The organism is Erythrobacter sp. SDW2, from assembly GCF_021431965.1.
Lineage (GTDB): Bacteria > Pseudomonadota > Alphaproteobacteria > Sphingomonadales > Sphingomonadaceae > Parerythrobacter.
The window spans coordinates 399,872-457,542 of the sequence record NZ_CP090370.1; the positions used below are offsets into that span (position 1 = coordinate 399,872).

The 57,671-nt window shown below is 65.2% G+C and carries 49 protein-coding genes and 1 tRNA gene (2 of these 50 running past the window's edge); 21 read left to right on the forward strand and 29 right to left on the reverse strand.

What is annotated here, in order from left to right; all coding sequences use genetic code 11:
- Positions 1-810, reverse strand: partial view of an Eco57I restriction-modification methylase domain-containing protein gene (locus LY632_RS01950; RefSeq protein WP_234092137.1) — the beginning only. Its footprint begins 840 nt before the window's first position; 810 of the gene's 1,650 nt are visible here — the first part of the coding sequence; its start codon is at positions 808-810; its stop codon lies off the left edge, out of view.
- A gap of 262 nt (positions 811-1,072) precedes the next feature.
- Between LY632_RS01950 and LY632_RS01955 the strand changes: the two genes are divergently transcribed.
- The gene (locus LY632_RS01955; protein WP_234092138.1) at positions 1,073-1,357 is read left to right on the forward strand and encodes a hypothetical protein; all 285 of its coding nucleotides are present in this window, start codon (positions 1,073-1,075) and stop codon (positions 1,355-1,357) included.
- A 217-nt stretch (positions 1,358-1,574) separates the two neighbouring features.
- Here LY632_RS01955 and LY632_RS01960 read toward each other — a convergent pair whose 3' ends face one another.
- The 7 genes from LY632_RS01960 to glnE all read right to left on the reverse strand — a co-directional run bounded on the left by LY632_RS01960 (position 1,575) and on the right by glnE (position 10,085).
- Positions 1,575-2,309 carry an SDR family NAD(P)-dependent oxidoreductase gene (locus LY632_RS01960; protein WP_234092139.1) on the reverse strand — a complete coding sequence of 245 codons (735 nt, stop codon included), beginning with the start codon at positions 2,307-2,309 and terminating at the stop codon, positions 1,575-1,577.
- Positions 2,306-3,616 (reverse strand): cytochrome P450, encoded by a 1,311-nt coding sequence (locus LY632_RS01965; protein ID WP_234092140.1) that lies wholly within the window; start codon positions 3,614-3,616, stop codon positions 2,306-2,308. The genes LY632_RS01960 and LY632_RS01965 overlap by 4 nt, the downstream gene beginning before the upstream one ends.
- Positions 3,616-5,157 carry an acyl-CoA synthetase gene (locus tag LY632_RS01970; RefSeq protein WP_234092141.1) on the reverse strand — a complete coding sequence of 514 codons (1,542 nt, stop codon included), beginning with the start codon at positions 5,155-5,157 and terminating at the stop codon, positions 3,616-3,618. Before LY632_RS01970 ends, LY632_RS01965 begins: the two co-directional genes overlap by 1 nt.
- A 163-nt stretch (positions 5,158-5,320) precedes the next feature.
- Positions 5,321-6,022, reverse strand: coding sequence for a M23 family metallopeptidase (locus LY632_RS01975; protein WP_370636549.1), 702 nt, complete (start codon positions 6,020-6,022; stop codon positions 5,321-5,323).
- Between the two features lie 102 nt (positions 6,023-6,124).
- Positions 6,125-6,916: a ferritin-like domain-containing protein gene (locus tag LY632_RS01980; protein ID WP_234093290.1), complete on the reverse strand. Its 792-nt coding sequence runs from the start codon at positions 6,914-6,916 to the stop codon at positions 6,125-6,127.
- Between the two features lie 8 nt (positions 6,917-6,924).
- Positions 6,925-7,398, reverse strand: a complete 474-nt coding sequence (locus LY632_RS01985) for a peroxiredoxin (protein ID WP_234093291.1) — start codon at positions 7,396-7,398, stop codon at positions 6,925-6,927.
- Entirely contained in the window at positions 7,398-10,085 is a 2,688-nt protein-coding gene (gene glnE / locus LY632_RS01990) for a bifunctional [glutamate--ammonia ligase]-adenylyl-L-tyrosine phosphorylase/[glutamate--ammonia-ligase] adenylyltransferase (protein WP_234092142.1), read from the reverse strand. Before glnE ends, LY632_RS01985 begins: the two co-directional genes overlap by 1 nt.
- A 108-nt stretch (positions 10,086-10,193) precedes the next feature.
- Between glnE and LY632_RS01995 the strand changes: the two genes are divergently transcribed.
- The 3 genes from LY632_RS01995 to LY632_RS02005 all read left to right on the forward strand — a co-directional run bounded on the left by LY632_RS01995 (position 10,194) and on the right by LY632_RS02005 (position 13,889).
- On the forward strand, positions 10,194-11,882 hold the full coding sequence (locus LY632_RS01995; protein WP_234092143.1) for a M28 family metallopeptidase: 1,689 nt from the start codon (positions 10,194-10,196) through the stop codon (positions 11,880-11,882).
- A gap of 23 nt (positions 11,883-11,905) precedes the next feature.
- Positions 11,906-12,883, forward strand: a complete 978-nt coding sequence (locus LY632_RS02000; protein WP_234092144.1) for an agmatine deiminase family protein — start codon at positions 11,906-11,908, stop codon at positions 12,881-12,883.
- A gap of 229 nt (positions 12,884-13,112) precedes the next feature.
- Complete coding sequence (locus tag LY632_RS02005; protein ID WP_234092145.1) at positions 13,113-13,889, forward strand: thioredoxin family protein; 777 nt, start codon at positions 13,113-13,115, stop codon at positions 13,887-13,889.
- Here the strand turns inward: LY632_RS02005 and LY632_RS02010 are convergent.
- From LY632_RS02010 to LY632_RS02025, 4 genes are all read right to left on the reverse strand, one after another.
- On the reverse strand, positions 13,886-14,626 hold the full coding sequence (locus LY632_RS02010; RefSeq protein ID WP_234092146.1) for a sulfite exporter TauE/SafE family protein: 741 nt from the start codon (positions 14,624-14,626) through the stop codon (positions 13,886-13,888). The genes LY632_RS02005 and LY632_RS02010 overlap by 4 nt on opposite strands.
- A gap of 15 nt (positions 14,627-14,641) precedes the next feature.
- Positions 14,642-16,639, reverse strand: a complete 1,998-nt coding sequence (thrS, locus tag LY632_RS02015) for a threonine--tRNA ligase (protein WP_234092147.1) — start codon at positions 16,637-16,639, stop codon at positions 14,642-14,644.
- A 305-nt stretch (positions 16,640-16,944) separates the two neighbouring features.
- Positions 16,945-17,202, reverse strand: a complete 258-nt coding sequence (locus tag LY632_RS02020) for a hypothetical protein (RefSeq protein WP_234092148.1) — start codon at positions 17,200-17,202, stop codon at positions 16,945-16,947.
- Between the two features lie 51 nt (positions 17,203-17,253).
- The gene (locus LY632_RS02025) at positions 17,254-18,906 is read right to left on the reverse strand and encodes an alkaline phosphatase (RefSeq protein WP_234092149.1); all 1,653 of its coding nucleotides are present in this window, start codon (positions 18,904-18,906) and stop codon (positions 17,254-17,256) included.
- A gap of 99 nt (positions 18,907-19,005) precedes the next feature.
- On the opposite strand from LY632_RS02025, the gene LY632_RS02030 reads away from it, so the two are divergent.
- The 5 genes from LY632_RS02030 to LY632_RS02050 all read left to right on the forward strand — a co-directional run bounded on the left by LY632_RS02030 (position 19,006) and on the right by LY632_RS02050 (position 28,019).
- Positions 19,006-19,737, forward strand: a complete 732-nt coding sequence (locus LY632_RS02030) for an alpha/beta hydrolase (protein ID WP_234092150.1) — start codon at positions 19,006-19,008, stop codon at positions 19,735-19,737.
- Entirely contained in the window at positions 19,734-20,732 is a 999-nt protein-coding gene (locus LY632_RS02035; RefSeq protein WP_234092151.1) for an LLM class flavin-dependent oxidoreductase, read from the forward strand. Before LY632_RS02030 ends, LY632_RS02035 begins: the two co-directional genes overlap by 4 nt.
- A gap of 126 nt (positions 20,733-20,858) precedes the next feature.
- Complete coding sequence (locus LY632_RS02040; RefSeq protein ID WP_234092152.1) at positions 20,859-25,571, forward strand: NAD-glutamate dehydrogenase domain-containing protein; 4,713 nt, start codon at positions 20,859-20,861, stop codon at positions 25,569-25,571.
- Positions 25,572-25,627: 56 nt separating this feature from the next.
- Positions 25,628-26,854, forward strand: a complete 1,227-nt coding sequence (locus tag LY632_RS02045) for an NAD(P)/FAD-dependent oxidoreductase (RefSeq protein ID WP_234092153.1) — start codon at positions 25,628-25,630, stop codon at positions 26,852-26,854.
- A gap of 4 nt (positions 26,855-26,858) precedes the next feature.
- Complete coding sequence (locus LY632_RS02050; protein ID WP_234092154.1) at positions 26,859-28,019, forward strand: CaiB/BaiF CoA-transferase family protein; 1,161 nt, start codon at positions 26,859-26,861, stop codon at positions 28,017-28,019.
- On the opposite strand, the gene queG is transcribed toward LY632_RS02050, so the two are convergent.
- A complete protein-coding gene (gene queG, locus LY632_RS02055; protein ID WP_234092155.1) occupies positions 28,006-29,010 on the reverse strand; it encodes a tRNA epoxyqueuosine(34) reductase QueG in 1,005 nt (334 codons plus the stop codon). The genes LY632_RS02050 and queG overlap by 14 nt on opposite strands.
- A gap of 143 nt (positions 29,011-29,153) precedes the next feature.
- Between queG and LY632_RS02060 the strand changes: the two genes are divergently transcribed.
- The 4 genes from LY632_RS02060 to msrB all read left to right on the forward strand — a co-directional run bounded on the left by LY632_RS02060 (position 29,154) and on the right by msrB (position 33,362).
- On the forward strand, positions 29,154-30,113 hold the full coding sequence (locus LY632_RS02060) for an ABC transporter ATP-binding protein (protein WP_234093292.1): 960 nt from the start codon (positions 29,154-29,156) through the stop codon (positions 30,111-30,113).
- Positions 30,110-31,336 (forward strand): ABC transporter permease, encoded by a 1,227-nt coding sequence (locus LY632_RS02065; protein WP_234092156.1) that lies wholly within the window; start codon positions 30,110-30,112, stop codon positions 31,334-31,336. The genes LY632_RS02060 and LY632_RS02065 overlap by 4 nt, the downstream gene beginning before the upstream one ends.
- A gap of 110 nt (positions 31,337-31,446) precedes the next feature.
- Positions 31,447-32,784 carry a cytochrome P450 gene (locus LY632_RS02070; protein WP_234092157.1) on the forward strand — a complete coding sequence of 446 codons (1,338 nt, stop codon included), beginning with the start codon at positions 31,447-31,449 and terminating at the stop codon, positions 32,782-32,784.
- Between the two features lie 83 nt (positions 32,785-32,867).
- A complete protein-coding gene (gene msrB / locus LY632_RS02075; RefSeq protein ID WP_234092158.1) occupies positions 32,868-33,362 on the forward strand; it encodes a peptide-methionine (R)-S-oxide reductase MsrB in 495 nt (164 codons plus the stop codon).
- Between the two features lie 3 nt (positions 33,363-33,365).
- Here msrB and LY632_RS02080 read toward each other — a convergent pair whose 3' ends face one another.
- The 8 genes from LY632_RS02080 to LY632_RS02115 form a co-directional block, all read right to left on the reverse strand.
- Entirely contained in the window at positions 33,366-35,135 is a 1,770-nt protein-coding gene (locus tag LY632_RS02080) for a hypothetical protein (protein ID WP_234092159.1), read from the reverse strand.
- Between the two features lie 4 nt (positions 35,136-35,139).
- Entirely contained in the window at positions 35,140-35,565 is a 426-nt protein-coding gene (locus tag LY632_RS02085) for a GtrA family protein (RefSeq protein ID WP_234092160.1), read from the reverse strand.
- Positions 35,555-36,961: a sulfatase-like hydrolase/transferase gene (locus LY632_RS02090; RefSeq protein WP_234092161.1), complete on the reverse strand. Its 1,407-nt coding sequence runs from the start codon at positions 36,959-36,961 to the stop codon at positions 35,555-35,557. The genes LY632_RS02085 and LY632_RS02090 overlap by 11 nt, the downstream gene beginning before the upstream one ends.
- On the reverse strand, positions 36,961-38,559 hold the full coding sequence (locus LY632_RS02095; protein WP_234092162.1) for an NAD(P)/FAD-dependent oxidoreductase: 1,599 nt from the start codon (positions 38,557-38,559) through the stop codon (positions 36,961-36,963). The genes LY632_RS02090 and LY632_RS02095 overlap by 1 nt, the downstream gene beginning before the upstream one ends.
- Before the next feature lie 121 nt (positions 38,560-38,680).
- Positions 38,681-39,334 carry a PilZ domain-containing protein gene (locus tag LY632_RS02100; RefSeq protein ID WP_234092163.1) on the reverse strand — a complete coding sequence of 218 codons (654 nt, stop codon included), beginning with the start codon at positions 39,332-39,334 and terminating at the stop codon, positions 38,681-38,683.
- A 217-nt stretch (positions 39,335-39,551) separates the two neighbouring features.
- Positions 39,552-39,636, reverse strand: a tRNA-Leu gene (locus LY632_RS02105).
- Between the two features lie 63 nt (positions 39,637-39,699).
- Positions 39,700-39,978, reverse strand: coding sequence for an integration host factor subunit beta (locus tag LY632_RS02110; protein ID WP_234092164.1), 279 nt, complete (start codon positions 39,976-39,978; stop codon positions 39,700-39,702).
- Positions 39,979-40,144: 166 nt separating this feature from the next.
- Positions 40,145-40,501 carry a GntR family transcriptional regulator gene (locus LY632_RS02115; protein WP_234092165.1) on the reverse strand — a complete coding sequence of 119 codons (357 nt, stop codon included), beginning with the start codon at positions 40,499-40,501 and terminating at the stop codon, positions 40,145-40,147.
- A 193-nt stretch (positions 40,502-40,694) separates the two neighbouring features.
- On the opposite strand from LY632_RS02115, the gene LY632_RS02120 reads away from it, so the two are divergent.
- From LY632_RS02120 to LY632_RS02140, 5 genes are read left to right on the forward strand one after another with little or no spacing between them, the layout of a single operon-like run.
- Complete coding sequence (locus tag LY632_RS02120; protein WP_234092166.1) at positions 40,695-42,338, forward strand: peptide MFS transporter; 1,644 nt, start codon at positions 40,695-40,697, stop codon at positions 42,336-42,338.
- Positions 42,339-42,374: 36 nt separating this feature from the next.
- Positions 42,375-43,739 carry an amidohydrolase gene (locus LY632_RS02125; protein WP_234092167.1) on the forward strand — a complete coding sequence of 455 codons (1,365 nt, stop codon included), beginning with the start codon at positions 42,375-42,377 and terminating at the stop codon, positions 43,737-43,739.
- On the forward strand, positions 43,736-45,052 hold the full coding sequence (locus LY632_RS02130) for an amidohydrolase family protein (RefSeq protein ID WP_234092168.1): 1,317 nt from the start codon (positions 43,736-43,738) through the stop codon (positions 45,050-45,052). The genes LY632_RS02125 and LY632_RS02130 overlap by 4 nt, the downstream gene beginning before the upstream one ends.
- On the forward strand, positions 45,049-45,510 hold the full coding sequence (locus LY632_RS02135) for an FKBP-type peptidyl-prolyl cis-trans isomerase (RefSeq protein WP_370636550.1): 462 nt from the start codon (positions 45,049-45,051) through the stop codon (positions 45,508-45,510). The genes LY632_RS02130 and LY632_RS02135 overlap by 4 nt, the downstream gene beginning before the upstream one ends.
- Positions 45,511-45,540: 30 nt before the next feature.
- The gene (locus LY632_RS02140; protein ID WP_234092169.1) at positions 45,541-46,218 is read left to right on the forward strand and encodes an NnrU family protein; all 678 of its coding nucleotides are present in this window, start codon (positions 45,541-45,543) and stop codon (positions 46,216-46,218) included.
- 4 nt (positions 46,219-46,222) lie between these two features.
- Here the strand turns inward: LY632_RS02140 and LY632_RS02145 are convergent, their stop codons facing one another.
- The 8 genes from LY632_RS02145 to rpe form a co-directional block, all read right to left on the reverse strand.
- A complete protein-coding gene (locus LY632_RS02145) occupies positions 46,223-46,978 on the reverse strand; it encodes a hypothetical protein (RefSeq protein WP_234092170.1) in 756 nt (251 codons plus the stop codon).
- A 49-nt stretch (positions 46,979-47,027) separates the two neighbouring features.
- Positions 47,028-48,965 carry a 1-deoxy-D-xylulose-5-phosphate synthase gene (gene dxs, locus LY632_RS02150; RefSeq protein ID WP_234092171.1) on the reverse strand — a complete coding sequence of 646 codons (1,938 nt, stop codon included), beginning with the start codon at positions 48,963-48,965 and terminating at the stop codon, positions 47,028-47,030.
- A 78-nt stretch (positions 48,966-49,043) separates the two neighbouring features.
- The gene (locus tag LY632_RS02155; protein ID WP_234092172.1) at positions 49,044-49,520 is read right to left on the reverse strand and encodes a Fur family transcriptional regulator; all 477 of its coding nucleotides are present in this window, start codon (positions 49,518-49,520) and stop codon (positions 49,044-49,046) included.
- A gap of 37 nt (positions 49,521-49,557) precedes the next feature.
- Positions 49,558-50,217: a peptide-methionine (S)-S-oxide reductase MsrA gene (gene msrA / locus LY632_RS02160; RefSeq protein ID WP_370636582.1), complete on the reverse strand. Its 660-nt coding sequence runs from the start codon at positions 50,215-50,217 to the stop codon at positions 49,558-49,560.
- 14 nt (positions 50,218-50,231) lie between these two features.
- Positions 50,232-50,366, reverse strand: coding sequence for a hypothetical protein (locus LY632_RS14300; RefSeq protein WP_255695727.1), 135 nt, complete (start codon positions 50,364-50,366; stop codon positions 50,232-50,234).
- Between the two features lie 146 nt (positions 50,367-50,512).
- Positions 50,513-52,099: a bifunctional phosphoribosylaminoimidazolecarboxamide formyltransferase/IMP cyclohydrolase gene (gene purH, locus LY632_RS02165; protein WP_234092173.1), complete on the reverse strand. Its 1,587-nt coding sequence runs from the start codon at positions 52,097-52,099 to the stop codon at positions 50,513-50,515.
- 4 nt (positions 52,100-52,103) lie between these two features.
- On the reverse strand, positions 52,104-53,966 hold the full coding sequence (locus LY632_RS02170) for a heparinase II/III family protein (protein WP_234092174.1): 1,863 nt from the start codon (positions 53,964-53,966) through the stop codon (positions 52,104-52,106).
- Complete coding sequence (gene rpe, locus LY632_RS02175) at positions 53,963-54,628, reverse strand: ribulose-phosphate 3-epimerase (RefSeq protein WP_234092175.1); 666 nt, start codon at positions 54,626-54,628, stop codon at positions 53,963-53,965. Before rpe ends, LY632_RS02170 begins: the two co-directional genes overlap by 4 nt.
- A gap of 197 nt (positions 54,629-54,825) precedes the next feature.
- On the opposite strand from rpe, the gene LY632_RS02180 reads away from it, so the two are divergent.
- The 3 genes from LY632_RS02180 to LY632_RS02190 all read left to right on the forward strand — a co-directional run.
- On the forward strand, positions 54,826-55,095 hold the full coding sequence (locus LY632_RS02180; protein WP_234092176.1) for a PqqD family protein: 270 nt from the start codon (positions 54,826-54,828) through the stop codon (positions 55,093-55,095).
- Between the two features lie 474 nt (positions 55,096-55,569).
- Entirely contained in the window at positions 55,570-57,339 is a 1,770-nt protein-coding gene (locus tag LY632_RS02185; protein ID WP_234092177.1) for an asparagine synthase-related protein, read from the forward strand.
- A 42-nt stretch (positions 57,340-57,381) separates the two neighbouring features.
- On the forward strand, positions 57,382-57,671 hold the 5' end (the start) of the coding sequence (locus LY632_RS02190; protein ID WP_234092178.1) for an ABC transporter ATP-binding protein. Its footprint extends 1,417 nt past the window's final position; 290 of the gene's 1,707 nt are visible here — the first part of the coding sequence; its start codon is at positions 57,382-57,384; the stop codon falls past the right edge of the window.

The window sequence follows — 57,671 nt, forward strand, 5'->3', positions numbered from 1 at the left end:
CGCCGCACGCCGCAGGAGGAAACGGCGAAAGGGCTGATAGTAGGGTCCATTGCAGAAACTACGCGGGATGATCGCGACAAGCTCGCCACCTTCTTCGAGCAATTCGAGCGCCAGCCCTACAAAGCCGGAATATAGATTGACCGTCTCTAACCCGGCAGCGCTGAGCAAGGCGCGGTGGCGGGAATCGTTGCTAATCTTCTTGTAGGGCGGATTGAGGATGGCGTGGCTGTAGCGCGTGCCTTTGCCAAGGCAGATGCGGTTTGTCGCGTCCTCGATGAAATCGCCTTCGATCAGCTCACAATCGACATTGACGCGCTGGCGAAGCGTAGCGAGTTGCTCGCGCAAGTCTGGCAGGATTTGATCGTCGAACTCGAAGGCTGATGCGGCGATCTTGGCCGCTGCCCCGGCGCGTTCAACGAATGCGGCGGTTAGCGCGCCTCGACCGGCTCCGGCATCAAGCAGACGAATTTTTGGCGCTGCTGGAAACTCGAACAGTGAAGCCATGAACTCGGCGACGTTCGGCGGTGTCATGAACTGCCCGAGCTGCGATTTGCGCTGGCGAAGCATTGCAGGGTTAAGACGTGTCGGAGTTTCGGGCCGCTCAAGCAGGGCAACGGCGAGCTCAGTCTGCGTTGTCGGCTTGCTCGAAAAATCTGCCATGATGGAAAGGGAGCGCAACACCCGGTCAGGCGGAGAAACTTCGCCGCATTCCCATTTGAATACAGTCTCTAGTGGCTCCCCAAACTCACTGGCCACCTCCTGCACTTCCAAGCCACATCGATGTCGCAGCTGTGAAAAGTCGGTGGTCACTTTGAACAGGGCCTTTCAGAATAGCAGCACTTGCTTAGCCATAGATCAAATGAAGAACAAGGCACCTCCCGATGAACCGCAGGATAATGCGTTGCCACTTTGCCCGCCTGACACCGCCAGCTTGGACTTGGCCAGCGCGCCGAAAATGCGCCCACAAGTTTCTGCACAGATGCGGCTTGAGTCATGCGCCCCCTCTCGAATAGTCCTGTGCTAGTCGAACAGTCACGCAACGCAAGTTGCAAGGCCGCGATAAGGGACCGGAATGGCCGCAGATTCAACAGGACAGCTCGGCTTCGGTTTTGCCGAAGAACGGCCAGTTCAGGAAAGCTGGCTGCCCGATCCCGACGATATTCGCGAAGATGCGCAGGCGATTCTGGCCTCGGCCCGTGCCGTGACGGCGGAGAACATGTGGGACCAGCGGACCTATCGCTACAACAAGGTCGTGTTCCCCAACATGACCCGCTGGCTTCCGGACGAGGAGCGAGAGCAGCTCTGCTTTGAATTCTTCAAGGAACTGGAGCGGATCGAGCTGTTGATGGCGGCCTGAAGGCACCGCATTTTCCTACACGCCACAAAGCTGCTAGCCTCGCTCCGGCTCTTTCATACCGTCGATCATCTTCGCCGCCCGCGCCGGCTGACGCGAACTTTCCTTTGTCATGCGCGCATGGGCTAATTTCGAGAATTTCTCCGCGCCGCCGCGCTGTCGGATTTTGGTGTCGCCCTAGTGTCACCTTGCGCGCCCGAGGACGCGGAAAAGCGAGCAATTACAGCGTCAGCCCGCCATCCACCACGATGGTCTGCCCCAGGACATAGGCGCTCAACGGCGAGGCGAGGAACAGCGCCGCCCCGGCCATATCCGCCGGGGTGCCCATGCGGCGCAAGGGGATGCGGGCCAGCGCGCCTTGCATCCGTTCGGGGTTGTCGGTCGTCACCCTGGTCATCTTGGTGGCAACGAAGCCGGGGGCAATGCCGTTGACGCGGATACCCTCGCTGGCGAAGGCGGCGGCGAGGTTGCGCACCAGCGCCACCGCGCCCGCCTTGGACGCGCCATAGGCCGGGTTGCCGATGGTCGAGTGATAGGCGGCGGTCGAACTGACCGCGATCAGCGTGCCCTTTGCCTCGGCCAGCGCGGCGCGATACTTGCGGGCGCAGTCCATGATCGAACTGAGGTTGACGGCCAGCACCCGGTCCCACCCCTCGCGCTCGAACTCGGCGCGCTTGTATTCGACCGCGCCCTGGCAGCAGATCAGCACCTCGAGGCTGTCGAAGCCCGGCGCGCCGTCGATCTGGGCCGGATCGCTGACGTCGACCCGGGCATAGTGCAGCCCGGTGAGGTCGGAGCCGTCCTCGTCAGCATAGTCTGCCGCAGAGGTACGCGTTCCCCACACATGGACCTCGGCACCGCGCTCAAGAAAGGCCCGCGCCATGCCGTTGCCGATGCCGCTGGAGCCGCCGACGATCAGCACTCGCTGGCCGGAAAAATCGAGCGGGTCGCTCATGCTGCGGTGAACCTCACGGGAAGCGTCTTGAGCCCGCCGACGAAGGTCGAGGTCGACCGTTCGGGCTTGCCTGCCAGCTCGATGGTGTCGATCCGGTCGAGCAGCGTCTCGAACAGGATCTTCATCTCCAGCCGGGCGAGATGCAGGCCGAGGCACTGGTGCGCCCCCGCCCCGAAGGCGAGGTGCCGGTTGGGGCTACGCGCGGCGTCGAACTTGCGCGGATTGTCGAATTGGGCCGGATCGTGGTTAGCGGCGACGTAGTTCATCATCAGCCAATCGCCCTTGCGGATGGTCTGCCCGCCAAGCTCGGTGTCCTCCGCCGCGGTGCGCATGAAATGCTGCACCGGCGTGGTCCAGCGGATCGCTTCCTCGACAATGCCGCCGAGCAGCGAACGGTCGGCCCTGACCTTGGCCCATTGTTCCGGGTCCTGCGCCAGCGCCTGCATCGCGCCGGCGGTGCTGGCCGAAGTGGTATCGTGCCCGGCGGTGGCGACGATGATGTAATATCCCGCCATGTCGCGATCAGGCAGCGGTTCGCCATCGACGGTGGCATTGGCGATGACGCTGGCGACATCGTCGGTCGGATTGGCGCGGCGATCCCGGGCGATGCCGGCGAAGTAATCCTCGAAGCTCTTCACCGCACCCGCAACCAGCGTCAGCACCTGTTCCGGCGTCATGTTGTCGAGCCCCGTGCCCGAAAGGTCCTTGTCCTGCCCGCCGAACATCTGCTGCGTCAGCATCAGCATGCGCGGTTCGTCCACCTCGGGCACGCCGAGGATCTGCATCACCACATGCAGCGGATAGGGCGCGGAGACGAGCTTGGCGAAGTCGACCACCTCGCCGTTCGCGCCTGCTGCGATCAGCTTGTCGACCGCGCGCTGCGCAATCGTCCTGATCTCGCCCTCGATCTTCGCCAGGTTGCGCGGCATGAACCAGTCCTGCGTCAGCCGCCGGTACTTGGGGTGGATCGGGGCATCGAAGACGACCAGCGAATCGACCAGCATGTCGCTGCCCGTCGCGGCGCGCGAGAATTCGATTGCAGAGTTGAGGCTGAACACCACCGGGCGCGGATTGTTGAGGAAGGTGGCGTTGTCCTTGCTCATCCGCATCACGTCATCATAGCGGCTGACGAACCAGAACGGCTCGAACAGCCTTTCCTCCTCGGGCACGATCTTGGCGACCGGCATCTCGCGGCGGACCATGTCGAAGGTGTCGAGCAACGGGTCCCACGCGGCATAGGCGTGCGGGTCGATCAGCTCGCGGGCGATCTCGGTCGGGATGACGGGATAGTCGGCGGTGCTGGCCATCAGGCAATCTCCGCTGCGGCCCTGGCGGCGTATTCGTCGCGCAGCTCGCGCTTGTAGAGCTTGCCATTCGCTTCGCGGGGAAGTTCGGGCCGGAAGTCGAACAGGCGCGGCATCTTGATGCGCGACAGCTGCGGCGCGAGGAAGTCGCGCAGCTCCTGTTCGAACGCCTCGCCTGCCTCCGCCATGTCGATGGGCTGGACCACCGCGACCACCTGTTCACCCAGGTCCGGCTCCGGCGCGCCGATGACCGCTGCGTCCATCACCTTGGGATGGGTGACCAGCAGGTTCTCGATCTCCTGCGGATAGATATTGACCCCGCCGCTGATGATCATGTGGCTCTTGCGGTCGGTGAGGTAGAGATAGCCATCCTTGTCGACATGGCCGATATCGCCCAGCGTCATCCAGCCCTTGGGGTGCATCGCATCGGCGGTCTTTTCCGGGTCGTTGTGATAGGTGGGCAGGATGTCGTTCTCGAAATAGATCAGCCCGTCGGTGCCGGCCGGGACTTCCTCGCCATCGGGACCGCAGATGTGCAGCTTGCCATGGATCGCAACCCCGACCGAGCCGGGGTGGGTGAGCCATTCGGGCGAGCGGATCATGGTCATCCCGATGCTTTCCGATCCGGCGTAGTATTCGTTCACGATCGGGCCCCACCACTCGATCATCGCTTGCTTGACGGGAACCGGACAGGGCGCGGCAGCATGGAGCGCGCGCTTGTGGCTGGAGAGGTCGTACTTGCTCCGCACGGCTTCATCGAGCTTGAGCATGCGGACGAAATGCGTCGGCACCCACTGGCTGTCGGTGACCTGGTACTTCTCGATCGTCTGGAGCGCGAATTCAGGGTCGAACCGCTCCATCACCACCACCGTGCCGCCGAGCCGGTGGACGGTCGAGCACCAGCCGATCGGTGCCGCATGATAGAGCGGTGCGGGGGAGAGATAGACCATGCTGCCATCGCTGGGCATTCCCGCACCCATTACCGCGAGGCCGACCAGCGGGTTGACCGCTTCGATATCCGGATCTTCGGGCGGCGCTGGCCGCACGCCCTTGGGCCGCCCGGTGGTGCCGGAGCTGTAAAGCATGACCATCCCCGGAGCCTGGTCGGCAATCGGTTCAGCGGGCTGAGCGGCCAAGGCAGCCTCGAGATTCTCTTCGCCCTCTTCCCCGGCGATCAACACCGGCAGGTCGGGGCACTCGGCGCGGATGCCTTCCAGCACCGCGGCATATTTGGGCGAGGTGATCAGCAGCTTTGTGCCCGAATCCTTGAGGATGTAGGAAATCTCAGGCGCGGTCAGTCGGGTCGAGATCGGCACCAGCATGGTCCCGGCACGCTGCGAGCCCCACACGAGCTGGAGATAGTGGGCGTTATTCTCCATCAGCACCGCGAAGGCGTCGTTAGGTCCGAACCCGCGTGCGCGAAGCAGTTGAGCGAAACGGTTGGCATAGGCGTCCATTTCGCCATAGGTCACGGTCTCGCCCGTGCTCGCCATGATGATGGCGGCATGATCGGGACGTGTCTTGGCGTGCTGAATCGGGTGCATCGATGTCTCTCCTCAGTGGAAAGTTTTATCGAGCAACCTGTTTCGGGCAAGGGGAATCGGCAGCAAGGCCGCGACTGCAATGAAAAGGGCGACAGGTTGTCCCTGCCGCCCCTTCAAGACACCCTCTCCAAAGTGCCTGTGTCCCTTGCGGGATGCTCCGTGCTTAATCGCCGCCCATGGCAGCGCCTTCGTCGCCATCGCCCGACTGCTCGAAGGCCACCTGCGTAGCGCTTTCGACCATATAGGGGATCGGGTTGACGGCAACGCCGGCGATGCGGATTTCATAGTGGAGGTGCGGTCCGGTCGAACGGCCGGTCGAACCGACATAACCGATCAGGTCGCCCTTCTTCACCCAGCTGCCCTGCACCGCGACGATGCGCGAAAGGTGGGCGTAGCGGGTTTCCATGTCGTTGCCATGGCCGAGCTGGATGTAGTTGCCGTAGCTCGAATACCACTGTGCCATTTCGACGAGGCCATCGGCAGTGGCGTAGACCGGCGTGCCGGTCGGTGCGGCAAGATCGATACCCTTGTGCGCACGGCGGCCGCCAAGCACCGGATGGGTGCGCATGCCGAAGCTGCTGGTCAGCTTGGCATCGTCGAGCGGCATGCGCGACGGGATCGAGATGGTCACCGGCTGCGGCTTCGAACCGGTGTCGCGGTCGAGCTTTTCCCACTTGGCGAAAAGTTCCTGGAACTGCTCGTCACCCTTGCCGAGCGGCGAGTCGGCTTCTTCGACAGCTTTCTTGACTTCGACAGCGGCGCTGGTGGTAGTCGTGGTATTGGCATGGGCCGGAACGGCTGCGAGGGTGGAAACAGCGGCGATGAACGCCAGCGCACCCCGAAAAGCGGTTTTGGTAAAGATCACAACCCGTCCTTAATCTGGCGACGACCCGTGCCGCCTTGACCCGTTTTTGTGCGTGGGAACCAATCCCCGCTTTGTGTGTATGCGGGTTAACGGGACAAAAGTTTAGGAAGCAAGACCGTCGTAGAAGTCTCGCGATAGTCCGGCTTGAAGACGCGCTGAGTCGTTGAACGGCGGCTTAACCGACCCCCTGAAGTGCGATTCGACGAGGCTTCGCCAGCGATTCTGCGGCGATTCCCCAAGGGCTTGCGCAACCCTTACAAAGTGCTTGGTGCCAAAGCCGACGTGGCGAATTTCGTCGTCAAGGATTCTCTGAAGAATTCGCGCGCCCTGCAGATCGCCCTGCGCGGCGATCCGATCGCGCGCGGCGGGGGTTACGTCCAGCCCGCGCGCTTCGAGCACCATCGGCACTATGGCAAGCCGCGCCATCACATCATGCCTTGTCTCTTCGGCAGCTTGCCACAGACCGGCATGGGCCGGCAGCGCACCATAATGGCTGCCATGCGAACGTAGCTTTCGATCGAGCAACGCGAAATGCATCGCTTCATCTGCCGCCACAGACAGGAAGTCGTCGGTAAAGTCGCGCCGCATCTCAGCGCCAAATCGACCGACGATGTCGAGCGCCAGATCGATCGCGACGAATTCGATATGTGCCAGCGCATGCCATTGCGCGACGCGGCCGCGCTCCGATCCGCCTTTCCCGCGCTTGGGCATGCGGCTCGGAGGCAAGAGCTCGGGTTGGGCTGGCCAGGAGGGGCGGTCGGGTACGGCGACATCGAAACGCCAATCGAGCCGCCCCAGCCGCCACTGCCGCGCCACATCGCGCGCCGCAAAGACCTTGGCCCTCGGCTCGGCGGTCAGCAGGGCAGCGCGGATCGCGCTGGCAAGCGAAGGCAGTGTGCCGCTCAATGTGCCCGCGCAGCGGCCAGGACTTCCTCGACGTGGCCCTTGACCTTCACCTTGTCCCATACCTTGGCGATTCTGCCGTCGGGACCGACGAGATAGGTGGTACGAACCATGCCCATGTAGGTTTTCCCGTACATGCTCTTCTCGGTCCAGATGCCGAGCGCGTCCGAAAGCCCGCCTTCCTCGGCGTCGGTTGCGAGAGCCACGGTCAGGCCATGCTTGGCGATGAACTTCTCGTGCTTCTTCGGCGGATCCTTGCTTACCCCCAGCAGCGCACATCCGGCCTTGTCGAACTCGGCCTTTGCCGCAGAGAATCCGGTGGCTTCAGTGGTGCAGCCCGGTGTGTCGTCCTTGGGGTAGAAGAAAACCACCAGTTTCTGCCCGGCGTAGTCCGACGGCTTGACCGTCCCGCCTGCGGGCGTTTCCATGGCGATATCGGGCATGGGGTCGCCTATGTGCGGGAAACTGCTCATCATTCGATCTCCAGTGGTTGGTCAAAGACGGTCTGCCAGGCGGTAGCGACGCACTGCCGCGCCTGGCCCAGCGAACGCAAGAGCGACTTTGGGCTAGCGCATCGGCACGCCCCGGCAAGGACTTCTGCGGCGGCGCCATCAGGCATCTCGAGGTCCGGCGCTAGCAGGCGCACGCCGACGATCATGCGAGTGAGAAAGTCATGTGCCCCGACCGTTTCGTCCGACAGCAGTCCCGCCCGCACCAGTTCGCCGCATGCCTCGCCCAGCCGCGGAGTCATAGCCACATGGTCGCGCAATTGCAGATAGTGGATCAGGAACTCCAGATCGACCAGCCCGCCGCGCAGCAGCTTGGCATCAAGCGGCCCCTGGGCTGGCTTGTGCGCTGCCATCTCGCCGCGCATCGTCAGAACGTCTTGACGCAGCTTCGCGGTATCGCGCGGCATGGTCAGGACGTCGCGCAAAACACCCTCAAGCGCCCGAGACCCACCGGGCGGTCCAGCCACGACACGGGCGCGGGTCAGGGCCATATGCTCCCAGGTCCAGGCCGCTTCGTGCTGGTACTTGGCAAAGGCTTCGACGCTGACAGCCAGCGGCCCTTGCGCCCCCTGCGGCCTCAATCGCGTATCGATCTCGTACAGCGCACCTTCGGCCGTCGGCACGCTGAGCGCCGCGCTGACCCGCTGGGCCAGGCGATTGAAATAGAGCGTCGGACCGATCGGGCGCTGGCCGTCGGATTCGCCCTCGGGCGCGCCGGAAAAGAGGAATATCAGGTCGAGATCGGAGGCGTGGGTCAGCGCGCTGCCGCCGAACCGGCCGAGCCCCAGAACCTGCAGATCGCTACCGGCGATCCGGCCGTGAACCTGTTCGAACTCCGCGGCGGTTTCCTTGACAGCCACCTGCAACGCCGCCTCGGCGAGCCGCGACAGGCCTTCGGCAATATCGAGCGGATCGTGCTGGGCCTCGATCAATTGCACGCCCAGGGCAAAACGCTGCTCGCCGGTGACGATACGGATCCGGTCGAGCAGTTTCTCGTAGGGCATCGCCGGGTCGGTCCGCCCCATGGCCGCAACAAGCGTCGCGACATCGCCGGGCAGGTCGAGCGCGCTCTTGTCTATCAGGGTGTCGAGCAGGGCAGCATGACGCGTCAGTGCTTCCGCCAGCGGCGGAGCAAAGGCGAGCACGCGCAACAACTGGTCGAGCAGGCCGGGACGTGCGTCGAGCAAACGGAACAGGTTGATCGCGCTGGGCAGGTTTTCCAGCAACCGCTCGAACCGCACCAAGGCCCGATCGGGTTCGGGCGCCTTGCCGATGGCCGCGACCATGGACGGCAGGATCGCGCGGAAGGCATCGCGGGCGCTGGCAGAGCGCAACGTGCGGTAACGCCCGTCGAGCCAGCCTTCGATCCGCGTCGCCAGGCGGGCAGCGTCTTCCTCGCCAATCGCGGCCAGTTCTGCGGTCACCTCCGCGACAGGCCGAGCCCGGTCGGGACTGGTGGTGGTTTCCAGCAGGCGGTCGAACCTTTGGCCTACCGCCTCGGTCAACATCTCAAGTTCCGCCACCAGGGCCGGGCCATCAGCCAATCCTTCCAGCCGCGCGACATTGTCGAGCGCCTCGCCCGAGGGCAAAGCATGGGTCTGGCGATCATTCACCATCTGCAGCCGATGTTCGAGGACCCGTAGCCGGTCATAGGATTCGCCGAGCAGCACCGCGTCGTCACCCGCAATGATCCCGGCGTTGGCAAGTGCATCGAGTGCCGCGCGGGTGCCGCGATGCCGCAAGGCCGGGTTGCGCCCGCCATGGATCAATTGGTGCGTTTGGGCGAAGAACTCGATCTCGCGGATGCCGCCCCGCCCTTTCTTGAGGTCGAAGCCGGGTCCGGGCCGTTGCGGCCCCTTGTAAGCGTCGCGGATGCGGCTGGTCAGGCGGCCGATTTCCTCGATCGCATTGAAATCGAGGCTGCGGCGCCAGACGAACGGCTTGATGTCATCGAGGAAGGCCTCGCCCGCAGCGATATCGCCCGAACAGGCCCGCGCGCGGATAAAGGCGGCCCGCTCCCACGCCAGTGCAGAGCTTTCATAATGGCTCAGCGCGGCATTGCGCGAGATCGCCAGCGGGCTGACCTCCGAAGCCGGACGCAATCGCAAGTCGACACGGAAAACATAGCCCAGCTCGGTGACTTCGGAGAGCAGCGCCACGATCTCGCGGGCATAGCGCTGCGCCGCCTCGCCCGGTTCGTCGCGCTCGCGCCGTGCCAACCGTTCCGGATCATAGATCAGGATCGGATCGATATCCGAACTGTAGTTGAGCTCGCCCGCGCCATGCTTGCCGAGCGCGAGCGCGATGTAGCCGACGCTGGACGCATCCTCGACCTGGCGAGCAATGGCCGCCGAAATCGCCCGGTCGAGCGAACGGTCGGCCAGCCCCGAAAGCTCGCGCATGACCCGACCAACCGGGAACGCACCTGCCAGGTCGCCAACTGCCAGCGCCACTGCATAGGCGAGCCGTTGGCGCCTTAACGCGGGACCCGTGTCTTCGCCTTCTCCTTGCGTCGCGGCCCAGGCGAGGGCTTCATCCCCCATTCCTGCCGCCAGCAATTCGGCCAGATCGGGCTGGCGTTCCAAACCGCGCGCAAGAAAGGGGGCATGTGCCCGCGCCCGCTCCAGTGCCGATTGCCAGTCACCTGCCATGGCCTTGCCCTGCCTCGGCTGTGGCATGAGCGCAAGCGCCCTTGCGCCGGCGTGATGGCTTTGCGAGAAGCCAAGCAGCACAAGAACACAACACAGGGATGCCCATTGATGAAACGCTTGATCCTGGCTGCCACGGCAGCGCTCTCGCTTGCGGCCTGCGATGCCGTGCCCGGTACGGGCGGCGACGACACGCTCGATATTCCGGAAGTTGCCGACGGCGACCTCTCCGAAGCGACGATGAAGGAAGTCACCCAGACGCTCTCGAGCGACGAATTCGAGGGCCGCATGCCGGGTACGCCAGGCGAAGAGAAGACCGTCGCCTATCTCATAGAAAAGTTCGAAGCCGCCGGCCTCAAGCCCGGCAATGGCGACAGCTGGGTGCAGGACGTCCCGCTGGTCGAGATCACCGGCAAGGACTTTGCTCCGCTGACCGTGACGGGTGAAGGCGTCGACTTGAGCTTCGCTCCTTCCAAGGACTGGGTTGGCGTTTCCTACAAGGAACAGGTGCAGACCTCGGTCAAAGACGCTGAGCTGGTGTTCGTCGGTTACGGCATCAACGCGCCTGAGAAAGGCTGGAACGACTACGCCGGCGTGGACATGAAGGGCAAGATCGCGGTCATTCTCGTCAACGATCCCGACTTCGGCACCGAAGGGCTAGAAGGTCCGTTTGGCGGCAAGGCCATGACCTATTACGGCCGCTGGACTTACAAATACGAGGAAGCGGCGCGGCAGGGTGCCGCCGGGGCGTTGATCATCCATGACACCGATCCCGCCTCTTATGGCTGGAACGTGGTCGAATCGTCCTGGACCGGTCCGCAAGCCTATGCCCAGCGTGGCGATAACCCGCCGCCGCTGACCGACATGAATGGTTGGGTGCAGAAAACCGTCGGCGAGCAAATTCTCGAGGCTGCCGGACAGGACTTTGCCAAGCTCTCGGCTGCTGCGAAGGAGAAGGGCTTCAAGGCAGTGCCCCTCGGGCTGACCGCTTCGACGAGTTTCCGCAACGATATCCGTACCTATAATTCGCAGAACGTGATCGGCATCCTCCCGGGCACCGAGCGGCCAGACGAATATGTCATCCACACGGCCCACTGGGACCACCTCGGCCGCTGCACTCCAGCACCCGATGGCGATGACATCTGCAACGGCGCGGTCGACAACGCGACCGGCACTGCAGCGCTCGTCGCGCTGGCTGAAGCGCACGTCAAGGCCGGCGCGGCAAATCGCAGTCTGGTCTTCCTGGCGGTCACCGCCGAGGAGCAGGGGCTCCTCGGCGCAGACTATTATGCCGCCAACCCGGTCTTCCCCCTCAGCCAGACGGTCGGCGGAATCAACATGGACGCCTTCCTGATCGCGGGTCCGTCGAACGATGTGACCGTGGTCGGCCAGGGGAAGTCGCGACTGGAAGAGTTCCTCGAAACCGCACTCGCCGCCGACGGGCGCACCATCACTCCGGATCCCTCGCCCGAGGCAGGCTATTACTACCGTTCGGACCACTTCGCCTTTGCCAAGCGCGGCGTGCCGATGCTCTATGTCGATGGTGGCGAGGACCTCAAGGAAGGTGGCCGCGCCGCTGGTGAAGCGCTGGCCGAGGAATATCGCGCCAACCGCTATCACGGACCCAAGGACGAATATTCCGAGGACTGGGACTGGTCGGGCGTGATGGCCGATTTGCAGCTGTTCTACCGCATCGGTCGCATGCTGGCCGACAGCAGCAGCTGGCCGAACTGGGTCGAAGGCGACGAGTTCAAGGCGACGCGCGACGAAAGCTGCGCTGCCGACGAAGCCGGTTGCTGACCAAAGTCAGGGGAAGCCGAGACATGTCGATCCTCATGCCGCCCGAGTGGGCGAAACAGGACTGGCTGTGGATCGGCTTCCCGCACTTGGCCGACGAATGGCCGGGCTTTCTCGAAGCCGCGCAGGAGCAGATCGCGGCCTTCGCCAGCGCGGTTGCGGAGAGCGGGCAGGAGGTCCGCCTTCTGGTCCGCGACGAGGCCAATGAAGCCCGCGCGAGGTCGCTTGTTTCGAGCAAGGTTACGCTGGAGCGCCGGGTTTATGGCGACATCTGGTTGCGCGACACGGGGCCACTGGTGCGCGCTGACGGAACCGCACTGCGCTGCCGCTTCAACGGCTGGGGCGAGAAGTACGAAATGCCCGGCGACCAGACTATCGGGGCGGAAATCGCCCGCGATGCCGGTGTGAAGGTGGTCGAAAGCGACTGGATCCTCGAAGGCGGCGCGGTCGATGGCGACGGGACCGGGCTGGTCGTGACAACCGAGCAGTGCCTGCTCAACCCCAATCGCAATCCGCAGCTGTCGTGTGAAGATATCGAAATGCGGCTCGCGCGTGATCTTGGCTACGGGCGCGTCTTGTGGCTCGGCGACGGACTGATCAACGATCACACCGATGGGCATGTCGACAATCTGGCGCGATTTGTCGCGCCCAATCGCCTGGTCGTGCCTCGCGCAACCGGCCAGAACGACCCGAATGCCGCGATCTATGCCGAAGCCAAGGCCCGGGCCGAGGCCTTCGGAGTCGCGGTGGAGGAAATCCCTTCGCCTGGCCTGATCGAACGGGACGGGCGGGTCGAACCCGCCAGCTATGTCAACTTTGCGATCACTTCGAACCTCGTCGTCGTGCCGACCTTCGGCTCGCCGCATGACGGCGAGGGCGTCGCTGCAATCGCCGCCCTCTTCCCCGGCCGCGATACGATCGGCCTGCCGGGCGAAGCGGTCCTTGCCGGTGGCGGCGGCTTCCATTGCGCCAGCCAGCAGATGCCGACGCTCCCCGCGCGTTAAGGGTATCTTAGGGGGCGGGGCGCATTCTCGCCCGATGACCAAAGCCCGCGCCATTGCCATCGCCAACACTGCCGCCGAAGAATTGCGCGGTGTGATTGTGAGCGGCTGCGCGCTGGTGCTGATGCTCGCCGCCACCTGGCAGCCCTTTTGATCGCACTCACCGCGCGCCCGTAACCAGGGAGAGCGCCAAGGCGAACACCCTGTCGACAGGATCGACAGGATCGCACCGATGCAAAAGCTGATTTGGATAGCCCTTGCCACTGGGGCCGCCCTGTTCACCGCGGCGACCGTGGCCATGAACGACACTGCGGACATGGCGCTGCAGCGTGCGAAACCGGCTGCTGCCGCCCCGCTCGACGGGAAGCGCCCGGTAGTGGTCGAGTTCTTCACCAGTCAGGGCTGCTCCTCGTGCCCGCCGTCGGACCGCCTGGCCGCCAAGCTGGCACGCGAGCCCGGCGTGTTGGTGATCCAGCGACCCGTGACCTATGGGGACCGGCTCGGCTGGGCCGATACGCTGGCTTCCCCCACCAATACCGCGCTGCAGCAGGCCTATGCCCGCAGCGGTCTTGCCGGGCGCAACGGGGTCTATACGCCACAAGCCGTGATCGCCGGCCGCGGCGGGCTGGTCGGCTCGCAAGAGCGCGCCTTGCGCCAGCAGATCGCCGAGGCGGGCAAGCTGGCAGCCCCGGCTGTTCGTCTCCGGACCAAGCCGGATGGCGTCACGGAGATAATGATCGATGGAACCGGCATCGGGCGTGCGCAGGTCTTGCTTGTAGGTCTCGATAGCGACGAGACCGTGTCGGTGAGCCGGGGCGAGAACGGCGGCCGCAGCCTCAGCTACACCAATATCTGGAAAGGCGAGCGGGCGCTCGGCACCCTATCTGGCGGCGAGGCCAGCTTCATGGTCGATGCGGCGGAGAAAATCATCGCCGGGGCCAATCGCTATGCCGTGATCGTGCGGCAGGGCAAGGCGGGGCCGATCCTTGCCGGCCAAATTCTTCCCTAGAACAGCTTGATGATGGCCACGAGGGCAGTGGCACCCAGCACCAGCCCGGTGAACCCGCGCCAGGCCTTGTCCGACACGCGTCCCGATGTGTGTGTGCCGGCCCAGTTGCCCAGAAGAACCAGCGGGAACAGCAGCAGCGAAAGCACCAGCAATTGCCACCCGAGCACGCCCAGAGCGGCACCCGAACCAAGCCCTGCGACGCAAGCCACTGTGAAGATCAGCAACATCGAGGCCTTGGCAACCTGCCGCGGGATATGCCGCCCGACGTAGTAGGGCACCACCGGCGGTCCCGGCATCCCGGCGAAACCGGTGAGCAAGCCGGCGCTGATGCCCACAGCGCCCGTCGCCACCGCCCCCGGCGCATCAGCGGCGCGGGTTGGCAGCATGATGGCACCGAAGGCTAACAGCGCCACCATGGCAATCAGCAGCCGCGCGATATCGGGCGGCGTTGCAGCGAGCGCCATCAGCCCCGGGCCGGTCGCCAGCAGCACCAGCCCGGAGATGATCCACGCCGACCGCTCCGCATGGGCCAGGAACTGGCGGATCTCGGTCAAACCGATGAACAGGCCCAGGAAATTGACCAGCAGCACCGATTCGAGCGGCATCAGCGCCAATGCCAGCACCGGCACCAGCACGATCGCCATGCCGAAACCGGTCACACCGCGCACGAAGGAGGCGATGAGCGTGGCGATGATCGCCACCCCGAGCTGGATCAGGCTGAAGCCCGCGATATCCACCCCGCTATGTCGCGATCAACGCAAATCGGGCGGGGTCGCCTCGGACCGGATCATGGCGATCGCTTCATCGAGGGGCATCACCTTCTGGTGCTCGGCGCCCAGCGTGCGGACGGCGACAGTGCCTTCCTCGGCCTCGCGCTTGCCTACCACCAGCAAGTGGGGGACCTTGGCGAGGCTGTGCTCGCGGACCTTGTAGTTGATCTTCTCGTTGCGCAGGTCGCTTTCGACGCGGATGCCGGAAGCTTCCAGCTTCGCCACGGCTTCCTTGGCGTAATCGTCGGCTTCGGAGACAATTGTCGCCACCACGGCCTGGGTCGGGGCGAGCCAGACCGGCAAGCGGCCGGCAAAATGCTCGATCAGAATGCCGATGAAGCGTTCGTAGCTGCCGAAGATCGCGCGGTGAAGCATCACCGGGCGGTGACGCTCCCCATCTTCACCGATGTAGCTTGCATCGAGCCGTTCGGGCAGCACACGGTCGGACTGGATCGTGCCGACCTGCCATGTGCGGCCGATGGCGTCGGTCAGGTGCCATTCGAGCTTGGGGGCATAGAACGCACCTTCGCCCGGCAGTTCTTCCCAGCCGTATTCCTCGGTCGCGAGCCCGGCGTCGATCACCGCCTGACGCAGCTCGTTCTCGGCCTTGTCCCAGTCCTCGTCCGATCCGAAACGATGCTCGGGCCGTAGCGCCAGCTTCACCGCATAGGTAAAGCCGAAGTCCTTGTAGACCTTGTCTGCCAGCTTGCAGAAGCTGCGCACTTCGTCGACGATCTGGTCCTCGCGGCAGAAGATGTGCCCGTCGTCCTGCGTGAACTGGCGCACGCGCATCAGTCCGTGCAGCGCCCCGTGCGGTTCGTTGCGGTGGCAGCACCCGTTCTCCACCAGCCGGAGCGGCAGATCACGATAGGACTTGATGCCCTGCTTGAAGATCAGCACGTGCGCCGGGCAGTTCATCGGCTTCAGCGCCATCCACTGTGCGTTATCGGAAACGATCGGGCCCTCGTCCTCGGTGTTGGGCACCTCGTCCGGGATCACGAACATGTTCTCGCGGTACTTGCCCCAGTGTCCGCTCTTCTCCCACTGGCGGGCGTCCATCACCTGCGGGGTCTTGACCTCGCGGCAGTCGGCTCCCTGCACCGCGCGGCGGATGTAGTCCTCCAGCATGCGGTAGATGGTGTAGCCCTGCGGATGCCAGAAGACGCTGCCATGCGCCTCTTCCTGCAGGTGGAACAGGTTCATCTCGCGGCCCAGCCTGCGGTGATCGCGCTTGGCGGCTTCCTCGAGCTTGTGGAGATGCGCGTCGAGCTGCTTCTTGTTGAGCCAGCCAGTCCCGTAGATGCGCGTCAGCTGCGCATTGCGCTGGTCGCCGCGCCAATAGGCCCCGGCGACACGCATCAGCTTGAAGGCCTGCGGATCGAGCTTGCCGGTGCTGGCAAGATGCGGCCCGCGGCACATGTCGAGCCAGTCGTCACCCGACCAATAGACCGTCAGTTCCTCGTTCTCGGGCAGTTCCTTCGCCCATTCGGCCTTGAACGTCTCGCCTTCAGCGGTCCACTTTTCGATCAGCTGCTGGCGGCTCCAAACCTCGCGCCTCAGCGGCTTGTCGGCGCGGATGATCTCGCGCATCTTTTCCTCGATGGCGGGCAGATCGTCCATGCTGAAGGGGTCGCGGCCTTCGGGGGCCTTGACGTCATAATAGAAGCCGTCGTCGGTCGCCGGGCCGAAGGTGATCTGCGTGCCCGGCCACAGTGCCTGCACCGCCTCGGCCAGCACATGCGCGAAGTCGTGGCGGGCGAGATCGAGCGCGTCGGCCTCGTCCCTCGCGGTCACCAGTTCCAGCTCGGCATCGCCATCGAAAGGCCGGTTGATATCGCGTAGTTCACCGTCAACGCGCGCAGCGATGGCGGCCTTGGCGAGGCCCGGGCCGATCGCGGCAGCGATATCGGCGGGCGTCGAACCCGGTTCCACCTCACGCACCGAGCCGTCGGGCAGGCTGATCTTGAGCAATTCCGTCATTGGTTTCGTTCCGTCACACTTGGCCGCGCCTTTTGCACATGCGGGCGCGCGCCGAAAGGGGCGACGAGGGTGGGGAGGGAATTAACCGGGAGGCTTCGCCGCATGCCGCCCGATCCCGGGCGGCAGCAGGTCGTGTTCAGCCCACGACCAACCGCCCCCGAACCCCGGGGGTGGTGGTGGTAGTGGTGGCGAACTGGTTGGCCATGACGGCGAAATAGGCCGGGCGGTGCAGCTTGGCAAGACGCATGCGAAAAGGGGGCCCCGCCGATGGCGGAGCCCTCAAGCCGTGCAACTTGCCCAGGGGGTCAGGCAGTTGCAGGGGTAGGATTGGCGCCCGACTGGCTCGGGGTCGCGGGAGTCGTGCCGTCTTCAGCGGCCTTTTTGTCCAAGTGCTTCTTGAGGAAATAACCGCCCACGCCCATCGCCAGCATGGTGGGAATGCTCAAGCGGGCGATCATGGCGGGAACGGCTGCGCCCACTAGTGCGCCAGTGGTGCCATTCACGCCGCGGGTTTTTTCCGCGATATTACCGCCGATAATGGCGCCGATCATCTTGCCAATCATGGTTGTCTCCTTTGTTGCCCTACCAACGGCAAAAGGAAGCGAGAGTTCCTGCTAGATATCGAGCGTGCGGCTTCCGGCAGCGGTGGAAACACGCTTGGTCCCGAACAACCGGGGCGAGCGTTGCCGGACGGTATCCATGAAGCGGTATTCGCTGGTGGCCCTGGCCGGCGTCAGTTCCACCGCCATGTAGCCCCGCCGTGCGCTGTCCATCCATTTGAGCTGGGGGTTTTCGTCCACCATGCCCTTGGCCAACCGGTCGGCAGGAATGCCGCCGAGATAGGTTTCGAGACCGGGCGAAGAAACGCTTTGCCCGCCGAACTCGACCCCGACCCTGGCACCGCCATGGTCGAGTTCGAACGCCCAGGCATTGTGCGTGTCGCCTGTCAGCACGACAAGGTTGGCGTCTGCCTCCAAAGAGGCCTGGAACAGCCTTTCCCGCGCGACCGGATAGCCATCCCACGCGTCCATGTTCGATGGTAGTCCGGCCTTGCTCGCCATCATGGCCGCTGCCAACCGCTGCCGCACGAAGTCGGGCAGCCTGTCGCTGATCGCGGCCTCGATGATCGACGGTGCGCGCGAACTGCCCATCAGCACCTGCTGGGCGAGCACCTGCCACTGTTTTCCGGCAACGCGCGAAGCCTTGAGCCCTTCCGCCAGCCATGCTTCCTGCACCGTCCCCAGCATGCTGCGCGACGGATCGAGATAGTCGCCCTGGCGGAACGCAGTCAGCGCCTGCATCACTGTCTCGGGGTCGCTCTTGCCAGCGAGGATCCCGGCCACGCTGAACGGCTTGGCCCGGGCGGTCAGGCGCGTTTCGAGCCGGAAGATGGTCGCCAGATCGCCGATTTCGTAGCTGGCCCAATCGGCATCGCTGACCGGCAGCCATTCGCGATAGGCCTGCAGCGCCACCCGCTTGCGCATTGACCAGTCGCCCTCGCTGTCCGGCTGGTGGTTCTGCGCCCCTTCGGCATAGCTGTCATTGGCGGTTTCGTGATCGTCCCACACCATGATCATGGGATAGAGCTGGGTCAGCCGCTGCAGGTCCGGGTCGCGGCGATAGATCGCGTGGCGGGCGCGGTAATCGGCCAGCGTGACGATTTCGCTAGCGGGGTTGAGGACCCGCCCGGCGACGGTCTGCTCGGTCGAAGGATAATTCCCGGGCTGATATTCGTAGAGATAGTCCCCGGTGTGCACCACCAGATCGAACTCGTCCGCTTCTGCGGCATGGCGATAGGCGTTGAACCAGCCGAAACCGATGTTGGAGCAGGAAAACACTGCCATGCGGAACCGGTCTGTCGGACCCTCGGGCAGGGTGCGGGTGCGACCCTCGGGCGAGACATTGCCCGCGCTGTCGATGAAGCGGTAGCTGTGCCAGCTGCCCGGCTCGAGCCCGGTGGCAACCGGCTTGATGCACCAGTCGCGCTCGGGCGTCGCCTCGACCTCGCCGCCGGCAACCACACGGCCCGCGCTGTCCTTGACCTCCCACCGGACCATGGTCGGCTGCTCCGCCTGGTAACGGCTCCATAGCAGAACGGAGCTGGCGGTGGGCTCGCCGCTGGCGACGCCATGGGTGAAGCCGCGTTCGCCCGATTGCGCGGACAGCGGCATCGCGAACAGACCGGTGCCCAGCAGACCGCCCCTCAGCAGGCTGCGCCGGTCCAGCGGGAGGAGCGGGGCGGCGGCAGGCGGTTCGGTCGGGATCATCGGGCTCTCCTCTTCTCTCGCTCCATCCCTTAGCTGGATGAAGCCCTTGTGACAGCACCGGCTTTACCCTTCTGCACCAAACGGGCATGTCATCGGGCCATGAGCGATGTCCAGTATTACGCCATGCCCGCAGGCCACCAAATCGCCTATCGTCATGCTGCCGGGGCCAGCCCGACACTTGTGTTCCTGCCCGGCTACATGTCCGACATGGACGGCGGCAAGGCGACCGCGCTGTTCGAATGGGCCAGGGCGCGGGGGCAAGCCTGCCTGTTGCTCGACTATTCAGGGTGTGGCCGCAGCGATGGCACATTCGCCGAAGGCACTTTGTCGAAATGGCGCGGCGAGGTACGCGAGCTGATCCGAACCAAGGTGGATGGACCGGTGATACTTGTCGGCTCGTCGATGGGTGGGTGGCTGAACCTGATGGTCGGCATGACGCTCGGTCAGCAATTGGCCGGCTTGATCGGTGTCGCTTCGGCCCCCGATTTCACCGAATGGGGCCGCAGCGACGCTGACAAGTGCAGGCTGGCGGCCGGTGAAACGGTGCTAGACGACAATCCATACGGACCGGAACCGACCCCCATGCACCCGGGCTTCTGGGCCGATGGCCAGGCCAACCTGCTGCTGGGCGGGAACATCCCCATCATGTGCCCCGTTCGGCTGTTGCATGGCCAGAACGATGCGGATGTGCCGTGGGACATTTCCATGCGCCTTGCCGACGCGCTGCAATCGAAGGATGTCGTGGTGACGCTGGTCAAGGACGGCGACCATCGCCTGTCGCGCGAGCAGGATATCGCCCGGCTGCTTGCCATCGTGGAGGAATTGCTGTGACCCGACTATCGGTGCTCGACCTTATCCCGGTCCGCGAAGGCGGCACCGTCAGCGAGGCTTTCGCCGCCAGCGCACAACTCGCCCGCACTGCCGAAGCCGCCGGCTACCATCGCTTCTGGATCGCCGAACATCACGCCATGGAGGGGATCGCCGGGGGCGCGACGTCGGTCGCCATCGCTCACATCGGCAGCGTCACCAGGACCATCCGCATCGGGTCTGGCGGGATCATGCTGCCCAACCACACGCCGTTCCAGATCGCCGAGCAGTTCGGCACGCTCGACGCGCTCTATCCGGGACGCATTGATCTGGGGTTGGGCCGGGCACCGGGTGCAGGGCCGGAACTGCAAAGGGCGCTGCGCAAGAACCTCCACGCCGCATCGGAATACTTCCCGCAGGATGTGATTGAACTTCGCGCCCTGCTGACCGGCGATCAGGACCTGCCGATCAGGGCCACGCCCGGACATGGTTCAAATGTCGAGCTGTGGATGCTCGGCTCCAGCCTGTTCGGCGCGCAACTGGCGGCCCGGCTGGGCCTGCCCTACGCCTTCGCATCGCATTTCGCACCGGACCATCTGGACGATGCACTGGCCATCTACCGGCGCGATTTCCAGCCCTCCGCAACGCTCGACCGGCCGCGTGTGATGGCAGCGATGCAGGTCATCTGCGCGCCGACCGACGATGAGGCGCAGTTCCTTGCCTCCAGCCAGGCGCAGGCCTTCGTCCGCCTGCGCAGCGGCAAGCCGGGCAAGCTGCCGCCACCCATCAGGAACTATTGCGCCGGCCTGCCTGCCCAGGCGCAAGCCATGCTGGCCCATCTCGAACAGGCCGCCGCGGTCGGCTCGCCCGAGACAGTGCGTAACCGCATTACCGCCTTCACCGAACGCACGAGGGCCGACGAGATCATCGTCGCCGGATCGACCTATGACCCCGCCGCACGTTGCCGCTCGCTGGAACTGACCATGGAAGCGCTGCAAACCATCGGGGCGGAATGCTAACAACGGGTGCAAGCATGCGCTTGCGACCCCCGGGACAAAGGCCTATCGGCGAAACAATACTGCGTTAGACGGCAATCATATAATAGCCGCGGCGCGGGACAAGCCCAGCAGAGGAGCGCTCGCAGGATGAGCACGACCGACGAAATTTCCGCCACGGAAGCGGACCCCAAACTCGTCAAGCAACTGGCCGCCAAGCTGAAGGACTCGCTCCTGCCCGGCGACGATCCCCTGACCAGGGAGGAGATCGACGAGGCGGCCAGGTTCATCCTTGCCACCGCCGCGCAGCGCAAGCCCGGCGAATCGGCCGTTTCCCTGAAATCGGCTCTGGGGGAGCGGCGCATCCTGCGTATCGCCCTCGTCAATGACGACATGCCGTTCCTGGTCGATTCGGTCGCCGCGACCATCGCTGCGCACGGTCTGTCGATCGACCGCCTGCTGCACCCGGTGCTACGGGTCGCGCGCGACGACGGCAACACCCTCACCGGGTTTCCCGGCAAGGGCGCTCCGGTTCCCGCCGAATCGCTGATCTATCTCGAGACCGAGCGGGTCGATGCCCGCCTGCGGCGCGAGATCGAGCAGGCGCTCAAGGTCACCCTCGCCGATGTTCATGCGGCAGTGGCGGATTGGCCGAAGGTGCAGAAGGTCATGCTGGCCGATGCAGAGGCCATCGAAGCGCAGGACGCTGAAGGCGCTGAACTGCTGCGTTGGCTCAATGACGGGATGCTGACCCAGCTGGGCCACCTGACCCGCCATCGTGACGGTTCGACCGAGGAAGTGCTCGGCATCTGTCGCAAGAGCGCCAAGCAAATCCTGGCCGATGCTTCCTTCGAGCGCGCCTTCGAGTGGTTCGAGCGGAAGGGCAAGGCGGCTCGCCAGCTACCGCTGATCGTCAAGGCCAACCGCATGTCGAATGTCCATCGCCGGGTGCCGCTCGATCTGTTCATCGTGCCTCGGATGGAGGGAAGGAAGGTCATGGCCCTTTCGGTCCATGCCGGTGTCTGGACCAGTGCAGCGCTCGCCACCAAGCCCGCCTCGGTACCGCGGCTTCGCAGCCAGCTCGACGCGCTGATGGAACAATACGACCTCAATCCCGTCGGCCATGCCGGCAAGGCACTGGTCCATGCCTTGACCGAGCTGCCGCACGATCTGACCATCAGTTTCTCGCAGGCCAACATCAGCCGTCTCGCGACCACCATGATGAGCCTGGTCGATCGGCCGCGTCCACGCCTGGCGCTGGTCGAGGCCCCGCTGGCCCGCCACCTGTTCGCTTTCGTCTGGTTGCCGCGCGACCTGATCTCGACCGACCTGCGACACCGTGTCACCTCGATGTTGGAAGAGGGCACAGGGTCGGAGCTGATCGACTGGAGTCTCGACGTCGAAGGCGGCAACCTGGCGCTATGGCGTTTCGCGTTCGATATTCGCGAGGTGCGCGACTCCTATGACGAGGACGCGCTCGAGGACCGGCTGCAGGAAATGCTGCGTGGCTGGACCGAAGCGGTCGAAACCGAACTGGCCAGGAATCACGAGCCCGGTCGGGCCGCGGCGCTGGCCACGCGCTATGCCGAGGCCTTCCCGCTCGGGTACCGCACCGCCTATGGCGCGCTGGAAGCGGCGACCGACATCGATCGCCTTCGCCGCCTCCTCAGCCATGCTGCCGAAGACGATGGATCGGGGCACCGGCGCGATGCACGGCTCTATCGCCTGAGCGGCGATGCCGAAGACCAGCTACGGATGAAGGTGTACCAGGACGAGGGTGCACTGCCATTGTCGGATGCAGTCCCGGCGCTGGAGAATTTCGGCTTCCGCGTGCTTTCGGAAATGCCGGCCCCGCTGGAAGGCGGCTCGCTCGGCACCGTGCATGACTTCACCTTGAGCCTGTCGGACGGCGCGGACGGGGAAACCATTCTCGAACGCGCCGAGGCGATCGAGCAGGCCATCGCCGGAGTGCTCAACGGCATTGCCGAAGACGATTGCTTCAACCGGCTGGTGGTTTCGACTGCGCTGAGCGCGCGCGAGGCCGAGTGGCTGCGCGCCTTCTATCGCTACCTGCGCCAGACAGGCATGGGCTTCACCATCTACACCGTGGTCGATGCCCTGGCCCGCGCGCCGGAAGTGACCCGCGCGCTGGTGAAGCTTTTCACTGCCCGCCACGATCCGGCCTTCGACGGCAACCGCAGCGAGGCCGAAGCTGCGGCAGTGGCGGCAATCAAGGCAGGCCTCGCCAAAGTGGCAGCGATCAACGACGACCGCTTGCTGCGGCTCTATCGCAGTGTCATCGACGCGATCCTGCGCACCAATGCCTTCGCGCCGGCCGGGCGCGAGGCGCTCGCCTTCAAGATCGCTTCCGCGTTGGTCCCGAACCTGCCGAAGCCGGTGCCGTGGCGCGAGATCTGGGTCTATTCGCGCCGGGTCGAGGGCATCCATCTGCGGTCCGGCCCGGTCGCGCGTGGCGGCCTGCGCTGGTCCGACCGACGCGACGACTTCCGCACCGAAATCCTCGGCCTGATGAAGGCGCAGAAGGTCAAGAATGCGGTGATCGTGCCTTCCGGCGCCAAGGGCGGCTTCTATCCCAAGCAATTGCCCGATCCCGCCCGCGACCGGGACGGCTGGGCGGCCGAAGGTCAGGCGAGCTACGAAGTCTTCATCCGCACGCTCCTGTCGGTCACCGACAACATCGTAGAAGGCAAGGTCATCCATCCCGAGTGCGTGGTGATCCATGACGGCGAGGACCCTTATTTCGTCGTCGCTGCCGACAAGGGGACTGCCAAGTTCTCCGACGTGGCCAACGGCATCGCCCAGAGCAGGGATTTCTGGCTCGATGACGCTTTCGCCAGCGGTGGCTCCAACGGCTATGACCACAAGGCGATGGGCATCACCGCCAAGGGCGCCTGGGTCAGCGTCCAGCGGCATTTCCTCGAGATGGGGACCGATGTGCAGACGGAGCCTGTGGAAGTAGTCGGCTGTGGCGACATGTCGGGTGACGTCTTCGGCAACGGCATGCTGCTGTCGAAAGCGATCAAGCTGGTCGCCGCCTTCGATCACCGCCACATCTTCATCGATCCCGACCCCGATCCGGCTGCGAGCTGGAAGGAGCGCGCACGCATGTTCGAGCTGCCACGCTCCAGCTGGGACGATTACGACAAGAGCCTGATCAGCAAGGGCGGCGGGGTATTCCCGCGCAGCGTCAAGACCATCAAGCTGTCGAAGCCGGCGCAGAAGGCCTTGGGAATCGAATCCGCCGAAGTCGATCCCGACACGCTCATCAGCGCCATCCTCAAGGCCCCGGCCGACCTGCTGTGGTTCGGCGGTATCGGTACCTATGTGAAGGCCGCCAGCGAGAACAACGTGCAGGTTGGCGACCCGTCGAACGACGCCTTGCGGGTCGATGCCAAGGAATTGCGGGTCAAGGTGGTCGGTGAAGGCGCGAACCTCGGCGTCACCCAGGCAGCACGGATCGAGTTCGCGCTGGGCGGTGGGCGCATCAACACCGACTTCATCGACAATTCGGCCGGAGTCGATTGTTCCGACAACGAGGTCAACATCAAGATCGCCCTCGCTGCAGCCAAACGCGACGGCAAGCTGACGGAGAAGAAGCGCGTCGCCCTGTTGGCCGAGATGACGGACGAGGTTGCCGAAATCGTGCTCGAAGACAACCGGTTGCAGGCGCTGGCACTGTCCATCGCCGAGCATGGCGGGGCCGACGCGACAGCGTCGCTGCTCCGGGTGTCGGAACGGCTCGAAGAGCTCGGCTACCTAGACCGGCGGACCGAGGGGCTGGCGGACAACCAGACCCTCAATCGCCGGGCATCTGACGGTCAGGGACTCACCCGGCCCGAACTGGCTGTGCTCCTGTCCTATGCCAAGCTGGCGCTGCAGGATGCGATCGAGAATAGCGACCTGCCCGACGACCCGGCGCTCGAACGCAATCTGGTCGAGTATTTCCCGGCCCCGATGCGCAAGGCCTACAGGGCGCAGATCGACGGCCACCGGTTACGGCGGGAGATCGTCGCCACCGACCTCGCCAACCGCATCGTCAACCGCATGGGCATCGTCCACCCTTACGAACTGGCGGAAGAGGAAAGCGTCGGCCTCGCCGATATCGCCACCGCCTTCGTCGCGGCCGAAAGGCTGTTCGATGTCCGCCCGATCTGGGACGAGCTCGACAAGGCCAAGATGCCCGAGCTCACCCGCGTGATGATGTTCAACCGCGCGGCCGTGGCGATGCGGATCCAGATGGCCGACGTGCTGCGCGCCAGCCCCGGCCTGACCGCGCCAAGCAAGCTGGTCGAGGAGCTCGGCAAGAATGTCGAGAAACTACTCACCGACACCGACCAGTTGATGGGTGCCGAAACCCGCGCCCTGTCCGGCAGGCTCCGCCAGGAATTCGCCGAGGCCGGTGCACCCGACAAGCTCGCCGCCCGCATCGCGCATCTCTTCGATGTCGATGGCTCGGTCGGGCTCGCCAAGCTGGCAAGCGACGCCGGGATCGATCCGCGCAACCTGACCAATGCCTTCACCACGCTGGGACAGGAACTTGGTCTCGCCTGGGCGCAGGGGACCGCCGCCCTCATGAACCCCTCGGATGTGTGGGAGCGCTTGCTGGTGGCGGGCCTTGCGCGCGACTTCCAGCAGATGCGGCTCGAATTCCTGCATCGGATGACACGTCGCAAGGGAATGAAGGAGAATCCCTGCGCGACGGTCACCGACTGGCTCGAGGACAACGCCCCCGCGATCCGGCAGTTCAAGGCCATGATCACCCGCGCGCAGGTCCACACCCCGGTTGCCCCTGCCATGCTGGCGCAGATTGCCAGCCAGGCCCGGACAATCCTTTCGCGCTAGGCACGCCGACGATGCACGCTTGACGACAGGCCATGCCCCGCCCCATGCGGCGGGGCATGGATCACGCCGATATCTGCATTGTCGGGGCCGGGCATGGCGGTGCACAAGCCGCCATTGCGCTGCGCCAGAAAGGCTTCGAAGGGACCATCGCGCTGGTTACGCGCGAGCTCGATACGCCCTACGAACGGCCGCCGCTGTCGAAGGAATATCTCGCCGGCGAGAAGAGCTTCGAGCGGATCATGATCCGCCCCGAAGCCTTCTGGGCGGACAAGGGGATCGCGTTGCAGCGCGGGCGGAGCGTGGTGAAGGTTGACCCCCAGGGCCACAGCCTGACCTTCGCCGACGGAAGCTCGATGACCTATGGCAAGCTGATCTGGGCCGCCGGCGGCGATGCGCGACGGCTGTCATGCGAAGGCGGCGATCTCGGCGGCGTCCACACCATTCGCGACCGGCCCGACATCGAGCGACTCAAGGCCGAACTCGACGGCGGTGCGAAGCAGGTGGTGGTGATCGGCGGGGGCTATATCGGGCTTGAAGCCGCGGCCGTGCTGCGCAAGTTCGGCTGCGAAGTGACCGTTGTCGAGGCGCTCGACCGGGTTCTGTCACGGGTGGCAGGGGAAGATCTTTCCACTTTTTACCAGGACGCGCATCGCGCCGAAGGGGTCTCGTTCCGCCTCTCCGCGAAGGTCGAGGCGATCGAGGGAATGGACGGACATGTCACCGGCGTCCGCTTGGAGGATCTCGAAGTGCTGCCCGCCGACATGGTGATTGTGGGTATCGGCATCATCCCCTCGATCGGGCCGCTGATCGGTGCCGGTGCCGCCGGATCGAACGGTGTCGATGTCGACGAATTCTGCCGCACTTCGCTGGAGGATGTCTATGCCGTCGGCGATTGCGCGGCGCATGCCAATGGCTTTGCCGATGGCGCGGTGATCCGGCTGGAATCGGTCCAGAACGCCAACGACATGGCGACCACCGCCGTGCTCGATATCCTGGGTCAGCCGAAGCCCTATGTGGCGACGCCGTGGTTCTGGTCGAACCAGTATGACCTGAAGCTCCAGACCGTCGGCATCTCGGTTGATTACGACCGGACCGTGCTGCGCGGCGATCCGGCAGAGCGTAGTTTCTCGGTGGTCTATCTCAGGGGTGGCAAGGTCATCGCACTCGACTGCGTCAACCGGACCAAGGACTACGTGCAGGGCCGCAAGCTGGTCGAGGCGCATGCACGTATCGATCCAGAAGCATTGGCCAATGCCGAAGTCCAGCTCAAGGAGCTGCTCTGACACCATGATCGCTGCGGGGGACGGCAGGCCCATGTACGAAGGGCTCAAGGTCGTGGACATGACCAGCGTCGTGTTCGGTCCCTATGCGACGCAGATCCTCGCCGATCTCGGGGCCGAGGTGGTCAAGATCGAAGGCCCGACCGGCGATGCCTATCGCTATGGTGCCAAGCCGGCCCGCACTGCGGGCATGGGTCCCGGCTTCATCGCGCTCAACCGGGGCAAGAAGTCGGTCACGCTCGATCTCAAGGACGAAGCCGACAAGGCGGTGATGCGTGACCTGCTCGCCGATGCCGATGTCTTCATTCACAACGTTCGTGCCGGGCCAGTCGAAAGGCTCGGGTTCGGCTACGAGGCGGTGAAGGCACTCAACCCCGGCATCGTCTACGTCCATTGCGTCGGCTTCGGCTCGGGCGGGCCTTATGGCGGCTTGCAGGCCTATGACGACGTGATCCAGGCAGCGACCGGCACCGCTTCGCTGCTGCCGCGCGTCGATGGCGACCCGCGCTATCGCTACCTGCCCTCGCTGATCGCCGACAAGGTGGCGGGGCTCCACGCCGCCTATGCCACCATGGCCGCGATCACCCACCGCCTGCGCACCGGCGAGGGGCAATTTGTCGAAGTGCCGATGCTGGAAAGCTTCGCCAGCTTCATGCTGAAAGAGCATCTTGACGGAAAGACCTTCGATCCGCCTAACGCCGACGCAGGCTACGCGCGTCAGGTCGATCCCGATCGCCAGCCCTTCCCGACGAAGGACGGCTGGATCAGTATCGTGCCCTATACCTTGCCGCAGTTTCCCCGCGTCGTGGCACTGCTGGGCGATCCGGAGCTGGCGAGCGAGGAGCGGTTCAAGGACAACCGCGGCATCGCCGGGGCGACGGCCGAACTTTACCAGCGGATGGCGCAGCTGACCCTGACGAAGACCACCGCGGAATGGTTGGACGTGCTGCGCCCGCACAATGTGCCGTGCATGCCGGCGACCGATATCAACGATGTCATCGATGATCCCCATCTGAACGCGGTCGGGTTTTTCGAGCGATCCGAGCATCCGAGCGAAGGCTCGCTTCACCAGATGCGCGAGCCGTCGAGCTTCAGTGGCTGGGCACCCGAGCCGATGGGTCATGCCCCGCTGCCGGGCGAGCACACGGAGGCGTTCAGGAAACGCTGAGGCGAGCGAAGGCCCAGGCGGCGGCCTCGGCCACGACCGGATCGGGATCGCCGCGCAGCCCGCCCACTTGCTCCGACAGGCCGGTATCCGCGCTATTCCCGGCCGCAATCAGGCAGTTGCGGACGAAGCGGTTGCGTCCGATCCGCTTGATCGGTGAGCCGGAGAAAAGCGCGCGGAAGCCCGCGTCGTCGAGCGCGAGGAGATCCGCCAGTCGGGGAGCGACCAGTTCGGGACGCGCGGCGAAAGCCATGTGCCGCGCCGCAGTGTCGGCGAACTTGTTCCACGGACAGACGGCAAGACAATCGTCGCAGCCGTAGATGCGGCTCCCCATCGCCTCGCGGAATTCGTGCGGAATCGGGCCTGCGTGCTCGATGGTGAGATAGGAAATACATCGCCGCGCATCGAGCTTGTAGGGTGCCGGGAAAGCCTCCGTCGGGCAGGCGACCTGGCACGCATTGCACGAACCGCAGCGATCATCATGCGGCGAATCCGGCGCGAATTCGAGCGTACAATAGATGCAACCGAGGAACAGCCAGCTGCCATGCTCGCGGCTGACGAGATTGGTGTGCTTGCCCTGCCAGCCCAGACCGGCCATTTGCCCCAGCGGCTTCTCCATCACCGGGGCGGTATCGACGAAGACCTTGAGCTCGGTCCCCGGCACCTCCGCCACCAGCCAGCGGGCCAGCGCCTTCAATGCCTTCTTGACCACGTCGTGATAATCGCGGCCCTGGGCGTAGACCGAGATTTTCGCCTCCCGATCATCCAGCGGATCGACTTCTGGCGCGTAGCTCATCCCCAACGCGATCACGCTACGGGCTTCGGGCCACATCGATTGCGGGCCCTGCCGCACTTCGGCGCGGTCTTCCATCCAGCCCATCGTACCGTGATAGCCGGCATCGAGCCATTCGCGCAGCCGCGCCGACCGGACCGGATCGTCCTGCGCCGCGGCAAAGCCGATAGCCGCAAAGCCCAGCCGCCGGGCTTCGGCCACCAGGCGTGCCTTCAGGTCAGGACTTGCAGCGGCGTTAACCACGCTTATGGTCGCTCCCGTTCACTGGCGGCGGTTAACGCGCCGGCATGGACATTGCGCTAGGCCAAGCCCGGTTCGCGGGCAACCACGGGGTCGATAAGGATATGGATGCAACGACATCGGTCGCATCGCGCCCCCTGGCAATCGAGGCACGGGGCCTGGTCAAGCGGTTCGACGGGCAGCTGGCGGTCGACGGGGTCGATATCTCCGTCCCGGAAGGCGCGATCTACGGCATCCTCGGCCCCAATGGCGCGGGCAAGACCACCACGCTGCGCATGCTGCTTGGCATCATCGATCCCGACGAGGGCGTGCGCCGGGTGTTCGGGCATGACCGGCCGCACGAGATCGGCCGCCTGATCGGCTACCTGCCGGAAGAGCGCGGGCTCTACCCGTCGATGAAGGCCTATGAAGCGATCGGCTTCCTCGGCGCGCTGCGCGGGATGAAGCGTTCCGAAGCGCGCGAACGGGGCAAGGAACTGCTCGAGGGCCATGGCCTTGGCCATGCCATCGACAAGCAGATCCGCCAGCTTTCGAAAGGCATGGCGCAGACCGTCCAGCTGCTCGGCACGCTGGTGCACAAGCCGAGGCTGGTGGTGCTGGACGAACCCTTCAGCGGGCTCGACGCGATCAACCAGGGCAAGCTCGAACAGCTGATCCGCAGCCTCGCCGACGAGGGCACCACGGTGATCTTCTCGACCCATGTCATCCACCATGCCGAGCGGCTGTGCGACGATGTCGCGATCATTGCCGGGGGCAAGGTGCCCTATGCCGGCAGTGTCGAGGCGGCGCGCGACCGGATCCCGGCGCAGGTCCGGCTGGAGACCAAGGCCCGCGAAGGTCGTTGGCGCAGCGCGCTGCCCGCAGACGCGCGGCAAGTCGGCGATTTCTGGAACTTCTCGTTGCCGGATACCGGGATCGAGCCGCTGCTCAAGGCGCTGATCGAAGGCGAGGCGGGCATCCTCTCGCTTTCGATCGAGCGGGCGGGCCTGCACGACGCCTTCGTCCATATCGCCGGAGAAGCCGCCGCGAGGGCGCTGGAGCTGGAAAAGGAGGATGCGCGATGACTGCAACGCCCACCTCGCGCCTGTCGCTCATGTCCGCCGCACTGGTGGTTGCCCGGCGCGATTTCTTTGCCATCCTGCTCAGCCGCGCTTTCCTGTTCTTCCTGCTCGGCCCGCTGTTCCCGGTTCTCGTCGGCGGCCTGGCCGGGGGCATCGGCAGCCAGGTCAAGAGCGAGGTCGCCAATCCCGAGCTGGCGGTGCTGCTCGCTCCGGCAGAGCGTGATGCGATCGTCGCCGCGCATGAGGCGCTGGGTGCGCAGCTGGGTGGCAGCCTGCCGCCGCTGGTCGCGCTGGACGATCCTCCGACGACCGATCCCAAGGCGATCCTGGCCGAGAAGCGCGGCAATATCGCCGCGGTCCTCTCGGGTTCGCTGCAGCAACCGGTGCTGACCGGCCCCGAGAACCAGCTCGAGCGGATGCGCGGCAAGGCCGCCCTGCTGGCCGCAACCGCGCTCGGCAATGCGCCCAGCACCTTCCCGGATATCACCACTTGGACCGTGACCACCAGCGGCGCCAACGAACGTTCGGGCCGGATGGTCACCGCGCAGGCCGGGCAGATGCTGCTGTTCCTGCTGACCATGTTGCTGGCCGGCATGGTGCTGTCCAACCTGGTCGAGGAGAAGGGCAACAAGATCATCGAGATCCTCGCCGCTTCGATCCCGATGGACGCGGTGTTCTTCGGCAAGCTGTTCGCCATGCTGGCGGTGTCCTTTGTCGGCATCACGGTCTGGGGCCTCGCGGTCGGGGCGATCTTTATGTTCGGCGGCTTCAACATGCAGAGCCTTCCGGCCCCTGCGGTCGGCTGGCCGGTGTTCATCGCGCTCGGCATCGCCTATTTCGCCATGGCCTATCTGCTGCTCGGCTCGATCTTCCTCACCATCGGTTCGCAGGCCAAGACCGTGCGCGAGGTTCAGACGCTGTCGATGCCCGCCACCATGATGCAGCTGGTGGTGTTCTTTGCCGCCAGTTTTGCGGTCGGCCAGCAGGGCAGCGCGTTCGAGTGGGGCGCAGCGATCTTCCCCTTCAGTTCGCCCTTTGCCATGCTTGCCCGCGCCGCCTTGCAGGAAGGCGTGATGCAGCATGTTATCGCGCTGGCGTGGCAAGGGCTGGCCGTGGCCGTGATGGTCAGGCTGGGCGCCAGCCTGTTCCGCAAGCGGGTGATGCAGTCGGGCAGCGGCGGCAAGGCCAGGCGCGGAATGTTCCGCCGCAAGACCAGCGCCGCCTGACGGCGTATAGGTCGCGAAAAGCAACTGACTGTTGACACTGCTGTCAATACCGTCAGGATGCAGGGCAACAGCGGCGGCCGCGCAAGAGTCGCCCGAGAGGAGAGACAGCCATGGCAACCCTGGCCCCGCAGCGCCCCGAATGCCGCACTTCCCCGACAGCCTATGAAGCGCTCAAGGAACATCTTGCAGCGCACCCCGAAGACCGGCTGGAGCATCCGCACAAGTGGGACGTCAGCCGCAGCGACATCTATTACAACAACAGCTGGCATCCGATCTTCAGGGAGATGCGCGAAGCCGGCCCGCTGCACTATATCCCGGAAAGCCCCTTCGGCCCCTATTGGGCGGTGGTCGGCCACAAGGCGATCCAGCACATCGAGGCCTTGCCGGAGACGTTCTCGTCGAGCTGGGAGCATGGCGGGATCACCATCCTCAACCGGCTCGATGACGAGCAGCTGGCCGAGATGGGCCGCGAACGGCGCGAGCTGCCGATGTTCATCGCCATGGACCGGCCGCAGCACACCGGCCAGCGGCGGACCGTGGCGCCCAAGTTCACCCCCAGCGGCATGGCCGAGATGGAAGGCGAGATCCGCCAGCGCACCGGCGAACTGCTCGATACCCTGCCGCGCGGCGAAGTGTTCGACTGGGTCGACAAGGTCTCGATCGAGCTGACCACCGGCATGCTGGCGATCCTGTTCGGCTTCCCGTGGGAAGACCGCCGCCTGTTGACCTACTGGTCCGACTGGTCGGGCGATACCGAGCTCGCCACCGTGCGCGAGCTTGACGAGATGCGCTGGGGCATCCTCCAGGAAATGGGGGCCTATTTCCAGTCGCTCTGGATCGAGCGGACCCATGACAAGGAGCCGGGCGACGATCTCATTTCGATGATGATCCATTCGCCGGCGATGAACCAGATGAGCCCGCAGGAATTCATGGGCAATCTGGTGCTGCTGATCGTCGGCGGCAACGACACCACCCGCAATTCGATGAGCGGCTTCGTCTACCAGCTCGACAAGAACCCCGACCAGCGCAAGCTGTTCGAGCAGAATCCCGATATCATTCCCAACGCGGTGCAGGAGATGCTGCGGATGCAGACTCCGCTGGCGCATATGCGCCGGACCTGCACCGAGGATACCGAAGTGTTCGGCCAGACCATCAGGAAGGGCGACAAGGTCATCCTGTGGTACATCTCGGCCAACCGCGACGAGGAAGTGTTCGAGAACCCCGACAAGCTCGACCTGGCGCGCGAGAATGCCCGGCGTCACATCGCCTTCGGCTATGGCATCCACCGCTGCGTGGGCGCGCGGCTGGCCGAATTGCAGCTGCGCATCCTGCTGGAAGAAATGCACAAGCGGCGGATCAGGGTGCATGTTGCAGGCGATATCGAACGCGTGCGGGCCAACTTCGTCCACGGCTTCCGCAAACTCGAAGTCGAGGTGACGACCTTCTGAGGTGAAACCGGCGAAACTGAAACCTTTGTCCGTGTTCCACCGTATATCCGGGTAGGATTTCCTGCCCGAATACGGAGGTTACCATGGCAGCATCACTCGATCGTCGCGGCCTGCTCGGCTGGATTGGCGCAGGCGCATCGTTCCTGGCGCTGGCGGCCTGCGGGTCCGACCCGGCCGAAGCCAGGAGCTTCCCGATCAGCAAGTCCGACGCGCAATGGCGCAAGCAGCTGACCAGCGCGCAATATGCGGTGCTGCGGCAGGAAGCGACCGAGCGGCCCTATTCTTCGCCGCTCGACAAGGAAAAGCGTGCCGGGGTGTTCCACTGCGCCGGCTGCAACAATGCGGTCTATTCCTCGAAGCACAAGTTCGACAGCGGCACCGGCTGGCCCAGCTTCTGGCAGGCGGTCGACAGGGGCGCGGTCGGGACTTCGACCGATTACAAGATCGGCTATCCGCGCACCGAAGTGCACTGCGCCGATTGCGGCGGGCATCTGGGTCATATCTTCGACGACGGGCCCAAGCCCACCGGCAAGCGTCACTGCATCAACGGCGTGGCGCTGAAGTTCCGGCCGGCCTGATCGCTACTTCACGACGCGCCAGACGCGGAAGCCTGCGGGGGTGTCGAGCTTGACCGGCTCGAGCCATGACGGCGCACTGCCATCGCGCAAGCCAGCGGCGAAACTGCCGCCGACGCCGCGCTCGATGTATATGTCCGGCTCGACCAGGTCCGCACATAGCACGACATAGTCCGCCTTGTGCTTCGCGATCAGGGCATGGGCATCTTCGGCCGTGCCGGTGAAGGCGAGGATGACATCCTTCATTGCCTTCTCCGCACGATGGTGGGCGGTGGCGATGACCGAATGGCCGGTCCGCTGGAGGATCGCCGGCCCGATATCGAGCGGGGCGAAGATGGTGCCCTTGGGCAGGGCGGCCAGCTGCTGCACGCTGCGGTCGACGTCACAGCTCGAGGCGTCAAGCTGGACGGCCTGGGTCGGGCCGGGTGCCGAACTCGCGACGAGCGACCTGGCGGCCTGCACCGGAGCCATCGGCGCGAGCACCACTGCGAGGCCGGCAATCGTGGCGATCCTGGCTGCGGCAAGCTCGCTGGTGCGGATCCGCTGCAGGCCTTGCCGAAGCAGCCAGCCCAGCGGCAATACGGCCAGCACCGAGGCAAAGGCCATCGCGCGCCAGACCAGCAGGCCGAGCAGCAGGAACCCGATGTAGAGCAACAGGTAATCGGTCCACCAGGCACGGGCATTGCCCGTTGCACGCCTGGCCAGCGCGAGAGCGACGACGAAGGCCGCCAGGACCTGCGCCAGGATCGCCCAGGCAGCGATATCCTGATGCCACAGCGGGCGGCCTTCGAGGACATTGTTGTACCAGAAATCGCGCACCACCGGGTCGAGCGCGCCGAATGGGGTCCGCACGCATTCGGGCGAGGCATAGCCGAACACGGCAAGGCCCAGCGCTGCGCTGAGGCCGAGCCCGGCGGCGATCGCCGGCCACGGGGCGGGCGGGGCATAGGCAAGCGCGGTCGCGCCTGCAGCCACCACCGCGAACAGGATCAGGTGCGGGACAGTGATGGCATCGCAATAGAGGGTTGCGTTGCCGAACCCCCGGGTCGCGGCGAACAGGCCGAACAACCCCAGCGCCAGGACTTGCAGGAAACCGACCAGCCACATGCGCTGGCCCCGGTCGCGCAGCCAGCGCAGCGCCAGCACCGCGCCGAACACGGCCGCGACCGGAAGCAGCTCGAGCGAGATCGACATGCCCGCTGCCATGGCCAGGCCCGCCAGTGCACCTCCGCGCCAGGCACGATGGCCCGAAATGGCGGCGAGCGCTGCAGCAGCGGCGCAAATCTGCCAGCCGTGATGGTCGATCCGCAGCGGCTGGAACTGGTAGACCAGGATCGGCATGAAGCCGATAGCGAGGCAGGCGAGCATGATCGTCTCACGCTCGAACAAGCGCGACGCGACACGGCCGATGCACAGCATGGTCGCGAGCAGCGCCAACACTGGCACCAGCACGACGGCAAGCTGCTCGGCCATGGCCTGGCCGAGCAGCGGGGTCATTCCGCCGATGAGGATGACCAGCGGCAGGTCGACCAGCCGCGACCAGTGCATCACCGGCGCGCTGGCCGGATCGATCCGGTGCTGCACCAGGTCGAACCAGCCCTGCCCCGCCAGCAGGTCACGGACCTGCACCAGTCGCAATATGTCGTCGGGATCGGGGAACCGGCCGCCGAGGATACGGCCAAGGCCGGTGGCCAGCAGCAGCGCCGACACCATCAGCCACGCCAGCATGACCTGGCGCAGGGGATAGGGACGCTGGGGAAGGCCGGTTTCGCCCACGCTGTCAGCCCTCGGTGCGGAACACGATGCGGCTGCGCAGGACCCAGGTCAGCAGGAAGCTGGCGCCGATGGCCACCAGTTTGGCCGCACGCGGATCGATGCCCGAAAGCTCGCCCGCCCCGACAATGGCGGTGGTCAGTGCGAGACCCGCCAGGGCCGAACCTACGAACAGCGCCTTCTGCCTGGTGCGGTCGGTCGTCCCGCGATCGGCCACGCGGCCGGTGAATACGGTACGGCTCGACAGCAGCCAGTGCGACACGATACCCAGCGAGTAACCGATCGCCGAGGCCAGCGTGGCCGAGATCCCGGCAGCCATCAGGGCGAGGAAACTCCCTACATCGACCGCCAGCGCGCACACGCTGGCCAGCACATAGAGCACGAAGATCCGGTCGCGCAGGCGCTCGACGAGCGAAGTCAGCTTACCGGCCATTGCTCGCCGCCCGGGGTGCATCGCCCCGCCATTTGAGGTAGAGGTAGGGCACCCGGTCCGGCGCGAACTGGACGCGGTGGCGGCGGTCGAAATACGGCGGCATATGGTCGCCCACGATCAGGAAGTCGGTCGGCGGGAAATCATCGGCCTGCAACTCCTTGACGAGGGCTTTCTCCCAAGCGTCCCAAAGGGCGAACTGGCGGCAGATCATCGGGAACTCCCTGGCCAGCTCCGGTGAAATGCGTTCGCAATTTTCGACCTCGAGATTGGCGCCTGTAGGCACCGGCAGGTGCGAATTGACGGTAAGCCAGTAGACCAGCTGCGGCTTGCCGCCCTGCTTCAGCTGCCTGGCGAGCTGCGCCGGGATATCGCGATCGCACGCCCCGGGAAACACCCCGCCGCATTCCTCGGCGCCATCCGCCATCAGGCGGTCGCGAAAGCGGCTTTCGTCGAAGCCGATGCCGGGATACCAGGTGTCGCGTTCGAAGAAGGACCCGTTGAAGCTGTGGAATGCATGGGTCGAATAACCGGCCCGCTTCATTCGGGCGGGGAGACAGTTCCTGTCGCCCCCGGCTTCGACGATTTCCTGGTAATCGCCCCATCGACCGCACATTTCGCGGACTTCGCCGGCGGTGGTGGAGTTGTAATAGAGCGTGGTTCCCCGGGTGGCGGAAAACCGTTCGCGGATTGCGGGATCGTCAAACGCCTTGAACAGCAATTGCTCCATCTCGGCGTTGCCGGCCGGAACCCCGAGCGATTCGACCATGATGATGGCAAGATTGCGCTTGCCGGCAATGGCAGTCTGTTCGGCACCGGTGAAGCTCATGGCCGATTCGAACGGAGCGCCTGCCACCGCCACCCGCTTGTAGTGGCCGCGCATACCCTCGCCCATCCACTTGTCGACATTGGCCAGTGCGAGGACACAGATCGCCGCCAGCACCAAAAGGCGCCAGTTGCCGAAAGCGCTGTCGCGGCGAACGGCAAACCAGGCACCGATGCACATCGCCACCCCGAGCAGCGCTACGAGCTGGTACTCGATCGACCCGGTCGGCTGCAGCTCCGCCATGAACTTGATGGAATGGAACAGCGAGAGGATGTTGAGATTGAAGGTGCCGGCGATGAAATGCAGGGTCGAGAACATCAAGGACCCAAGGAACGCCAGGAACTGCACGACCGTCGGCAGCTTGCGGACCAGCAAGCCGACCAGACCGGCCACCATGATCGGGTGCGCGCGCGGAGGCGCCCCGACGAACCACAATGCGACAAAGGCAATGTTGGCGATGCCGAGCCAGACCAGCGCCCAATTGGCGAACTGGCGCCATTCGGCAGGTGAAATATCCAGCTGCTTCGGCTTCTTGGCAGTCTGGAACTCGTCGTTGAAAGTAAGAACCCCCATCACGCAACCCTCCGGTGATCGTCCTCATCTGTGGCAATGCGCTCCGGGACCGCGCGCATCGAATTGAGGGCGGCGGCCTGGTCTTCGCTGACACTGCTGGCCGCTTCGCGAGCGGGCAGCGCCTTTTCGGCGCCTTCGTCACCGGCCTCGTGATATTCGGCGTCTTCGTTGACGCACCAGATGTCGTAGACCCGTTCCCCGGCGAGGATGTTCTCGACCGTCAGCATGGCGGTCATCATCGCATGGTCCTGGTTGTTGTAGCGGTGCATGCCGTTGCGGCCGACCAGGTGGAGCGTCGGGTACTTGTACTCCAGCTCGCCGCGCATGGCGGCGACATTGGCGGCATAATCCTCGTCATAGACGGGATAGGCCTTTTCCTGCCGCACCACGGCCCCGCCCTTGACCTTCGCAGGATCGAGCAGGCCGAGCGTCTTCATCTCGGTGGTGGCAAGGGTGACGAGATCGGCATCGGCCATGTCCCACAGCCCGTCGCCTTCGAAGCAGAAGTATTCGAGGCCGACACAGGCCATTGTCTCGTCGGGCACCATCTCCGGCGACCACGAGCGGAAGTTCTGCACCCGGCCGACCTGCACCTTGCTGTCGTGGATGTAGATCCAGTTGTCCGGGAACAGGTCCTCGCCTTCGACCATCAGCGCTACCGTGAGGAAGTCGCGATAGTTGAGCTTGGTGCCGTTCCAGCTGGTTTCGGGCAGCGGATGGAGCCGCGCACCCAGCTCGCGCATCGGGGCCGAACTGATGGCGTGACCCGCCTTGACGATGATCTTGTCGCCGGCCTTGCTGACCGCGCTCATGCGCCAGCCGCCTTCGCCATCGTTGGCGAGCTGTTCGAGGCCGTAGCCCATGATGACCTGGCCCTTGCCGCTGGCGATAATCTTGTCGCGCGCGGCTTCCCACATCATGCCCGGGCCCTGGCGCGGATAGCGGAAGGTTTCGAGCAGGGTCTTGGTCGCCATGCCGTCGTTGGGTGTCTTGTTGAGGCCGAGCGAGCGCTTGAGGCCGTCGGTCACCGCGCTCCAGAGCGAGAGGCCCTTGATCCGCTGGGCGGCCCAGTCGGCGCTCATTTCGTTGCAGGGCATGCCCCACACCTTCTCGGTGTAGGTCTTGAAGAAGATCGAATAGAGCTTGTGGCCGAACTGGTTGGTGGTCCAGTCCTCGAAGCTCTTGACGTTCTGGATCGGGAAGGCCTTGCGCCACAGATAGCTCGCCATGCAGGCGGTGGAGCGCAGGATGCCGAGGTTGGACAGCGCTTCGAAGGCGCGCAGCGGATAGCTGTAGAACTTGCCTTCGTAATAGATGCGGCTCATCCGCGGGCGCTGGATGAAATCGTCGGGCAGGATCTCGTTCCACAGGTCGACCACCTGCTGCGACTTCGAGAAAAACCGGTGGCCGCCGATATCGAAGCGATAGCCTTCGTGCTCGACCGTCCGGCTGATGCCGCCGACATAGGTCTCGTCTTTCTCGATGATGGCCACGGTCTTGCCTGCCTTGGTCAGCAGGTAACCGGCGGTCAGGCCCGCAGGCCCGGCGCCGATAATGGCAACATCGACGTCAAGCTCGCGCGAAGGTGCGGTATTCATTCATGCCCCCCAAAAGAAAACGGGTACCGAAATCGGCCGTTGAACCGTTGACCGGGAAGTGAAGGAAAATGGTTAGGGAGGTCTTAACAAACCGGCAGATTATGGCCGGAGCGGATGGAAATCAGACGATTCCCTGAAGCCGCCCCAAGGCCAGTGCGAAGCCGCGGAAGGAAAACCGGTCTTCGAACACCAGCCCGTGGCTCAACTCCCGTCGCCAGCGGATCTTGGCGTGGATCGCCGGCAGCCCGGCAATGGTCAGTCGTACCAGCTGGTCGCGCGCCCACTCCCGGTCGGCGTCCAGCCGCGCGCCCTGTTGCGATAGGTTCCCGAGCACGGCCTGCCCCCGATCCGCCCCGCTGGCCATGACCAGGGGCAATTCGAGCGCCACCCGGAGCGGCCGGCGCGGATAGAGCGCATCGTCCTGCAGGATTTCCTCCAGCGCGACACGGTCGCGGAACCGGAAGCCGGCTTCACCCTCCCCTTCCCACACTTTCTCGACCAGGTAGGGGCAGCCCTCGCGCAGCTCGATCGCCAGCCGGTCGCCGGGCGGCAAGGGGTGGAAGATGCGGATGGAAATGCCCGTCTCCGACAAGTCGCGAAGGATGCACACGAACTCGCCATGCCGGGTACGCAATTTGGCCTGCCGCAGCAGCAGCGTATAGCGCGGCGCCAGGCGTTGCTCGATCCGCAAGGCTGCCGGATCGACAGGACCTCCGGCCTGACACTGGATTCCGGTCGCAAGGCCGGGCCATGTATGGGGCTTGTTGGCACTCATCCCGCTCCATTGCCCGAGCAGCCCCTAGCATGAGGTCAGGCGAGGGTTAGGCAATACACCTTAGGGGGAACCTGCCTGCGCCCCCTTCCACGCTCGTGGTTGGGAGTTTTCCGGCCAATCCAGTCCCCCGGACGGCTGCATTTGCCGCCTCCCGCCCTTGCGGTTGGGAGTTTTCCGGCCAATCCAGTCCCCCGGACTGGATTGAGTCACGGAAAACTGGTGCGGGCGGTGGGACTCGAACCCACACGATCAGGGATCAGGGGATTTTAAGTCCCCGGCGTCTACCATTCCGCCACGCCCGCAACGGCGAGCGCTCTAGCGGCAAAGCCGGGGCTTGGGAACGCGTTGAAAAGCGCCGTGCCCGCTCAGCCATTGAGCAGGGCGCGCATTTCCTTGCCGGGTTTGAAATAGGGCACGCTCTTGGCCGGGACGTCGACGGCCTCACCGGTGCGGGGGTTGCGGCCCTGGCGTGCCTCGCGCTCGCGGGTGGAGAAAGCCCCGAAGCCGCGCAATTCGACCCGGCCCCCTTCGGCCAGCCGTTCGGTAATGGCATCGAAAAAGATATCGACGACCTGCTCGATTTCCTCGGCTCGCAGGTCCGGATTGTCGCGCGCCAAAGCCTGCAGCAGTTCGGAACGGATCATGTTTTTCTCCCGGTCACATGTCGTAACATCGGCGACCAGCAATGTTATGGGCCCCACCCCCAAGCGGACCCGGCCGGCATGAAGCCAACCGAAACCGGCGAAACAATGTCAGAACTCGGCCAAAAGCGCAAACCGGCGCCGCAAGATTCCGAAAAACCCTTTGTCCTCAAACGCTTTCGGTCGCGCCCTCGGTCAATAGTTGCTCCAGCGCGATACCCAGCCGGTCGATCCGGTCGCGAATCTCCGGCCATTCTTCGGCCAGGAAGCTGTCCCGCTCGGCCCGGCGCAGCTTCTCTGCGGCGCCTGCCACCACATACATGCCGACACCGCGCTGGACCTCGACCAGCCCGTCGGTCTGGAACTGCTGGTAGGCCTTGGCCACGGTCAGCGGATTGGCTCCCTGTTCCGCCGCGAAGGCCCGGACCGAAGGCAGCATCTGCCCTTCGGCGTAACGGCCATCGATGATCGCGGCGGCAATGATATCGCGCAGGCGCAGGTAAACGGGACGGGATGCTGTGCTCATAAGGTGCATCAGTGCCATAATACAGCGTGTCAGGTCAAGGGTGCGGTGTTTCTGCGAGCGGCGGGTTGTGGCTCGATAAAGGTGGTTTCGGCTGAAACAAGTTCTTCACATAGCGAATTGAGGCGTTAGGGTGCGCGGCTTGGAAGGGCCGGGGGACAAGCGGCCTGCTAGGATTTCGGAGGGCCGCAGGCCGATGAGCGAATTTATCTTCACGTTCGATTCCGCATTTGAGATGTGGGCATTCTGGATCGCGACTGCGGCGCTGGCGGCATTCCTGCTGGGCGGCGTGTTCTTGATCACCCGCCCCCAGGAGGAGGTCATCGGACACCCCAAGGGGCTGTTCCTGCTTTTCATGGCCGAGATGTGGGAGCGCTTTTCCTACTACGGCATGCGCGCACTGCTGATTTTCTACCTCATCCAGCACTGGATGTTCGCCGAGGATAAGGCCTACGTCATCTACGGTGCCTACACCGCCCTGGTCTATATCGCACCCGTCGTCGGCGGCTATCTTGCCGACCAGTATATCGGCCAGCGCAAGGCCGTGCTGTTCGGCGCCGTGTTGCTGACCTTCGGCCATTTCCTCATGGCCTTCGAGGGTGATGGCGGCCAGGCCGATCCGATGATCAACGTCTTCTGGCTTGCGCTGGCGCTGATCATCGTCGGCTCGGGCTTCCTCAAGGCCAATATCTCGGTGATCGTCGGACAGCTCTATGACCGCACCGATATTCGCCGCGACCCGGCGTATACCATTTTCTACATGGGCATTAACGTCGGTGCCGCCACGGCGTCGATCATCTGCGGCTTCCTGGGCCAGACATACGGCTGGCAGTACGGCTTCGGCCTGGCCGGCATCGGCATGTTGATCGGGCTTATCTTCTTTATCGTCGGCAAGCCGCTGCTCAAGGGCAAGGGGGAGCCGAAGGATCCTGCGAAGATCGCCGGCGGCAAGGAGTTCGCCATTTACGGTGCGGGTCTCGCCATGGTCGCCCTGTGCTGGGCTGCGATCCAGTACCAGGACATGGTCGGCTATGTGCTGGGTGCATTCGGCGGCGCCCTTGTGCTCTACGTGCTTTACACTGCCGTCGCGAAGCTTCCTTCGGATGAGCGTGACCGCATTTTCGCGGCCATGTTCCTCATCCTGGTTTCGATCGTCTTCTGGGCGCTGTTCGAACAGGCCGGATCGTCGCTCAATGTCTTTACCGACCGCCATGTCGATACGGCAGGTGTCAATGCCTCGATGTTCCAGTCGATCAACGCGATCTACATCGTGCTGCTCGCCCCGCTGTTCGCCATGCTGTGGCAAGGCATGGCAGCCAAGGGGGCCGAACCTTCGACACCGATGAAGTTCGGCCTTGCCGTCATCCAGGTCGGCCTCGGCTTCCTGGTCCTCGTCTGGGGCGCGGAGAGCGTCGGCATCGACGTTCCGACGCCCGTCATCTTCATCTTCCTGATCTACCTGCTGCACACCACGGGCGAGCTGTGCCTCAGCCCCGTCGGGCTGAGCGCCATGAACCGGCTGAGCCCGGGCCACATGGCTTCGCTTATCATGGGCACCTGGTTCTTCGCATCGGCGACCGGGAACTTCGCTGCCGGCCTGATTGCAGCAGCGACCGGCGGTGAAGGGGTCGGCGAGGAAGCGGGCAAGCAAGTCGTGCTCGATGTCTACACCACGGTGGGCTGGTATGCTGTCGGCATCGGTGTCGTGGTCATGGTGGTCAGCCCGCTGATCAAGAAACTGATGCACCTCGACACGCTCAAGGATGACGCGCTTGAGGGCGCGGCTGCCGCGGGCGTGGAGGCCATGGAAGCCGGCACGCACCCGACTACCAAAGCCTGATATATTCGCGGGAAAGAATCAAAGGGGCCCAATGCCATGCGACTAGGCGCGTTACTCATGTGCGGGGGCGCGCTGGCGCTGGCCGCTTGCTCGGCCACCGGAACGGCGAAGGAGTCCAAGTCGGCCTCCTCTGCCGCTACCGAGGCCAGGGAAGCGCCCTTCCCCTCGACCTACACGCCCTATCCCGGCGTGCCGACCGCGCTGGTCGGGGCGACCGTCTATGACGGCGCGGGCGGGGTGATCGAAGGCGGCACGGTGCTGTTCCGGGACGGCAAGGTCGAGGCCGTCGGCGCCAGCCTCGACACCACCGGCTACACCGTGATCGACGCCGCCGGAAAATTCGTCACTCCCGGCATCATCGACATCCATAGCCACCTGGGCGATTATCCTTCGCCTGCGGTCGATGCCCATTCCGACGGCAACGAGGCGACCAGCCCGACCACGCCCGAAGTCTGGGCCGAGCATTCGGTCTGGCCGCAGGACCCGGGCTTCACCCGCGCCATGGCCAATGGCGGGATCACCGCGTTGCAGATCCTGCCCGGCTCGGCGAACCTGATGGGCGGCCGCTCGGTCACGCTCAAGAACGTCCCCAGCCGCACGGTGCAGGGGATGAAGTTCCCCGGCGCGCCCTACAGCATGAAGATGGCCTGCGGCGAAAACCCCAAGCGGGTCTATGGCGGGCGCGGGCGCATGCCGTCGACCCGGATGGGCAATTTCGCCGTCAACCGCCAGACCTGGCTCGACGCCAAGGCCTATGACGGCAAGAAGCGCGACCTCGCCAAGGAAACGCTGAAAGGCGTGCTCGACGGAGAGATCCTGATCCAGAACCACTGCTACCGCGCCGACGAAATGGCGCTGGTGATCGATATGGCCAAGGAAATGGGCTACAAGGTCGCCGCCTTCCACCACGCGGTGGAGGCCTACAAGATCGGCGACCTGCTGCGCGAGGAAGGCATCTGCTCCGCCATCTGGGCCGACTGGTACGGCTTCAAGATGGAAAGCTATGACGGTATTCCGGAAAACGCCGCCTTCCTGCAGCAGGAAGGGGCCTGCGTGGTGATCCATTCGGACGATGCCAACGGCATCCAGCGCCTCAACCAGGAAGCCGCCAAGGCGCAGGCCGCCGGCAAGCGCGTAGGGATCGACATCCCTGACGCCACGGTGATCGGCTGGATCACCCTCAACGCGGCCAAGGCCATGGGGATCGACAAGCTGACCGGCAGCCTCGAGAGCGGCAAGATGGCCGACGTGGTGATGTGGAACGGCGATCCGCTGAGCGTCTATTCGCGGCCCGAGAAGGTCTGGATCGACGGCGCGCTGATGTATGACGCCCTTGATCGCAAGCGGCGGCCGGTGACCGATTTCGAGCTCGGCCAGCCCGGCGAAGGAGATGTGAAATGAACCGCCTCATCGCACGCACGGTGTTTGGCGCAGTTTCGGCCCTCGCCATCATAGCTGCCGCGCCGGCCGCGGCGCAGGATTTCGTAATCGTCGACGCGACGCTGGTCACCGGCGACGGCAGCGAGCCGGTCGAGAACGGCGTCGTGATCGTCGATGACGGCAAGGTCACCTATGCCGGCCCCCAATCGGGCGCCGGCAGCTTCGAGACCGATGCGGTGATCGACGTCGAGGGCAAGTGGGTCACCCCCGGCATCTTCATGCCGGTGACCGATCTCGGCCTCTATGACGTCAGCGGCGTCGGGGAGACCAACGACACCAGCGCCGGGCGCTCGCGCTTCAACGCCGCCCTCGATGCCTCGACGGCAGTCAATTACGCCTCGCAGCATGTCGCGGTCAGTCGCCGCGCAGGGATCACCCGCGCCTCGATCGTCACGACGCCTTCCAACGCAATTTTCGGGGGGCAAGGTGCAGTGATCGACACTGGCGAGGACTCCGATCCGGTCGTCAAGGCGCGTGCCTTCCAGATGGTGACACTGGGTGAAAGGGGTGGCGAGATTGCCGGCGGCAGCCGCATCGCGGCCTATGTCGAGCTCGCCAATGCCATGCGCGAAGCCGCCGATTTCGCCGCCGGCAAATGGAGCGGCGACGGCAATCTGCTGACCCGCGCCGATGCCGAGGCGCTGGTCCCGGTCGTGAACGGCAGCCAGCCGCTCTATGTCCGGGTCGAACGCGCTGCGGACATCCAGGCGGTGCTGGGCCTCAGGAACACCTATCCCCGGCTGCAACTGGTGCTGCTGGGGGTAGGCGAGGGCTGGATGGTGGCGCGCGATATCGCCGCCGCCGGAGTGCCGGTGATCGCCGATCCGCTGGAGGATCTGCCCGACAGCTTCGAACAGCTCGGCGTGACCCAGAGCAATGTCGGCCGCATGGCCGCCGCCGGGGTCAAGGTCGCGCTCGGCGGGCTCGCCGGGGGAACCAACGAACAGCCGGGCAATGCGCGGCAATTCGCCGGCAATATCGTCGGCCTGTCCAAGGTGCCCGGTGCGGCAGGGTTGAGCTGGGGGAAGGCCTTTGCCGCCATCTCCTCGATCCCGGCCGAGATCGCGGGCTTCGGCGGCACGCTGGGCGTGCTCAAGCCCGGTGCCGCGGCAGACGTGGTGATCTGGGACGGCGACCCGCTCGAAGTGTCGAGCGGAGTGGTCACGGTCTATATCGACGGGGTCGAGCAGTCGCTCGAGAGCCACCAGACCCGCCTGCGCGACCGCTACAAGGATCTCGACGAAAGCGATCTGCCCAAGGCTTACGACTGGTGAGGTCGATCGCGCTCGCGCTCCTGCTGCTGCCCGCGGTGGCGGCGGCGCAGGAGGGTCCGGTCTACGACGAAGCCTGGCACAACCGCCAGCAGGCGGCGCTCGCCGCGCTGCAAACCGCCGACGGATGGCAGGTGCTGCCGGGCGGGCTCAAGTGGCGACGCATCGCCGGAGACGGCAGCGGGCCGCGCCCCACGCTCGAAGACACGGTGACGGTCCATTACGCCGGTACATTCATCGACGGCACCGGGTTCGACAGCTCCTATGACCGGGGCGAGCCGGCGACCTTCCCGCTCGGCCGATTGGTCAAGGCCTGGCAGCTGGCCATTCCGCAAATGGGCGTCGGCGACACCATCGAGCTCTATGCGCCTGCCGATCTTGCCTATGGCCCGGCCGGCAAGGGTCCGATTCCCGGGAATGCGACGCTGGTTTTCAAAGTGGAGCTGATCGCGATAGAATAGCGCCGCACGTTCCAAGGGTGGGAGGGACCGATGGAAGGATTGACCGGACTGATCGCAGCGAGCGTGGCTTTCGTCGGCTCGCATTTCGCCATGTCGCATCCGCTGCGCGGGGCCATCGTCAGCATCTTCGGCGAGAAGGGTTTCCCCGCGATCTACAGCGTCGTCAGTTTCGCGACGATGGGCTGGATGTATCTCGCCTTCAAGGCAACGCCCGCTTCGATCCCGCTGTGGAGCGGCTTCGACGATGTCAGCTGGGCTGTCGGATCGGTGCTGGCGCTGCTGGCCATGGTGCTGCTGGCCGGATCGATGGCCGGCAATCCCGCCCTGCCCGCGCCCGGCGCGGCCGAGGCTGCCCGCAAGGAACCGCAAGGTGCGTTTCGCGTCACCCGCCACCCGATGATGTGGGGCTTCGCACTGTGGGCCGTATCGCACATGATCGCCGCCCCGACCGGGCGTACGCTGGTGGTGGCGCTGGCGATCCTGATCCTCGCCCTCGTCGGGGCGCATTTCCAGGACGGCAAGAAGGAAGCCCAGATGGGCGAAGCCTGGGTCGAATGGGAGAGCAGGACCAGTTACTGGCCGCGGCTGGGGCAGATCGGCGCAATCCCGGCGAAAACCTGGACCATCGGCGCGGTGATCTGGCTGGCCGCAAGCTGGGCGCATATCCCGGCAGGTGGCGGCGAGGCAGGCGTGTGGCGGTGGCTGTGACGTGTCAGTCGGCGTCGGGGCAGCCGGCCCAATGATCCGCAAGTACCGCCGTCCAGGCGGCTTCGCCCTCTTCCCGCTTGACCAGACGATAGGCGAAATCGCGGTACTCCGAATGATTGGCCAGCGGTAGACGGGCCGCGATCAGGCGTCCGTCGTCGGCGCTGAACCACATTTCGCCCTCACTCCCGGCCAGAGCATCGCCCGTGGCGCGGTAATGGAAGAAATCGCCCTCGTCGGAGGTTCCGCGACCGACCGGCTGCAGCGTCAGCCCACCGCGATTGGTGAAGCTGGGCTCGCCATCCTCCCCGCCGGTCAGGATCAGCGCCATATTCGCGCTGTAGCTTTGTCCGGCCCGGATCGCTTCGGGCGGATGTGCAATCCAGTCTGAGAAGTCGAAATCGTAGAGGAACCATGGCTGCTCTACAGTGATGGAGAAAGCGGGCGCTACCTCCGGACCGCCGAGCCGGGCCACGAGCTGACCTCCCGTTTGCGAGAGAAAGGCGAAAGGCTGCTGGGCAAGGTCGCGTGATAGCCGGCCGCCGACCAGCTCCAGTGCCTGCCCGGTGACCGGGTCGAGCCTGGCCGTGACATAAGCCGCGTTGGTGCAAGGTGCGCGCCCCTTGAAAACGCGGACGCTGCCCGGACCCTCGGCATAGACGACGACCCGCTCGGCTTCCGAACCGTCGGAATTGGTCCGCAAATAGTGCAGAACCGGGCCAGGGACGCTGGCTGCTGCCGTAGAAAGCAAGATCGCGAGCACCGCAGTGTATTATACCTGCAATACACTGCGGTCAAGTGTCGCTGGATTGTCAGGCCCGCGCCTCTTCCACTCGTTCGCCCTCTCCGGCGCTGTTGTGCCGCAGCGCCTTCAGGACGCAATCGACGATCTGCGGGGCGTTGAGCCCGGCGAGGTCGTATTGCTTCTCCGGCGCATCCTGGTCGATGAAGATGTCGGGCAGCCGCAGCGTGCGGATCTTGAGCCCGCCATCGGTCAGCCCCTCGTCGCTGGCATAGGTCAGCACATGCGCACCGAGGCCGCCGATGCTGCCTTCCTCGATCGTCACGACAACTTCGTGGGTCTTGGCCAGCTTCTCGATCAAATCGGTGTCAAGCGGCTTGGCGAAGCGCATGTCGGCGATGGTGGTGCTGAGTCCCTTGGCCTCGAGCTGGTCGGCGGCCTTGCGCGCTTCCTCCAGCCGCGTGCCGAGGCTGAGCAGGGCGACCTTGGTGCCTTCCCTGACGATGCGACCCTTGCCGATCTCGAGCTTCTGCGGGACTTCGGGCAATTCCACTCCCACGCCGTTGCCGCGCGGATAGCGGAAGGCGATGGGGCCATCGTCATATTCGGCGGCGGTATAGGTCATGTGGACCAGCTCGGCCTCGTCGGCGGCGGCCATCACCACCATGTTGGGCAGGGTGGCGAGGTAGGTGATGTCGAAGCTGCCCGCATGGGTCGAGCCGTCGGCGCCGACCAGCCCGGCGCGGTCGATCGCGAAACGCACCGGCAGGTTCTGGATCGCGACATCGTGCACCACCTGGTCATAGGCGCGCTGCAGGAAGGTGGAATAGATCGCCGCGAACGGCCGCATGCCCTGCGCCGCAAGGCCGGCGGCAAAAGTGACGCCATGCTGCTCGGCAATGCCGACGTCGAAGCTGCGTTCCGGATGCGCCTTGGCAAACTTGTCGACGCCGGTGCCGCTCGGCATGGCGGCAGTGATGGCGCAGATGCGCGGATCGGTTGCGGCCAGCTTGGCCAGCGTTTCGCCGAACACGTTCTGATAGGCCGGCGGGCCGCCCGCCGCAGGCTTGTTCTGCTGGCCGGTGACGACATCGAACTTGGCGACGCCGTGGTACTTGTCGGCGCTGTTTTCAGCCGGAGCGTAGCCCTTGCCCTTCTTGGTCACGACATGGATCAGCACCGGGCCCTGCTCGCTGTCGCGGACATTCTCCAGCACCGGCAGCAGATGGTCGAGATTGTGCCCGTCGATCGGCCCGACGTAATAGAAGCCCAGTTCCTCGAACAGGGTCCCGCCGGTCACCATGCCGCGGGTGAATTCCTCCGCCTTTTCGAGTCGCTGGTGCACCCGGCGACTGAGCTTGGCCGAGATGCGCGAGGCCAGGCTGCGCAGGCCGAGATACTCGCTGCTCGACACCACGCGGGCGAGGTAGGCCGAGAGCCCGCCCACCGGCGGCGCGATCGACATGTCGTTATCGTTGAGGATGACGATCAGCCGGTTGCCGGCACCTTCGGCATTGTTCATCGCCTCGTAGGCCATGCCTGCGCTCATCGCCCCGTCGCCGATCACGGCGATGGCGCGGCCGGGCTTGTCCATCAGCTTGTTGGCAATGGCGAAACCGAGGCCGGCCGAGATCGAGGTCGAACTGTGCGCCGCGCCGAACGGGTCGTATTCGCTTTCGCTGCGCTTGGTGAAGCCGCTGAGGCCGCCGCCCTGGCGCAGGGTGCGGATCCGGTCGCGCCGCCCGGTCAGGATCTTGTGCGGATAGCACTGGTGGCCGACATCCCAGATCAGCCGGTCGTCGGGCGTATTGAAGACGTAATGGATAGCGACGGTCAGTTCGACCACGCCGAGGCCCGAGCCCAGATGGCCGCCGGTGACGCCGACCGCGCTGATCATCTCGGCGCGCAGCTCGTCGGCAAGCTGGCGCAATTGTTCGGGCTTCAGCTGGCGGAGGTCGGCCGGATAGGGGACCGTATCAAGCAGCGGGGTGTCTGGTCGTGAACTCATCGTCTTGCGGTTACACGGATGAAACCGTGTTGTCGATGAACCAGTTAGGTCCGGAACTATGGAATTGCGGTGCAATCCCTATGCGCAATTGGCGCACAGGCCCCGCAGTTCGACCACCGGCCGCACATCGCTGAAGCCCGCCGCCTCACCCGCCGCGCGCAGGGCGCCGGTCAGCTTGTCATCGTCGAAATGGCTGGCAGTGCCGCAATCGTCGCAGATCAGGAACACGCAGTCATGACGGCACCCGGGATGGGTGTTGACGAGGAAGGCGTTGGCGCTCTCGATCCGGTTGGCGAGGTTGTTGGCAACGAAGATGTCGAGGATGCGATAGACGCTGTTGGGCGCAACCCGGCTCCCGCGCCGGGACGAGAGATTGTCGGCAATGTCATAGGCGCTGACCGGCGCGGTGTGGCGCGCGAGTTCCTCGAACACTTCGCCGCGCATGCCGGTCCACCGTTCGCCCTTGGCCTCGAGCGCGACCTGCGCGGCGTGGATCAGATCGTCGCCTTCATGTTCGCGATGCCCATGGTGCGAGCTGTGAGCGTGGGTAGCCATGGCAGGATATATAGCGCGGCGCGCCGCACAGTTAAAGTCAACCGCGTTTGAAGGTCGCGCGATAGTAACCGGGGAACAGCCTGGCGAGCGCGCTGACCTTCGGCTTGTCCCAAGCGACGATGTATCCGTTCTTGGGGTTCCTGGCCATGAAGTCCTGATGGTACTCCTCGGCCGGGTAGAACGCCTTGTAGGTTTCGACCTTGGTCACGATCGGCCTCTTCCACACGCCCGAGCTGCCCATCTGCTTGAGATAGGCTGCGGCAACCTTGCCCTGCTCCGCATTCACCGGGACCAGCGCGGCGCGGTAGTGGGCGCCCACGTCCGGCCCCTGACGGTTCTTGAGCGTCGGATCGGCGCCGACCGAGAAGAAGATCCGCAGCAGCTGGTCATAGCGCACGAGCTTGGGGTCATAAGTCACCTTGACCGCCTCGGCATGATCGGTGATGCCGCTGGAGACGAGGTCGTAGGTCGCCTGCCGCTTGGTCCCGCCGTGATAGCCGGAAACGGCGCTGGTCACGCCCTTGGTATGGCTGAAGATCGCCTCGATGCCCCAGAAACAGCCGCCTGCAAATATGGCCGTCTTGAGTCCCGCGCTTTCGCTGGCCTGGACCTTCGCAGCAGGTGCGAGAACGGCGGTCTCGCCCGCGACGGCGGCTTCGTTGCAGCCTGCCAGCGCCAGCCCAAGGGCGGCGAACAGCGGAAGGGCAGGTCCTAGTTTACGGTGGCGGCGACGGCCTGCGGGATCGAGGTCAACGCCTCGGGCGAGAGCTGGAACGCGACGATCAGCGCGCCAATGAAGAAGCCGATGGCGAAGTTGCGCGAAATGTCCGATTTGAGGAAGCTCATACCTGGGGTCCGTCATACTGGGTGTCCGATTGAAACCTCTTGTAAAGCATGGCCGATTGCAGGTCGGTTAATGCCGCTGTTGTCGTCCGTTCATTCGAACAGATGGCCCGCGGGGTTACAAGCTGGACGTTCTGCGGGGTGCCGGATCAGTGCCGGAAGTGGCGCATCCCGGTGAAGACCATGGCGAGACCGGCCTTGTTGGCCGCCGCAATCACTTCGTCGTCGCGGATCGACCCGCCGGGCTGGATCACCGCTGTCGCCCCCGCTTCGGCCGCGGCCAGCAAGCCATCGGCAAACGGGAAGAACGCGTCCGATGCGACCGCGCTGCCCACGGCGCGCGATTGCGGCCAGCCGTATTTCTCGGCGGCCTCGGCAGCCTTCATCGCGGCGATGCGCGAGCTGTCGCGGCGGTTCATCTGGCCCGCGCCGATCCCGGCGGTCGCGCCATCCTTGGCATAGACGATGGCATTCGATTTCACGTGGCGGGCAACGGTCCAGGCGAACAGGCAGTCCTTGAGCTCCTGCTCGGTCGGAGCGCGTTCGGTCACGACCTTGAGGTCGGCTTCGCTGATCGCACCGTTGTCGCGGCTCTGCACCAGCAGCCCGCCCGTAATCGGCTTGATCGCCAGGCCTCCCCTGCGCGGATCGGGCAGGTCACCCGTCACCAGCAGGCGCAGGTTCTTCTTCTGCGCAAAGGCCGCCCTGGCTTCCTCGCTGACCGATGGGGCGATCACCACTTCGGTGAAAATCTCGCAGATCGCCTCCGCCGTCAGGCCGTCGAGCTCGGTGTTGACCGCGACGATGCCGCCGAAAGCGGAAACGCTGTCGCAGGCCAGCGCCTCGTGCCATGCAGCGAGCAGGGTCGAGGCCTGCGCCACGCCGCACGGGTTGGCGTGCTTGACGATCACCACTGCCGGGTCCTGTCCGCGGAACTCGGCGCACAGTTCGAGCGCGGCGTCGGCGTCGTTGTAATTGTTGTAGCTGAGTTCCTTGCCCTGCAGCTGCTCGGCCTGGGCGATGCCGTGGCCGTGCGGGCCGACGGGCGTATAGAGCGCTGCCATCTGGTGCGGGTTCTCGCCATAGCGCAGCTCGGTCACGCGCTTGCCGTTCACGGCCAACATGTCGGGGAAGAGCTGCTGCTGGTCGGAGAAAGCGAACCACTGGCTGATCATCGAATCATAGGCGGCCGTGGCGCTGTAGGCCTTGGCCGCGCACTTCCGCCGGAACTCGAGCGTGGTGGCGCCTGTGGCAGCCATTTCGGTGAGCAGCGTTTCATAGTCTGCCGGGTCGGTGACAATGGTCACGAACTGGTGGTTCTTGGCGGCGCTGCGCACCATGGACGGCCCGCCGATGTCGATGTTCTCGATGATCTCGTCACGCGAAGCACCGCGCATAACGGTCTGCACGAAGGGGTAAAGATTGACCACCACCAGGTCGATCGCGCCGATTTCGTGCGCTGCCATGGCGGCGGCATGTTCGGGATTGTCCCGCACCGCCAACAACCCGCCATGCACCTTGGGGTGGAGCGTCTTGACCCGTCCGTCCATCATTTCAGGGAAGCCGGTGAGATCGGAGATGTCCTTGACCTCGAGCCCGGCCTCGCGCAGCGTCTTGGCGGTGCCGCCGGTCGAGACCAGCTCTACCCCGTGCCCGGCCAGTGCCTTGCCCAATTCGACCAAGCCGCTCTTGTCGGACACCGACAGCAGTGCCCGTTTGATAACCACGTCGCTCACGAAATTACCCCATTTGCTTGAGCAGCCAGGAAAAGTTCCCCCCGCTGCGCGATGTCATGCCCTGGATGACAAGCTGTTCGATCGGCTGCGGACGGCCGTTGCCGTCGACCCACAGGCTTTCCTCGATGGCAACCTCGCCGGCGAAGTCACCTGCAACGCGGAATTGCCAATAGGTGCCATCGGGCAATGCAAGCCCTGCACCCTTCTTGTCTTCCGCCAGCCGCAGCTCGATACCCGGGCCGATGTGGAAGCGGATGGCAAAGCCGATCTTGCCCGTCTTGCCGCGCTTGCCGACCGGCAGCAGAACATCCTCGCCGAGCAGCTCGGTCCCGTCGTCGCGCAGCACCAGGATGCGGCGGTGATTGAGACCGAAGCGCAGGGCGTAGCCGTCATGGCTGGCCTCGAGCCGGGTCGCACTGCCGCGCCCCGTGCCGATGGCGCGACGGTCGACCTCGACCTCGTTAACGCCCGCGCCCAGCTTTCCCTTGATCAGGACAGCCGTGGAGTTGGCGTCATCGAGCACCAGCGTCGAATGCGCCGCCGTGGCGCGAAGGCCCTGCTCGATCCGGTGGGGCACCTGCCCGCCAGCAAAGGCGGCGCCGCCGCAATTCACGACGATGCGCTGGCCTGCAGAAGAGAGTTCGAAGGCCAGCGTAGAGGCGCAGCCAGCCCGCGCATGGCGCGGCAGTGGCGGTGGGGCGGCATCGAACTGGAGAATGGTCTTGCCGCCAGTCGCGCGCTGGAAGCCCCATTGGCGAACATCGCGCAGCGGACGGGTGCGCACACCGCTGGCGCGAACCAGTCCCGCGACCTTTTCCGCCGGGACCGCTCCCGCGCCCTGCCAGCTGCCCAGGCCGCCCTCGCCGTGCATCAGCGTCAGCAAGGGCGGCACCAGCAGCGCCATCATGCCCGGGATCGCTTGCGGCGGATCCATCTTGACCGCGCGATAACAAGCGGAAAGCTCGACCAGGAGCGCCAGCGCATCCATCTGCGCCAGCGGGCTGCGCGACAACACACCGCCATCTTCGGCGATGAGGTCGCCCAATGCGTGGGCGAGACCGGCCTCGGCATAGAGCCGCCGCGGCTTGCCGTCGGTCAGCAACAGGCCCGCTGCGACCAGCGCAGCCCAGCCGGTGACTTCGCCCAGCTTGTCATTTGCCTTGGTTACATTGCGATCGAGCCAGCGCGCCGTCTCGTCGATGGCGGCCAGAGTACGGCCTCTCAGCGGCTCCGCGCTCATCAGCAGGGGCGCGTGGACCAACCACGCCAGCAAGCGATGGCCGACCTGCTCGACATCCCAAGCCGCCGCCTTGCCGGGCTTGGGGTTGGCATCGAGCCACGCCGCATGGATGCGAGTGGCCACCGGCGTCGCCTGCTCGCGCGGGCAGCAACCGGCGAGATCGCGCAGCCAGCCATAGCCATGCACCGCGCGCTCGAAAGGCGGCGTCAGCTTGGCGCTGGCCGAGGCGAAATCGAGCTGGCCGATCGGGGCCTTGACCCCGTAGACCAGGAAATGCCCGGCACGCAGAGCCACGCCGGCGCCGCGATCGCCCGCCAATGGCGTCTCGACCGTCGCCGTCAGCCGTATGCCCTGCGCCTTGCGGAAGGGCGAGGCGAGCGTCTTGCCGGGCACCCCGATGCGATAGGCCAGCCGCACGAGTCGCTCCGCCGGGCTGAGGCTGGGGGCGGCCAGATCGAGCGGCACCAGCGCGCGCGACGGCTCCAGCACCCGCTCGGTGACCATGTGCTCATGCGGGCGGGCAAGCACCTTGTCTTCCACGGCATCGCCCAGCGGAATGGCCATCTGTTCGGCGACCGCGCCCGCAACTTCGCCCGGCCTGCGGCGGGAAGTGGCGGCTTCGCTCATGCGCCCAGCCCCTTCAGCGCCCGGATGTTCGCGGCATAGGCCCCCGGACCGCCCTTGAAGGTGGCCGAACCGGCGACCAGCACATCGGCCCCGGCATCGACGCAAAGCCGCGCGGTTTCGGGATTGACCCCGCCGTCGACTTCAAGGTGGATCGGCTTGCCCAGCCTGTCGATCATCTTGCGGATCGCTTCGACCTTGCGCAACTGGCTGTGGATGAAGCTTTGCCCGCCGAAGCCGGGATTGACGCTCATGACGAGGACCAGGTCGACTTCCTCCAGCAAGTAGTCGAGCATCTTGGCCGGCGTACCCGGATTGAGCACCACCCCGGCCTTCTTGCCCAACCCCCGGATCGCCTGCAGCGTGCGGTGGATATGCGGGCCTGCCTCGGGGTGGACGGTGATGATATCCGCCCCGGCCTCGGCAAAGGCTTCGAGATAGGGATCGATCGGCGCGATCATCAGATGGACATCGAAGGTCTTCGCGGTGTGCGGGCGCAGCGCCTGCACCACGGCCGGGCCGATCGTGATGTTGGGGACATAGTGCCCGTCCATCACATCGACATGGATCCAGTCCGCCCCGGCCTCGTCGATGGCGCGCACCTCCTCACCCAGCCGGGCAAAATCGGCTGAAAGGATCGAGGGGGAGATCAGCGGAATGGCCATAGTCGATGCGGTCGGGTCGGGTCCGTCACTGGGGCGAATGATTACCCCTAGCGCGCCGGTAACCACCCCGACAGGCAGGGATGGGCCTTTTCCACATTGCCCTGTGGGGGTTGCGGCCGATCCGGCAGGCGTGAACGGTGCTGCCGGCGACGCCTGTGCCCCTTTGCAGAGCCGGTGCGCTGCGATAAACCCTGGCCATGAGCGCAATCGAGAAATGCACTTCCGCCTTCATCGAAACCACTGTCGACGACGAGGTGGTCATCGTCAGCCTTGACGAGGGCAAGTTCTTTTCGCTCAGGGACACCGGGCTCGCGATCTGGTCGAAAATCGACGGAATCCGCGATCGCGAACAAATCCTCGCCGAACTGCAGCAAGAATTCGACGCCCCCGACGATCTCCTCGCACGCGACCTCGATGCCTTCCTCGCCGAAGTCAGGAGCGCCGGTTTCATCCGCTGGAATCGCTGAAATTGCTTCAAAGTTGTAAGATTACGTCAAAACGGTGACAAAATGGGACATAAACGTCGTTTTGGTTTTGTGTGTCCGCTAATTCGCCTTACAAGGCAGTCGGAGCAGCACCGAAAACAAGAGATCGCGCATGTCCCACACCCAGACGCAGGCCCGTTCGCCGTGGCAACCGCCGCGGCTTGTCTGCCTTGGCAATCTGAACGATGTCGCGGGCTCGCCTGCACCGAGGACCCAGGTCAATCCCGGCGGCCAGACGCCGACAGCCGGAAAATCCTGAGCCAGCACACTCGCTGCTATCGGAGAGCGGGTCTCGCGCGGCCGGCCTTCGTTAACCGCATGAACGAACCGAGTTGAGCGATGCTCGCAGGCTTCGCTGGCGTTTCCGATAAAAATCAGGGTAAGCCGCTCGCGGCGCTGCGAAGCTGGCTCAGCCGACACGGGCAGACACCCGCCGATGCATTCTGCGCGCCTGCCTTGTTGGGCAGTTCCGAGCGATGCAGCTTCTCCGCCCGGACCGTCCTCGATGGCTGGATCGACAACGCCGCCTCGCTCGAACGCGAACTGGGACTGGCCGGCGAAAACCCCGCCGAGATCTATGACGCGGCCCTGGAGCGATGGGGCGAGGGCGGCGAAGAGCGGATCATCGGCAATTATGCTGCCGTGACGCTCCTGCCCGAAGGCCGCTTGCGGCTGGCGCGATCGCCGATCGACGCGCCTCCACTGCTCTATGCGCCGATGGACAAGGCCGGCTGGGCTGTCGCGAGCCTGCCGGGCGCATTCGAAGCCCTCGGGATGGCCCGCGAGATCGACTGGAACGAACTGGCCGACCTGCTGGCACTCGATGTCACCCGGCCGCCGCCAGGCTCCGCGTACAGTGGCATTTTCCGCGTCCCGCCGGGGACAGTTGTGACACTGGAGGAAAGCGGTGCCCGGATCGACCCATGGTACAACCGCCGATTGACCCCGGCTGCCCCGCATCGGAGTGACGCGGAGCATGTCGCCGAGGTTGCTCGATTGCTGGGCGAGGCGTGCAGCGCGGTGCTTGCACAATCGAACCGCCCCGCCCTCGCGCTGTCGGGTGGGCTCGACTCGCCCGTCGTCGCCGACGCATTGCTGGCCCGGCTGCCGCAGGATGCTTACCTCGACGGGATTACCTTCGCCCCCTTGCCCGCTGCAAGCGACACCGGGGTACCGGAGGCCTTTGCCGACGAATGGCCGGTCGTCGAACGCTTCGCTTCCATGCATCCGCGCCTGGCCGTGCACCGTGCCGACCCTGCGCATGGCGGGCATGACCATCGCTTTCGCGAGATCGCCGCGCTGGCGGGTACGTTCAACCCGGCGCTGGCGCATTTCGGGGCACACCATGGCAGCTGGGAGAAAGCCCGCTCGCTCGGCTGCGACTGGCTGCTGAGCGCCGCGTGGGGCAACCAGGGCTTCAGCGCCGATGGGCGATGGTCCTATGCCGAGGATTTCCGGACGCTGCGTTGGCGGCGAATGTGGCGCAACCTCGCCGGGCGCAGTGCGATGGGCGACCATCGCCCGATGTGGCGCAAGGTCGTGGCGCTGGCGGTGGTACCCAACCTGCCGCGCAGCCTGCGTCGTCGCCTCAAGCAACTGGTTCGCCCGGCCCGTGCCGATGCGCTGGCATGGAACTCGATGCTGACGGCGGAGGCACAGGATGCCTATCGCGCGCGCGCCGCCGAGCGTGGCTCCGCCCCGGCGTGGGAAGGCTTTGCCTATCCCGCCAGCCGCGCCGAAGCCGCAAGGCGCGACCTGGCCGACAACGATCACAGCATGGCCGAGATCACCCTCGCGCTCGAACTGCGCTACGGCCTGCGCTACCGCGACGTGACAGCTTACCGCCCGCTGGTCGAATACTGCATGGCGCTGCCGAGCGAAATGTTCGTGCGCGACGGCGTCCATCGCTTCCTTGCCCGCGAGCTGGCCAGAGGTCGCATGCCCGAGGCGCAGCGGCTGGAAGCGCGCGTCGGGCGCCACGGATCGGACTGGCATGTCCGCATGGCCCCCCGCCGAGACGAATTGCTTGCCACGGTCGAAACCGTCGCGTCCCATCCGCGGCTATCGCGCTTGCTCGATACCGCCAAGATGCGCCGGATGCTGGAGGAGTTCCCTGAAGCCGACAGTCCGGACGAGTACGACAACCTTCCCTATCGGCAAGGGCTCGCACAAGCCCTGCTGGCGGCACAATTTGTCGGCCTGGTCGAAGGCCGCAACGATTTGTGAAGCGGGACAGACCGCCTCTTCCCTGCTAGCCACCCGACGCAGATGCCGCGCGACAGCCTTTCCCTCCTGCTTGCCATCGCCAACCAGCGCCAGCTGACGCTGGTGGTCGCGCTGGCGGTGCTCGGCGCGCTGACCGAAGGCATCGGCTTCGTCCTGCTGGTGCCGCTGCTGGCACTGGTGATGGGCGATGGGGCAGGGGGCGGCGTTCTCTCGCCCGTCTCGCAATGGCTGGCAGCAAGCGGGTGGCAGCCCTCGCTGGCGATGCTGCTGGCGGGGTTCGCTGCGCTGGTGGCCTTGCGGGCCCTCGCCGACTACGTCCGCACCATGGCCTC

Coding starts and splice junctions, on each gene's coding strand:
- dxs (WP_234092171.1), bottom strand. CDS start 48,965: ATGAGTTCACGACCAGACACCCCGCTGCTTGATACGGTCCCCTATCCG.
- LY632_RS02100 (WP_234092163.1), bottom strand. CDS start 39,334: ATGAGTGCCAACAAGCCCCATACATGGCCCGGCCTTGCGACCGGAATC.
- LY632_RS02125 (WP_234092167.1), top strand. CDS start 42,375: ATGCGACTAGGCGCGTTACTCATGTGCGGGGGCGCGCTGGCGCTGGCC.
- LY632_RS01955 (WP_234092138.1), top strand. CDS start 1,073: ATGGCCGCAGATTCAACAGGACAGCTCGGCTTCGGTTTTGCCGAAGAA.
- LY632_RS02170 (WP_234092174.1), bottom strand. CDS start 53,966: ATGAGCGAAGCCGCCACTTCCCGCCGCAGGCCGGGCGAAGTTGCGGGC.
- LY632_RS02090 (WP_234092161.1), bottom strand. CDS start 36,961: ATGGGGGTTCTTACTTTCAACGACGAGTTCCAGACTGCCAAGAAGCCG.
- LY632_RS02045 (WP_234092153.1), top strand. CDS start 25,628: ATGGATCACGCCGATATCTGCATTGTCGGGGCCGGGCATGGCGGTGCA.
- LY632_RS02130 (WP_234092168.1), top strand. CDS start 43,736: ATGAACCGCCTCATCGCACGCACGGTGTTTGGCGCAGTTTCGGCCCTC.
- LY632_RS01970 (WP_234092141.1), bottom strand. CDS start 5,157: ATGCACCCGATTCAGCACGCCAAGACACGTCCCGATCATGCCGCCATC.
- LY632_RS02070 (WP_234092157.1), top strand. CDS start 31,447: ATGGCAACCCTGGCCCCGCAGCGCCCCGAATGCCGCACTTCCCCGACA.
- LY632_RS02000 (WP_234092144.1), top strand. CDS start 11,906: ATGTCGATCCTCATGCCGCCCGAGTGGGCGAAACAGGACTGGCTGTGG.
- LY632_RS02040 (WP_234092152.1), top strand. CDS start 20,859: ATGAGCACGACCGACGAAATTTCCGCCACGGAAGCGGACCCCAAACTC.
- msrB (WP_234092158.1), top strand. CDS start 32,868: ATGGCAGCATCACTCGATCGTCGCGGCCTGCTCGGCTGGATTGGCGCA.
- LY632_RS01960 (WP_234092139.1), bottom strand. CDS start 2,309: ATGAGCGACCCGCTCGATTTTTCCGGCCAGCGAGTGCTGATCGTCGGC.
- LY632_RS01965 (WP_234092140.1), bottom strand. CDS start 3,616: ATGGCCAGCACCGCCGACTATCCCGTCATCCCGACCGAGATCGCCCGC.
- LY632_RS02065 (WP_234092156.1), top strand. CDS start 30,110: ATGACTGCAACGCCCACCTCGCGCCTGTCGCTCATGTCCGCCGCACTG.
- LY632_RS02030 (WP_234092150.1), top strand. CDS start 19,006: ATGAGCGATGTCCAGTATTACGCCATGCCCGCAGGCCACCAAATCGCC.
- glnE (WP_234092142.1), bottom strand. CDS start 10,085: ATGGCAGGTGACTGGCAATCGGCACTGGAGCGGGCGCGGGCACATGCC.
- thrS (WP_234092147.1), bottom strand. CDS start 16,639: ATGACGGAATTGCTCAAGATCAGCCTGCCCGACGGCTCGGTGCGTGAG.
- LY632_RS02085 (WP_234092160.1), bottom strand. CDS start 35,565: ATGGCCGGTAAGCTGACTTCGCTCGTCGAGCGCCTGCGCGACCGGATC.
- LY632_RS02120 (WP_234092166.1), top strand. CDS start 40,695: ATGAGCGAATTTATCTTCACGTTCGATTCCGCATTTGAGATGTGGGCA.
- LY632_RS02025 (WP_234092149.1), bottom strand. CDS start 18,906: ATGATCCCGACCGAACCGCCTGCCGCCGCCCCGCTCCTCCCGCTGGAC.
- LY632_RS01985 (WP_234093291.1), bottom strand. CDS start 7,398: ATGAGCAGTTTCCCGCACATAGGCGACCCCATGCCCGATATCGCCATG.
- LY632_RS02060 (WP_234093292.1), top strand. CDS start 29,154: ATGGATGCAACGACATCGGTCGCATCGCGCCCCCTGGCAATCGAGGCA.
- rpe (WP_234092175.1), bottom strand. CDS start 54,628: ATGGCCATTCCGCTGATCTCCCCCTCGATCCTTTCAGCCGATTTTGCC.
- LY632_RS14300 (WP_255695727.1), bottom strand. CDS start 50,366: ATGAGCTTCCTCAAATCGGACATTTCGCGCAACTTCGCCATCGGCTTC.
- LY632_RS02020 (WP_234092148.1), bottom strand. CDS start 17,202: ATGATTGGCAAGATGATCGGCGCCATTATCGGCGGTAATATCGCGGAA.
- LY632_RS02115 (WP_234092165.1), bottom strand. CDS start 40,501: ATGAGCACAGCATCCCGTCCCGTTTACCTGCGCCTGCGCGATATCATT.
- LY632_RS02140 (WP_234092169.1), top strand. CDS start 45,541: ATGGAAGGATTGACCGGACTGATCGCAGCGAGCGTGGCTTTCGTCGGC.
- LY632_RS02110 (WP_234092164.1), bottom strand. CDS start 39,978: ATGATCCGTTCCGAACTGCTGCAGGCTTTGGCGCGCGACAATCCGGAC.
- LY632_RS02050 (WP_234092154.1), top strand. CDS start 26,859: ATGATCGCTGCGGGGGACGGCAGGCCCATGTACGAAGGGCTCAAGGTC.
- LY632_RS02095 (WP_234092162.1), bottom strand. CDS start 38,559: ATGAATACCGCACCTTCGCGCGAGCTTGACGTCGATGTTGCCATTATC.
- LY632_RS02005 (WP_234092145.1), top strand. CDS start 13,113: ATGCAAAAGCTGATTTGGATAGCCCTTGCCACTGGGGCCGCCCTGTTC.
- LY632_RS02180 (WP_234092176.1), top strand. CDS start 54,826: ATGAGCGCAATCGAGAAATGCACTTCCGCCTTCATCGAAACCACTGTC.
- LY632_RS01995 (WP_234092143.1), top strand. CDS start 10,194: ATGAAACGCTTGATCCTGGCTGCCACGGCAGCGCTCTCGCTTGCGGCC.
- LY632_RS02155 (WP_234092172.1), bottom strand. CDS start 49,520: ATGGCTACCCACGCTCACAGCTCGCACCATGGGCATCGCGAACATGAA.